This window comes from Ignavibacteriota bacterium (genome assembly GCA_013285405.1).
Taxonomy (GTDB): Bacteria; Bacteroidota; Ignavibacteria; order Ignavibacteriales; family Ignavibacteriaceae; genus IGN2.
Window position 1 is genome coordinate 692,057 of the sequence record CP053446.1, and the last position, 57,671, is coordinate 749,727.

53 protein-coding genes and 1 tRNA gene (2 of these 54 running past the window's edge) are annotated in these 57,671 nt (G+C 34.7%); 39 read left to right on the forward strand and 15 right to left on the reverse strand.

Annotation, left to right across the window (positions count from 1 at the left end; all coding sequences use genetic code 11):
• The 15 genes from HND39_03020 to HND39_03090 all read left to right on the forward strand — a co-directional run.
• On the forward strand, positions 1-847 hold the 3' portion of the coding sequence (locus HND39_03020; GenBank protein QKJ95326.1) for an ABC transporter ATP-binding protein. Its footprint begins 68 nt before the window's first position; only the last 847 of its 915 coding nucleotides appear in the window; its start codon lies beyond the left edge, outside the window; it ends in the stop codon at positions 845-847.
• Positions 848-861: 14 nt separating this feature from the next.
• Complete coding sequence (locus tag HND39_03025) at positions 862-2,166, forward strand: TolC family protein (GenBank protein QKJ95327.1); 1,305 nt, start codon at positions 862-864, stop codon at positions 2,164-2,166.
• A gap of 127 nt (positions 2,167-2,293) precedes the next feature.
• Positions 2,294-3,232 carry an ABC transporter ATP-binding protein gene (locus tag HND39_03030; GenBank protein ID QKJ95328.1) on the forward strand — a complete coding sequence of 313 codons (939 nt, stop codon included), beginning with the start codon at positions 2,294-2,296 and terminating at the stop codon, positions 3,230-3,232.
• Positions 3,222-4,352, forward strand: coding sequence for an ABC transporter permease (locus HND39_03035; GenBank protein QKJ95329.1), 1,131 nt, complete (start codon positions 3,222-3,224; stop codon positions 4,350-4,352). Before HND39_03030 ends, HND39_03035 begins: the two co-directional genes overlap by 11 nt.
• A gap of 39 nt (positions 4,353-4,391) precedes the next feature.
• The gene (locus tag HND39_03040; protein QKJ95330.1) at positions 4,392-5,522 is read left to right on the forward strand and encodes an ABC transporter permease; all 1,131 of its coding nucleotides are present in this window, start codon (positions 4,392-4,394) and stop codon (positions 5,520-5,522) included.
• A gap of 21 nt (positions 5,523-5,543) precedes the next feature.
• The gene (locus HND39_03045) at positions 5,544-5,990 is read left to right on the forward strand and encodes a hypothetical protein (GenBank protein ID QKJ95331.1); all 447 of its coding nucleotides are present in this window, start codon (positions 5,544-5,546) and stop codon (positions 5,988-5,990) included.
• A 20-nt stretch (positions 5,991-6,010) separates the two neighbouring features.
• Positions 6,011-7,861, forward strand: coding sequence for a hypothetical protein (locus HND39_03050; protein ID QKJ95332.1), 1,851 nt, complete (start codon positions 6,011-6,013; stop codon positions 7,859-7,861).
• 54 nt (positions 7,862-7,915) lie between these two features.
• Entirely contained in the window at positions 7,916-9,226 is a 1,311-nt protein-coding gene (locus HND39_03055; GenBank protein ID QKJ95333.1) for an adenylate/guanylate cyclase domain-containing protein, read from the forward strand.
• A 78-nt stretch (positions 9,227-9,304) separates the two neighbouring features.
• Complete coding sequence (locus HND39_03060) at positions 9,305-9,736, forward strand: thioesterase family protein (GenBank protein QKJ95334.1); 432 nt, start codon at positions 9,305-9,307, stop codon at positions 9,734-9,736.
• Positions 9,733-10,680 carry an AEC family transporter gene (locus HND39_03065; GenBank protein QKJ95335.1) on the forward strand — a complete coding sequence of 316 codons (948 nt, stop codon included), beginning with the start codon at positions 9,733-9,735 and terminating at the stop codon, positions 10,678-10,680. Before HND39_03060 ends, HND39_03065 begins: the two co-directional genes overlap by 4 nt.
• Before the next feature lie 24 nt (positions 10,681-10,704).
• Positions 10,705-11,247, forward strand: coding sequence for a hypothetical protein (locus HND39_03070; GenBank protein ID QKJ95336.1), 543 nt, complete (start codon positions 10,705-10,707; stop codon positions 11,245-11,247).
• 8 nt (positions 11,248-11,255) lie between these two features.
• Positions 11,256-11,552, forward strand: a complete 297-nt coding sequence (locus tag HND39_03075; GenBank protein ID QKJ95337.1) for an MTH1187 family thiamine-binding protein — start codon at positions 11,256-11,258, stop codon at positions 11,550-11,552.
• Between the two features lie 85 nt (positions 11,553-11,637).
• A complete protein-coding gene (gene gpmA / locus HND39_03080) occupies positions 11,638-12,384 on the forward strand; it encodes a 2,3-diphosphoglycerate-dependent phosphoglycerate mutase (GenBank protein ID QKJ95338.1) in 747 nt (248 codons plus the stop codon).
• A gap of 39 nt (positions 12,385-12,423) precedes the next feature.
• The gene (locus tag HND39_03085; GenBank protein QKJ95339.1) at positions 12,424-13,035 is read left to right on the forward strand and encodes a hypothetical protein; all 612 of its coding nucleotides are present in this window, start codon (positions 12,424-12,426) and stop codon (positions 13,033-13,035) included.
• A 138-nt stretch (positions 13,036-13,173) separates the two neighbouring features.
• Positions 13,174-14,220, forward strand: a complete 1,047-nt coding sequence (locus HND39_03090; GenBank protein ID QKJ95340.1) for a PorV/PorQ family protein — start codon at positions 13,174-13,176, stop codon at positions 14,218-14,220.
• A gap of 1 nt (position 14,221) precedes the next feature.
• On the opposite strand, the gene HND39_03095 is transcribed toward HND39_03090, so the two are convergent.
• Positions 14,222-14,629, reverse strand: coding sequence for a response regulator (locus HND39_03095; GenBank protein ID QKJ95341.1), 408 nt, complete (start codon positions 14,627-14,629; stop codon positions 14,222-14,224).
• Between the two features lie 950 nt (positions 14,630-15,579).
• Between HND39_03095 and HND39_03100 the strand changes: the two genes are divergently transcribed.
• From HND39_03100 to HND39_03115, 4 genes are all read left to right on the forward strand, one after another.
• Positions 15,580-16,554, forward strand: coding sequence for a hypothetical protein (locus tag HND39_03100; protein ID QKJ95342.1), 975 nt, complete (start codon positions 15,580-15,582; stop codon positions 16,552-16,554).
• A gap of 10 nt (positions 16,555-16,564) precedes the next feature.
• The gene (locus HND39_03105; GenBank protein ID QKJ95343.1) at positions 16,565-17,512 is read left to right on the forward strand and encodes a hypothetical protein; all 948 of its coding nucleotides are present in this window, start codon (positions 16,565-16,567) and stop codon (positions 17,510-17,512) included.
• A 17-nt stretch (positions 17,513-17,529) separates the two neighbouring features.
• Positions 17,530-18,693 carry a hypothetical protein gene (locus tag HND39_03110; GenBank protein ID QKJ95344.1) on the forward strand — a complete coding sequence of 388 codons (1,164 nt, stop codon included), beginning with the start codon at positions 17,530-17,532 and terminating at the stop codon, positions 18,691-18,693.
• 95 nt (positions 18,694-18,788) lie between these two features.
• Entirely contained in the window at positions 18,789-19,538 is a 750-nt protein-coding gene (locus HND39_03115) for a hypothetical protein (GenBank protein QKJ95345.1), read from the forward strand.
• A 4-nt stretch (positions 19,539-19,542) separates the two neighbouring features.
• Here the strand turns inward: HND39_03115 and hisN are convergent, their stop codons facing one another.
• Positions 19,543-20,307 (reverse strand): histidinol-phosphatase, encoded by a 765-nt coding sequence (hisN, locus tag HND39_03120; protein QKJ95346.1) that lies wholly within the window; start codon positions 20,305-20,307, stop codon positions 19,543-19,545.
• Between the two features lie 178 nt (positions 20,308-20,485).
• On the opposite strand from hisN, the gene HND39_03125 reads away from it, so the two are divergent.
• From HND39_03125 to HND39_03140, 4 genes are all read left to right on the forward strand, one after another.
• Positions 20,486-20,800 carry a GIY-YIG nuclease family protein gene (locus HND39_03125; protein ID QKJ97861.1) on the forward strand — a complete coding sequence of 105 codons (315 nt, stop codon included), beginning with the start codon at positions 20,486-20,488 and terminating at the stop codon, positions 20,798-20,800.
• A gap of 1 nt (position 20,801) precedes the next feature.
• A complete protein-coding gene (locus HND39_03130; GenBank protein QKJ95347.1) occupies positions 20,802-21,116 on the forward strand; it encodes a GIY-YIG nuclease family protein in 315 nt (104 codons plus the stop codon).
• Between the two features lies 1 nt (position 21,117).
• Complete coding sequence (locus HND39_03135) at positions 21,118-21,402, forward strand: GIY-YIG nuclease family protein (protein ID QKJ97862.1); 285 nt, start codon at positions 21,118-21,120, stop codon at positions 21,400-21,402.
• Positions 21,356-21,442: transfer RNA gene (locus HND39_03140), tRNA-Ser, on the forward strand. Before HND39_03135 ends, HND39_03140 begins: the two co-directional genes overlap by 47 nt.
• An 84-nt stretch (positions 21,443-21,526) precedes the next feature.
• Here the strand turns inward: HND39_03140 and HND39_03145 are convergent.
• The 4 genes from HND39_03145 to HND39_03160 all read right to left on the reverse strand — a co-directional run bounded on the left by HND39_03145 (position 21,527) and on the right by HND39_03160 (position 26,769).
• Positions 21,527-21,787, reverse strand: coding sequence for a hypothetical protein (locus HND39_03145; GenBank protein ID QKJ95348.1), 261 nt, complete (start codon positions 21,785-21,787; stop codon positions 21,527-21,529).
• Positions 21,788-21,836: 49 nt separating this feature from the next.
• The gene (locus tag HND39_03150) at positions 21,837-23,498 is read right to left on the reverse strand and encodes an FAD-dependent oxidoreductase (GenBank protein ID QKJ95349.1); all 1,662 of its coding nucleotides are present in this window, start codon (positions 23,496-23,498) and stop codon (positions 21,837-21,839) included.
• Between the two features lie 16 nt (positions 23,499-23,514).
• Positions 23,515-24,915, reverse strand: coding sequence for a GHKL domain-containing protein (locus tag HND39_03155; GenBank protein ID QKJ95350.1), 1,401 nt, complete (start codon positions 24,913-24,915; stop codon positions 23,515-23,517).
• 303 nt (positions 24,916-25,218) lie between these two features.
• On the reverse strand, positions 25,219-26,769 hold the full coding sequence (locus HND39_03160) for a nicotinate phosphoribosyltransferase (GenBank protein ID QKJ95351.1): 1,551 nt from the start codon (positions 26,767-26,769) through the stop codon (positions 25,219-25,221).
• 132 nt (positions 26,770-26,901) lie between these two features.
• Here HND39_03160 and HND39_03165 point away from each other — a divergent pair, with 132 nt between their 5' ends.
• Positions 26,902-27,528 carry a cysteine hydrolase gene (locus tag HND39_03165; GenBank protein QKJ95352.1) on the forward strand — a complete coding sequence of 209 codons (627 nt, stop codon included), beginning with the start codon at positions 26,902-26,904 and terminating at the stop codon, positions 27,526-27,528.
• Positions 27,529-27,538: 10 nt separating this feature from the next.
• Here the strand turns inward: HND39_03165 and HND39_03170 are convergent, their stop codons facing one another.
• From HND39_03170 to HND39_03210, 9 genes are all read right to left on the reverse strand, one after another.
• Positions 27,539-28,462: a hypothetical protein gene (locus HND39_03170; protein QKJ95353.1), complete on the reverse strand. Its 924-nt coding sequence runs from the start codon at positions 28,460-28,462 to the stop codon at positions 27,539-27,541.
• Positions 28,463-28,489: 27 nt separating this feature from the next.
• Complete coding sequence (locus tag HND39_03175) at positions 28,490-29,416, reverse strand: hypothetical protein (protein QKJ95354.1); 927 nt, start codon at positions 29,414-29,416, stop codon at positions 28,490-28,492.
• The gene (locus tag HND39_03180; GenBank protein QKJ95355.1) at positions 29,406-30,116 is read right to left on the reverse strand and encodes a hypothetical protein; all 711 of its coding nucleotides are present in this window, start codon (positions 30,114-30,116) and stop codon (positions 29,406-29,408) included. The genes HND39_03175 and HND39_03180 overlap by 11 nt, the downstream gene beginning before the upstream one ends.
• Positions 30,117-30,152: 36 nt before the next feature.
• Entirely contained in the window at positions 30,153-32,393 is a 2,241-nt protein-coding gene (locus HND39_03185; protein QKJ95356.1) for a neutral/alkaline ceramidase, read from the reverse strand.
• Positions 32,394-32,429: 36 nt separating this feature from the next.
• Positions 32,430-33,485 (reverse strand): DUF2235 domain-containing protein, encoded by a 1,056-nt coding sequence (locus HND39_03190; GenBank protein ID QKJ95357.1) that lies wholly within the window; start codon positions 33,483-33,485, stop codon positions 32,430-32,432.
• 98 nt (positions 33,486-33,583) lie between these two features.
• The gene (locus HND39_03195) at positions 33,584-34,300 is read right to left on the reverse strand and encodes a hypothetical protein (GenBank protein QKJ95358.1); all 717 of its coding nucleotides are present in this window, start codon (positions 34,298-34,300) and stop codon (positions 33,584-33,586) included.
• 78 nt (positions 34,301-34,378) lie between these two features.
• A complete protein-coding gene (locus tag HND39_03200; protein ID QKJ95359.1) occupies positions 34,379-34,717 on the reverse strand; it encodes a hypothetical protein in 339 nt (112 codons plus the stop codon).
• Between the two features lie 96 nt (positions 34,718-34,813).
• Positions 34,814-35,437 carry a hypothetical protein gene (locus HND39_03205; GenBank protein QKJ95360.1) on the reverse strand — a complete coding sequence of 208 codons (624 nt, stop codon included), beginning with the start codon at positions 35,435-35,437 and terminating at the stop codon, positions 34,814-34,816.
• On the reverse strand, positions 35,434-38,499 hold the full coding sequence (locus tag HND39_03210; protein ID QKJ95361.1) for an N-6 DNA methylase: 3,066 nt from the start codon (positions 38,497-38,499) through the stop codon (positions 35,434-35,436). The genes HND39_03205 and HND39_03210 overlap by 4 nt, the downstream gene beginning before the upstream one ends.
• A gap of 385 nt (positions 38,500-38,884) precedes the next feature.
• On the opposite strand from HND39_03210, the gene HND39_03215 reads away from it, so the two are divergent.
• From HND39_03215 to HND39_03285, 15 genes are all read left to right on the forward strand, one after another.
• The gene (locus HND39_03215) at positions 38,885-40,798 is read left to right on the forward strand and encodes a T9SS type A sorting domain-containing protein (GenBank protein QKJ95362.1); all 1,914 of its coding nucleotides are present in this window, start codon (positions 38,885-38,887) and stop codon (positions 40,796-40,798) included.
• Between the two features lie 189 nt (positions 40,799-40,987).
• A complete protein-coding gene (locus tag HND39_03220) occupies positions 40,988-42,121 on the forward strand; it encodes a BamA/TamA family outer membrane protein (protein QKJ95363.1) in 1,134 nt (377 codons plus the stop codon).
• Between the two features lie 303 nt (positions 42,122-42,424).
• Positions 42,425-42,847, forward strand: a complete 423-nt coding sequence (locus HND39_03225) for a hypothetical protein (GenBank protein QKJ95364.1) — start codon at positions 42,425-42,427, stop codon at positions 42,845-42,847.
• 975 nt (positions 42,848-43,822) lie between these two features.
• Positions 43,823-44,404 carry a T9SS type A sorting domain-containing protein gene (locus HND39_03230; protein ID QKJ97863.1) on the forward strand — a complete coding sequence of 194 codons (582 nt, stop codon included), beginning with the start codon at positions 43,823-43,825 and terminating at the stop codon, positions 44,402-44,404.
• 38 nt (positions 44,405-44,442) lie between these two features.
• Positions 44,443-46,068: an alpha/beta fold hydrolase gene (locus HND39_03235; GenBank protein ID QKJ95365.1), complete on the forward strand. Its 1,626-nt coding sequence runs from the start codon at positions 44,443-44,445 to the stop codon at positions 46,066-46,068.
• Between the two features lie 34 nt (positions 46,069-46,102).
• Entirely contained in the window at positions 46,103-49,699 is a 3,597-nt protein-coding gene (locus tag HND39_03240) for a T9SS type A sorting domain-containing protein (GenBank protein ID QKJ95366.1), read from the forward strand.
• Between the two features lie 203 nt (positions 49,700-49,902).
• Positions 49,903-50,304: a hypothetical protein gene (locus HND39_03245; protein QKJ95367.1), complete on the forward strand. Its 402-nt coding sequence runs from the start codon at positions 49,903-49,905 to the stop codon at positions 50,302-50,304.
• A 43-nt stretch (positions 50,305-50,347) separates the two neighbouring features.
• Complete coding sequence (locus HND39_03250; protein QKJ95368.1) at positions 50,348-50,857, forward strand: hypothetical protein; 510 nt, start codon at positions 50,348-50,350, stop codon at positions 50,855-50,857.
• 31 nt (positions 50,858-50,888) lie between these two features.
• Positions 50,889-51,296, forward strand: a complete 408-nt coding sequence (locus tag HND39_03255) for a hypothetical protein (GenBank protein QKJ95369.1) — start codon at positions 50,889-50,891, stop codon at positions 51,294-51,296.
• An 86-nt stretch (positions 51,297-51,382) separates the two neighbouring features.
• On the forward strand, positions 51,383-51,922 hold the full coding sequence (locus HND39_03260; protein ID QKJ95370.1) for a hypothetical protein: 540 nt from the start codon (positions 51,383-51,385) through the stop codon (positions 51,920-51,922).
• A 76-nt stretch (positions 51,923-51,998) separates the two neighbouring features.
• Positions 51,999-52,403: a hypothetical protein gene (locus HND39_03265; protein QKJ95371.1), complete on the forward strand. Its 405-nt coding sequence runs from the start codon at positions 51,999-52,001 to the stop codon at positions 52,401-52,403.
• 11 nt (positions 52,404-52,414) lie between these two features.
• Positions 52,415-53,407: a hypothetical protein gene (locus HND39_03270; protein QKJ95372.1), complete on the forward strand. Its 993-nt coding sequence runs from the start codon at positions 52,415-52,417 to the stop codon at positions 53,405-53,407.
• Positions 53,408-53,493: 86 nt separating this feature from the next.
• Positions 53,494-55,104: a hypothetical protein gene (locus tag HND39_03275; GenBank protein QKJ95373.1), complete on the forward strand. Its 1,611-nt coding sequence runs from the start codon at positions 53,494-53,496 to the stop codon at positions 55,102-55,104.
• 11 nt (positions 55,105-55,115) lie between these two features.
• On the forward strand, positions 55,116-56,090 hold the full coding sequence (locus tag HND39_03280; protein QKJ95374.1) for a DUF4328 domain-containing protein: 975 nt from the start codon (positions 55,116-55,118) through the stop codon (positions 56,088-56,090).
• Positions 56,091-56,171: 81 nt separating this feature from the next.
• Positions 56,172-57,671, forward strand: the 5' portion of a protein-coding gene (locus tag HND39_03285; GenBank protein QKJ95375.1) for an AMP-binding protein. It continues 231 nt past the right edge of the window; only the first 1,500 of its 1,731 coding nucleotides appear in the window; the start codon lies at positions 56,172-56,174; its stop codon lies beyond the right edge, outside the window.

Below are 57,671 nucleotides of genomic sequence, written 5' to 3' on the forward strand. Positions count from 1 at the left end.
TTCATATTCTGTTGACAAAGGTGAAATGTTCGGACTTGTCGGACCGGATGGTGCTGGTAAAACAACAACAATAAGAATTTTAATCGGTTTATTAAATGCTGATTCAGGGAATGCCGAAGTACTTGGTTTTAATATTAAATCACAAAAAAATAAAATAAAAAATGAGATCGGTTACCTGTCTCAAAAGTTTTCGCTGTACGGTGATCTGACAGTCGATGAGAACATTGAATTTTTTGCTGACATCCACAGAGTAAAGAATTTCAAAGAAAGAAGAAATGAACTACTCGAGTTCACAAGGTTAACTCCGTTTCGTGATCGTCTGGCAGATAAGTTATCCGGTGGAATGAAACAGAAACTCGCACTTGCATGCACACTTATCCACAAACCAAAAATAATTTTCCTCGATGAACCAACCACCGGGGTTGATCCTGTTTCGAGAAGAGATTTCTGGAAAATACTTTCAAATCTCCTTAAAGAAGGAATAACAATATTTATGACCACTCCATATCTTGATGAAGCTGAAAGATGTAACAGAGTTGCTCTTATGAATAACGGAGAAATAATAAGCTACGATACACCTAAAAATGTTAAAGCTTCACTGAAGGAACAGATAGTGGAAATTGTATGTTCGCCAATTCGTGAAGCATACAATACAATTAAGGTTAATACTGAATATGAAGTTCAGATGTACGGCGATAGATTGAATGTAGCATTAAAAAATTACGATGAACAGTATAAAAATCTGGAGAAGCTCTTAACTGATACTAACGTTGTTATTTATGATCATCGAGTTATTCCGCCATCGCTTGAAAATGTTTTTATTCACCTGATAAGTAAAGCATTATAAAAAAGGAAATGGAAATGAAAAAAATATTTTTTATTTCAATCGTATTATCTGTAATTCAATTTGCACAAACAAAAGAATTAACGCTTGATGAAAGCCTGCGGATTGGATTGCAAAACAGCCGGCAAATAAAAATATCAGAATCTGTTTTACGAAGTTCTGACGAGAAAATAACCGAGTATTCTTCTCAAATGCTTCCAAAGCTTAGTCTGAGTGCCGGTTATACATATATGAATCTGAATGATCCAACAGAAATAGGTTTTGGTCCCTTCCCAATGACAGTTAAAAATCCATTCACTCTGTATGGAATGCAGCTTTCAATTCAACAACCAATTTTCACAGGGTTTCAACTCTCATCATTAAAAAGCTCTGCAGAGAATATTTATGAAGCAATGAGTTCAGATCATCAAAAAAATATTAATAATAAAGCTTTTGAGATTTACTCGGCGTACTGGAATTTATTTAAAACACAGAAACAGGTTGAACTTATCGAGGAACGGATGACTTCGCTTGATGAAGATCTGAGAAGGACGAAGGATTTTGTTGATAACGGTTTGGCTACAATGAACGATTATTTGAGAATAGAGTTACAGGTTTCAAATACCAGGCTGCAATTGATTGATGCAAAAAATGCACGTGAAATTTCAAGAGCCGCATTTAATCAATCAATCGGGTTTCCATTGAACGATTCAACAAAGATTGATTCTGATTTAGTCTTTCATCAACCAGATTATCCCCAATATGAAGAATTAGTTATGGAAGCAGAAAACAACCGGCAAGAATTGAAATCAATGGAATTTAAAATTCTTGCTGGTGAAGATAAAATAAGTGCCGCTAACTCCAATTGGTGGCCAAAACTTTATGCATCCGGAAATTTTCTTCTTTATAATGTAAATGCTGAAACATTTTCAATGGAAAATGAAAAGCTTCAAGCCTGGTTTGCAGGTTTGTCACTGAGTTGGGACTTGTGGAATTGGGGGAACACTTCATCAAAATCTGCACAAGCTGAAGAAGAGGTTCTTCAAAACAGAGAATCATTGGAACTTCTGAAAGAGCAAATTGAAATTGAAGTTTATAACACCTATCTGGCGTTGAATAGTAATGCTGAAAAAATAAAAGTAAGTCAACTTGCAGTTTTATCGGCAGAGGAAAACTTCCGGATCGTTAATGAAAAGTATGAACATCAACTTGCAACCGCAAATGACCTGATTGATGCTGAAGTTGCACTGCTTAACTCCCGGTCAATGCTCACAATTTCTCAGGCGGATTTTGAACTTGTAAAGGTCAGGTTGAATCTTGCAATTGGCAGGAAAATATATTGAATGAATGGAACACAGAATACAGTAATCGAACAGATTTTCTTAGATCAAAATCAGCGATCATTAGCTAAATCTGCGTCATCTGCCTAATGACAGACAGGTCAGCGTTCTATAAAATATCTATAAAAAAATGAATAGCATAGAAGTAAAAGAGTTAACAAAAAAATTCGGCAGATTTACTGCTGTTGATAAAATTTCATTCAACGTCGAGCAAGGTGAAATTCTCGGCTTCCTCGGAGCGAACGGCGCCGGAAAATCAACAGCAATCCGAATGATGACGGGAATTCTGGAACCCACATCCGGTGACGCATTAGTTGGGGGTTTCAGCATAATGAAAGAGCCAGACAAAGTAAAAACTCAAATCGGTTATATGTCACAGAAGTTTTCGTTGTATAATGATCTCACAGTAGAAGAAAATATCCGATTCTTTGCAGGTGTATATGGATTGACAGGACAAAAATTTTCTGATAGAAAGAAATGGGTTTTGAAGGTCGCTAATCTTGAAGGAAAGGAAAAACTGTTAACTGGTTCTTTACCTGGTGGTATTAAACAAAGACTTGCACTTGGCACTGCAGTTATACACGAACCAAAAATCGTTTTTTTGGATGAGCCCACCAGCGGTGTTGATCCAATTTCAAGAAGAAATTTTTGGGATTTGATAAATGAGCTTTCAGCTTCAGGTATAACTGTTCTGGTAACAACTCATTACCTTGATGAAGCAGAATTCTGCAATGATATAATTCTGATAAATGCGGGACGGTTAATCGCTCAGGGAAATTCCAAAACATTAAAAACTGATTACATTAAAAACACAATACTTGAAATCGAATCAGATCGTGTGGTTGACAGTATGAGCATTCTTGAAAAAGAAAATTGGGTCGGCGAGACTTCCATATTTGGTAATTACATTCACATAATACTCAATGACAATTCAAAAACTGAAGCAGATGTCAGGGAAATTCTAACAAACAAAAATTCAATAAAAGTACACAGGATTGATAAGATAGTGCCAACGCTGGAAGATGTATTTATTCATTTGCTCGAAAAGGATAAAAAAAATGTTTCATAGAGCTTATGCAATCGCAAGGAAAGAAATCAGACAGTTGAAGCGTGATAAAGAAATGCTTTTTATCGTATTCTTTTTCCCGGTTGTGCTGCTGGCAATTTTCGGTTATGCTATCAACTTCGATGTCAAACATATTAAAATTGCAGTTTATGATCAGGATAAATCTGAATACACAAGAGAATATTTAAACGGATTGATAAGCTCAGAATATTTTAGCCTCATTACTTATATTGATAACGATGCTGAGATTAAAAAATTACTTGACGAAAAAATAGTTCAGGCAGTTATAGTTTTTCCAGATGATTTGTCGAAAAGGTTAAATAATAACGAAGAAGTAAAAGTCCAGTATCTGGTTGATGGAGTAGATGGAAACACAGCAAATGTAATCGTCAACTATGTAAATGCAGCAACATTCGGTTATTCAATAAAGTTGACAAAAGAATATCTGGCAGTAACAGGGAAGCAATCTTATATTCCGATAAATCTTGAACCAAGGTTTTGGTTCAATCCCGAACTCGAAAGCACTAAGTTTTTAATCCCTGGATTGATGGGAATGATATTAATTATAACAGCCGTGGTTTCCGTTTCATTATCAATAGTGAGAGAAAAGGAAAGAGGAACAATTGAACAGTTAAATGTATCGCCGCTTTCGTCTTTCGAATTGATTATCGGAAAAACAGCACCATATATCGTTATATCGCTGATCAATGCCACAATTGTATTACTTGCAGGTTACATTTTATTCGGAATCGTAATTAAGGGAGATATTTTTTTACTCCTGATCAGTACATTAATATTTTTATTCGCAGCTCTCGGACTCGGTATTTTCATTTCAAGTGTATCCGATTCACAGCAGGTCGCTTTTCAGGCAGCGAATATTACTTCTTTGCTGCCTTCTCTTATATTATCCGGATTTATTTTCCCGATTGAAAGTATGCCAACGATTATTCAATGGATTACAAATATTACTCCGGCAAAATTTTACATTGTAACATTAAGAGCAATTTTATTGAGAGGTGTCGGTATTTCAGCTTTCTGGGAACAGTTAATTTATATGTTGATCTTCGGCGTGATCTTTATTGCACTTGCTACTTTTGTTGACAGAAGAGCTAAGACAACATAAAGAGCAAGTTAATCACTTTATTAACAAGAGAATATTAAAATGAAAACGATTTATGAATTTGTTATAAAAGAACTTCTGCAATTTAAACGTGATAGAAAAATGCTGGCGGTTGTTTTTATGGCGCCAATACTACAATTAATATTGCTTGGTTATGCTGCTAATATGGATGTTGATGTTGTTCACACTACAATATTTGATCAGGATAGAACTGCTGCCAGCAGAAAATTTATTAAAAATTTTGATGAGTCCGGTTACTTTGCAATTGATTATTATGCGTCCAGCTATGCTGAAGTAACTGAACTTATTGATAAAGGTAAAACCCTTGTAGCAATTGTAATTCCTAACGACTTCGAAAAGAAATTATATAGACGAGAAACCGTTGCAATTCAAACATTATTCGAAGGATCTGATGGCAATAAGTCTTCAATTGCATTAGGATACATTCAGGGAATAACAAACCGTTATTCACAACTTATTGTAAACGAAACTAAAGATAAATATGGAATGAAACTTCCTCTGGCGGGTTCACTCGTCCCTGAAGTAAGAGTGTGGTATAATCCTGAGATGAAAACACAAAACTATATGGTTCCGGGAATTATGGGACTTATACTGATGATAACAACTTTATCGCTGATGTCAATGGCTGTAGTCAGGGAAAGAGAAATCGGAACACTCGAACAATTAATTGTTACACCGATAAAACCTTATCAGCTTATTCTTGGTAAGTTGATTCCTTTTACAATTATTGGTTTTGTCGTTATGATAATTGTAATGATAATAATGACGCAATGGTTTGGTATTGTTGTACGGGGGAGCAGATTATTTCTTCTGTTCACAGCATTATTATTTGTATTGTCAAATCTTGGGCTAGGCTTATTCTTGTCAACAGTTTCTAAAACACAAAACCAGGCAATGATGGCTTCTGTATTTGCATTGATGATGCCGATGATTTATTTGTCAGGATTTGCATTCCCGATTGAAAATATGCCTGAAGTAGTACAATACATAACTTATCTTATTCCTTTAAGATATTTTATTACAATACTTCGTGGTATCGTACTGAAAGGTATCGGGTTTACATCGTTATGGCTGGAAACTTTAATACTTTTCGGAATGGGAGCGGGGATTTTAATTTTAAGCTCATTAAGATTTAGTAAGAAAATTGAATAATATATCGAAAGGATAAATAAGATGAAAAATTATAAACCAAAATTCTGGCAAATTATTTTAACTTATGCGATTGTTCTCCTGCTGATGTTAATATTTTACTCATCTGATTCAAAAGCACAATCAAAAGAAGATTATAAAATTCTTGATTTGAAAACAGAAATCGGTGAAGGAAAAGATCAGGAAGTAAAAATTCTCTTTGAAGGTGAAAGAAGAAAAATTGCACAGCTAACTCTCAGGAATGGAAAACGTCTCGAATCTCACAGTGTTGAAGAACCAATAGTTATACAGTGTATTGCAGGCAGTGGTGAAGTGTTGATCCAAAATGATGAAGCTGAAAAAACAATTGAATTATTACCAGGAAAAACTTTAACTATTGAAGGCAGCGTGCTGCATGATGTAATTGCCAGACCTGAAGTATCTATTTTGCTGATACGGTTTCTCGATTTCAAAAATGAACCTAAAAATTAAGTCATCCAGATTCAATAAATATGAAACTCAAAAAGAAAAAATTAGCACAACTGCTTGAACAGCTTGAAGAAATAAAAGTTCAAGCTTCAGAATTTGAAAAAAAATATTCCAAAGAATTTGAAATGATTCATTCTGCAAATCTCACAAGTGCAAAGAATTTAATTCACTATCTCGCACTCCGGAATCAGGATATCCGGGAAATACAAAACACATTATGGCAGCTTGGAATATCACGTCTCGGAAGAGCCGAAAGCCACGTGATGGCAAGTATTATTTCTGTTCAGAATATCCTTAAAGGAATTTTAAACGAATTACCGGTCGAATCGGGAAAACCGGAAATCAGTTTTAAAAAAGGAAGAAAGATTTTAAAAACAAATACCTCTTCCCTGCTTGGTAAAAAACTTAAAGGCAGCAAAGTCAGAATTATGGTTACACTTTCCACCGAAGCTGCAGATGATTATAAACTGGTTAAAAAACTTTTTAATGCCGGAATGAACAGTGCAAGAATAAATTGTGCACACGATGATGCAATTGTATGGGAAAGAATGATTAAAAATATTAAAAAAGGAAAAAAGCAGACCGGCAGGAATTGCAAAATATGTATGGACCTTGGCGGACCAAAACTCAGAACCGGTTCAATGCGAAGTGGACCCAAAGTTATTCATCTTACTCCGGAAAGAGATCTTATCGGGAAAGTAACTTCACCTGCAGAAGCGTGGCTTATTGCTGAAGGAAGTATTCAACTTGAAAAAATCAGAATAGCTGACGAGGAAATTCTGATTCCATTGTCTGAAGAGTTTTTAAACTCGCTCAAACCAAAGGACGAAATTATATTCATTGATTCAAGAGATAAAGAAAGAAAGTTTATTGTCGATAAAAAGTTTAACGAAAGAAGATTAGTTCGCTGCTTTGAATCGGCTTACATTAAAACCGGAACAACTTTTACATTGAAAAATAAACGCAGCACAAACGGGATGATCGCAAATGTTGGTGATCTTCTGCCACTGGAAGAATCAATAATTTTGAAACAGGGAGATTGCTTAATTATTCACAGTGAGCCCGTTCCCGGTGAACCTGCAGAATTCAACATCGAAGGTGAATTATTAAAACCTGCACACATCTCCTGCACTTTGCCTGAAATTTTTAGCGATGTTAAACCGGGTGAAATAATAATTCTCGATGATGGAAAAATTGAAGGAGTAATTAAAAATGTTGAACAGGATAAAATCGAGGTCGAAATAACATACTCAAAAGAAGAAGGCTCAAAACTAAGAGCAGATAAAGGAATTAATTTTCCCGAAAGTAAACTCTCTGTAAATGGATTGACTGAAAAAGACAAAGAAGATCTGAAATTCATTGCTAAAAATTCCGATGTGGTTAACTGTTCGTTTGTGAACTCAGCGGAAGACGTAAAAATTATTCTTGATGAACTTAAAAACCTCGACGCAAAGGAGATTGGAATAATTCTGAAAATTGAGACACGAAAAGCATTTGAAAATTTACCCTCAATTTTGATTACCGCTATGCAGCATTATCCAGTTGGAGTGATGATTGCCCGCGGCGATCTTGCAATTGAATGCGGCTGGAAAGATCTTGCTAAAATTCAGGAAGAAATTTTATGGCTTTGCGAAGCTGCTCATCTTCCAATCATTTGGGCAACGCAGGTTCTTGAAACAATGGCAAAAAAGGGAAGACCATCGCGTGCAGAAATTACTGATGCAGCATTTGCAGGAAGAGCAGAATCAGTAATGCTTAATAAAGGTCCTTATATTTTTGAAGCAATACAAATTCTTGATGTGATTATAAGTTCGATGCAGGATTACCAGGATAAAAAAACTCCGTTGATGCCAAAGCTAAAATTGAAAAAATAAGAATATTGGAAGAAGAGATGACATCCTCTTAAAGATGTTTTCTCTAAATTAATTATGAAATTTTCTGATCCGATTACTGAAAATAAATTTTACGAAAAGCATTTTAATCAGGAAATAATGCAGTCGGAACTTCTGCGCGAGTATGTGCTTGGTGGAGTAATTCTTCTTTTTGCATCCGGTTCTTTTATCAATGTTTTTTTCTTCAGTACAAATTACGGCGATAAAATTCCAGAATTAGTCACTGCCTCTGCATGGATTTTAATTCTTTTTCTTTTTCTCGTTGTACGCTCATTTGCTGTAAGAAGAATTATAAAAAATCGAATGAAGAAGGGAAAAGAACTTCCCTACTATCTCAGATATGTTAATGCATTTTTGGAAACTTCTTTTCCAACCATCGGTTTATTAATTCTTTCGATATATTTTGATCCTGCCGCCGTACTCGTTTCGCCCATGCTGATGCTGTACTTTTTAATCATAATTATTTCAAGCCTTGAACTTGATCCAAGAATTAGTTTTTTTATAGGTGCAGTTGCTGCAATCGAATATCTTTTAATTGTTTTGTTTCTAATAAAGGATACTGAATATCACACGCATATTAATGTGCTTGGTTTGCCGATTGCATATTTCGTCAGTAGTGTGATTCTTTTTGTATCCGGTATTTTAGCAGGAATAGTTTCCATACAGATTATAAAAAAAGTGTTTAATACTTTTCAGGCAGTTGAAGAAAGAAATGAACTGGAGAAAATTTTTGGTCAGCAGGTATCGAAAGAAATTGTGGATGAATTCATAAAGAACAAAATGATAATTGAGAACCAGACGCGAACGGCTTGTATTATGTTTCTTGATATCCGCGGCTTTTCAAATTTTTCTGAAGGTAAAACTCCCGAAGAGATAAACAAATATCAGAACAGTACTCTCGGTTTTATGATTGAAATTGTAAATAAGCACAGTGGGATTGTGAACCAGATTCTCGGTGATGGTTTTATGGCAACTTTCGGCGCACCAATACAAAAAGAAAATTATTGCATAGATGCTGTTAACGCTTCTCTGGAAATTATTTCTTCACTGAAAATGAAAAATGAAAACAAAGAAATTCCGTTTACAAATGTGGGAATTGGTTTACACTCCGGTGAAGTGATAACCGGAAATGTTGGTACTGCCGATAGAAAACAATACTCAGTAATCGGAAACTCTGTGATAATGGCAGCTCGGCTTGAACAGTTAAATAAAGAATACAATACAAATATTTTAATTTCAAAAGAAGTACTTGACAAAATTTCAATTCAAAATATCAACGCTGTATTTCTGGGCTCTGTAAATGTAAAAGGAAGATCTGCACCTGTTGAAGTATATAAACTAGCTTAAATAAATTCCGCTTAAAATAAAATTCTTCTGTAAGTTAGCTTATAAAATTTTTCCAGTTATTCATGATTTTCATAACCTATGCCCAGAATAAAAATTGAACTTCCTCAAAAATTTATTTTCAAAACTGAATTAGCACTCCGCATAACAGATATTAACTATGGTGGTCATCTTGGAAATGATTCATTACTTTCTATAATTCATGAAGCAAGAGTTAGATTTCTCAATCATCTCGGATATTCTGAATCAAATTTAGAAGGAAACGGAATAATAATGATTGACGCAGCCATTCAATATAAATCGGAAGGATTTTACGGAGATTCATTAATCATCGAAATAGATGTTAACAGTTTTTCGGGGATAGGATGTGATTTTGTTTACCGCATTACAAACAAAAGTAACGGAAAAGTAATTGCTCTTGCCAAAACCGGAATAGTTTTCTTCAATTATGAAAAAAGAAAAACAGTTTCAGTGCCTTCAGAATTTGCATTGAAGATTGAGAGTTTAACTTGATTGATAACATTATTTTCACCGGAAATGTTATTGCTCCAGTATTCCTGCTGGTTGCGCTTGGCTACTTTGTAAAGAGAATTAATGTCATAAACGAAAATTTTGTTGAAGTGACTTCAAAGTTCGTTTATTCAGTTTCGCTGCCGGCACTTGTATTTATTAACATCGCTAGGATAGATTTAAGCGAAGCAATAGAATTTGACCAAATTATTTATGTATATGCTGCAACGCTGATCAGCTTTTTTCTAATATGGATTTTTTCAATTCCATTTATTAAAGACGGAAAAAACCTTAGTGTATTTGTTCAGGGTGCTTATCGAAGCAACTTTGCAATCGTTGGATTGGCAATTATCTCAAAACTATTCGGAGCTTATGCACTTGGTAAAGCAGCCATTGTTCTCGCTTTCATTTTACCGCTATATAATATTCTCGCTGTAATAATCTTAACTGTTCCGCTTCGTAAGGAAAGAAAGTTAGATATGAAATCAACGGCGTATGAAATTTTGTTTAATCCACTGATCATTGCCGTGATAGTAGGTTTGCCCTTCTCATATTATAAAATTGAATTGCCTTATTTCATAAATTTAACAATTGGTTTTTTATCAGAACTTGCTTTGCCGCTGGCATTAATTGGTATTGGTGGTTCATTAAATATTCAAAATATAAAAAAAGCTTCCGGGCTTGCGTTTACATCCTCCGCATTAAAAATAACTGTCGTGCCTTTAATCTTAACTCTTGGCGCATACCATTTTGGTTTCAGAGGATTGGATTTGGGGATTATGTTTATCTTGTTTGCTTCTCCGACTGCAATAGTAAGCTTTATTATGGCAGAAGCGATGGGTGCAAACGGCAAGCTTGCAGGAAATATTGTGTTGATCAGTACTGTTGCATCGGTTATTACAATTGCATTCGGGATAGTAATTCTGAAGGAACTTTCATTAATTTGAAATTAAAATCCGGTTATGTTTTCAATGGCTAAAAAAATAAGTGATGAGGCAGTAAAAAAACGTACAGGTAAAAACTGGAAGGAATGGTTTTCGGTTTTAAATAAAGCCGGTGCAAAGAAAATGGAACATAAAGAGATAGCTTTATTGCTTTCTGAAAAATATCATGTGTCCGATTGGTGGTCACAGATGGTTACAGTACAATATGAACAGGATATTAAAGGAAGGAAAAAGCATGAAACTTCAACCGGATTTCAGATTAGTAAAAGCAAAACATTTTTGTTTTCAGTATCCAAAATTTTCAGTGCTGTGCAATCTGCTTCTCAAAGAAAATTATGGTTGATGAATAACGATTTCAAAATTACTTCTTTAACAAAGAATAAATCTATCAGGGCGAAATGGGTTGACGGTTTCACAAATATTGAAATACAACTTTATGCTAAAGAGAAATTCAAAACTCAGCTTGTAGTACAGCACAACAAACTGACATCTGAAAAAGAAGCTGATAAAATGAAAATCTATTGGGAAAAGAAACTGTATAATCTTAACAATTATCTGAATAAAAAGTAGAGTATATAATGAAAGTATTATTAGATCTTTGCGTTGTTCCAATTGGCGTAGGTGTATCCGTTTCAGAATATATTGCTGCCTGTCAGCAAATTCTGAAGCAAGCAGGTCTGAAACACGAAATGCATATGTATGGTACCAACATCGAAGGTGATTGGGATAAAGTAATGACTGCCGTAAAGAAATGTCATGAAGTTGTCCATCAAATGGGCGCCCCAAGAATATCCAGTTCAATCAGACTGGGAACCCGAACTGATAAAAATCAAACTATGGAAGATAAAATAAAAAGTGTGATAGATAAACTTTAATAGTGTACCGTACTTTATCAATAAATTGCATTGATTAATTTCTATTATTAAAAGTAAATAGTTTCTTAACATTTATGGAGATTTAATGTACAAAATAGTTTTATTACGTCACGGAGAAAGTACATGGAATAAAGAGAATCGTTTTACCGGCTGGACGGACGTTGATCTCTCTGAAAAAGGTTTTCAGGAAGCAAAAAAAGCCGGACAAGTTTTAAAAGCTGAAGGTTATAAATTTGATATTGCTTATACATCTGTTCTGAAAAGAGCTATCCGGACTTTATGGATATCTCTTGATGAAATGGATTTAATGTGGATTCCTGTAATTCGTAACTGGCGATTAAATGAAAGACACTACGGTGCATTACAAGGATTGAACAAAGCTGAGACAGCACTAAAGTTTGGTGAAGACCAGGTAAAAATCTGGAGAAGAAGTTATGATATACAGCCACCTTTTTTAGATAAGAATGATGAAAGATATCCGGGTAAAGATCCGCGCTATGCTGATTTAACTGAAAATGAATTACCGTTAACTGAATGTTTGAAGGATACAGTTGCACGTTTCGTTCCTTATTGGGAAGGAACAATTACTAATTCAATCAAACAAGGAAAAAAAGTTTTAATCACAGCACACGGAAACAGTCTTCGCGCTTTAGTGAAATATCTGGACAATATCCCCGATAAAGAAATTGTCGAATTGAATATCCCGACAGGAATACCACTTGTTTATGAACTTGATAACAATCTGAAATCAATAAAAAGTTATTATCTTGGTAACCAGGAAGAAATTGCAAAAGCAGCAGCGGCTGTCGCAAACCAGGGAAAGTCCAAATAATTTTATCAGGCTTAATGTTCAGCAAAAAAGGAATTAACGTTGGGAATCTCAATTCATTATAAAGGAAAAATCAAAGACACTACTCTTGTATATTCTGTAGTTGATGAACTTAAAGATATCTCTGAAATAATGAATTGGAATTTTACTATAATAGATAATAACTGGGATAAGCCGTTGTCTGCTGAACTAACAACCCACGAAAACAGGACTGAAATTACAGGGCACATACCCCTGAAAGGAATTCTGATGAACTTGCATCCAAACTGTGAACCATTATCAGTTATGTTTGACAGAAATGGTAACTTACAATCAATTTACGGGATAATAGTAAATCAACAGGAAAATAATAAACCAGATAGTTATTATCTATCTGTGAAAACACAGTTTGCTCCTCCTGAGACTCACATTGCGATTGTTAAGTTGTTAAAATATCTGAAAAAAAAATATATCCAGGATCTGGAAGTATTGGATGAAGGAAGTTATTGGGAAACTGGTGACAAAGAACTTCTGACACAAAAAATTTCATTTATAAACAAGAAAATAGATCAGATTGAAGAAATTATTTTATCAACAAAAAATGATCTTTACTCTCTTAGCCCGGATGAAAGAATTTCATTTCTGGAAAAAATCCTTAGAGATAGATTAAAATAATTGCCTTATAATTAAGAGGAAAATGCTGATAGTGTGGCAATGTTAATTCATCTCATAAAATTAGCCTTGACTTTGTGATTTCCATTAACCATCTTTTTACAAGATTTTTAACAATTAATGCATTCGGGAGTTTCTTTTATGCTGAAAAAAATATTCTTCATCTCAGTATCCATTCTACTCTCTATCACATCAACAAATGCTCAAACAGTTTTCGGTAAATACGCCGGTGAATTTATGGCGATCGGTATCGGCGGAAGACCACTTGGAATGGGTGGAGCGTTTACGGGAATTGCTGATGACGTAACTTCGGGTTATTACAACCCTGCAGGATTAGCTAATATAAATTATCCTCAACTTTCCCTAATGCATTCGGAACAGTTTGGCAATCTTGTTAATTATGATTACGGCGCAGTTGCAATTCCTTTTCAGGAAGATATGAGTTTTGGATTAAGTGTAATGCGTCTTGCAGTTGATGGTATTCCCGATACCAGAAATGCATTGATTGACGGTCAAACCGGTCAGCTTATTACTGATATCAATAACATGTATGCTCGTCTTGATTACTCAAAGATTACTGAATTCAGCAATCAGGATTGGGCAGTCTATCTTTCATTTGCAAAAAGACAATGGAAAGATTTTTACTGGGGCGCAAATGTTAAAATAATCCGCAGAGATATTGCTGAATTTGGCGCAACCGGAATTGGATTTGACATTGGAGCGTTCTGGATGCCAATTGAAAATTTAAGCGTAGGTGGAAATCTTCAGGATGCAACAACTACTTTAGTTGCCTGGAGTACTGGAACTAATGAACTTATTTCTCCAACACTTAAATTAGGAAGTGCTTATAGAATTACTGAAATACTCGGCGGATATATTATGCCCGCTGTTGATATTGATGTTCGTTTTGAAAACCGACAATTTGCATCACAATTTAATGTTGGTCCTGTAAGTTTCGATGCTCATGCAGGTCTTGAGTGGAATATTAAAAATCTGGTTTATGTTCGAGGTGGTTACAGTGATGTAAAGCAATTTACGGTAGGTGCAGGAGTTAAACTGCCAAAGTTAAACATCGATTATTCATTCGCTCGTTTTAGCCAATCTGAATTAGACAGACTTCCTGACTCACACAGAATTTCACTCATTCTTACACTTGAAGAACCGAGATTTATGAGGGATGGTCTATAGACTACTTCTTCTCATTGATAACTGACGCCACTAATTCTTCAACAGTATCAACTAAACGTTTAGCTTTAATTGGTTTGGTCAGATAGATATCCGCACCAGCTTGTTCTGCTTTAATTTTATTCTCTGCAAAGATGTGAGCCGATAAACAAATAATTGGAAGATGAGCAGTCATTGTATTATTTCTGATTTCTTTGATCAATTCTACACCATCGTTGCCATCTTTTAAAGAAATATCCATAATCACGGCATCGTACTCATTCTCTTTCAACAATTTGTTCATTGATTTTTTAGTATCACAAAAATCTGTTTCAAATTTTTTTCTAAGAATAATTTCAAAAAATTTCTGATTCTCAACTTCGTCTTCAACGATTAATAAAACTGGTTTTCTGGATTTAGTTGTTGGGTTCATTTTTCAGCCTTTATTTCTTAAAGAATGAAGAGGAATTTGTGTCTGTTTAATCTACACTCAACAGATCACTGAAGTGCTCCATTCTCTGAGTTCCCCTGTTGGTAATTTGGTGGATAAGGACCCTCTGCCGGGACTTGCCTTGTATTGTTCATTATAAAAAAAATTGTAAGGATGACAAGTATAAGTACGGTCCAAATAGTACTTTTATGTTTAGCATAAAACTCGGGCTCACTTTTGTCTTCCCTTTTGATTGTTTGTTTGCCAATCGGATAATTAACTTTTGATTGTGAAGATTTATTTTTTCTTGACATTATAAGACAATTACATTAATCGAAGATATAGATATATTTTATTTTGTTTATAAAGATAACATGAAAATGGGTATCATCATTAATAAAATCAGAATAATTGTTTTAAGATTTTATTATCTTTAATCCATTACAATCGAATAAAAATGACAACCCTCAATATTCATAGCACACGAATAATTGGATTAAAACTTTATAGTTCGGTAGCAATTCGTGTAATTTTTACAATTGCTTCAACTTTAATTAATTTGGTAACGCCACACGTAATGAAAACTATTTAACCTTCACAATTTTGGATATTAGTCATAACTTAGATTTCAGGTCAGTTGATATACAGATTTTCGATAGATATAGCACCAATTAGGTGTAAAAGCCCTTTCATTTAATTGTAAATATTTCTGAGAAACATCATTTCATATAATGACTGAGAAGAAAATATCGTGAACATTCGATTTAATCCAAACCTTAACTAAATAATGTATTGGTATGATAATTGTTTTTAATTTAGAGCTTTTTTGATTAGTGGTTGAGTCAAATTTACTGAATGTGGAAAAAGATTTTGCATTTCATCTTTAACAATGAACTACAAATTTTACTGAATTTGATAATTAAATAATTTTCAAGATTAAATAGAGGACATAGATGCTTAACAGAAAAAAAAATTTGGATAATACCGGTCATACTTTAGTTGAACCACCGGTAAGAGCAGATGACGGATTAGAAGAAGAACTAGATAGTTTTACGAGAGCAGCGGTAACCAGAATAAGATTTAATACCATAATCAAGCCTGCAATAATCTCTGCGATTGCATTAGTAATTTCTTTCTTCATTGATGTTGCAAACGTCCCGATTTTAGGTGAAGTGACCTTTGATCTGGCACGTTCATTATTTCCAGGTTGGCAAGCTCCCATAGAAGCATTTGAGCCATATAGTTTCTGGTGGTTACCAGTAGCCGTTTACGCCCTCTTTATTTTTGTTGCCTATTTAGCATATAACAAACTTAAATTAGAAATTATCCGAACACCTGCCTCAGAAACAATCGACAGGATTATTGAATCTTCAACGAGTGTTGTCGATTCAATCTCTACTGCACTTCCTTTGATAGGTGCAGCAATTCTTCTTGTGAGCATCAAGCTTGGTGAAGAAGTGTTTCTTGGTCTTTCAGTACCCTTTGAAATAAAAGCTCTGATTATTTTGGCGATGGGAAAATTATTCCAGCCGGTTTTAGATCAGCTTGGTGTGGACTTCCAAAATGTCGTCAACCACGTAAAAGATATCAGAGATAAGTATTTTTCAAGAATACAGATTGAAAGCTCTAAGAGTCTGATTAAACAGTTTAACCAATCTGGAGTAGGTGGAGCAGCAGTTACAGTACAGGATCTGGAAAAATATAAATCACTCGTTACTGAATCTGCACGTTTAAGTGAAATAATGCATAAAAATTTTGCTTCAGTGAGTTCAATGGTGGAAAAGGTAAATTCAATGCAACTTATAACTACTGAAAAAATTCAACAGTTGAACACACTTGCAAATTCAATTACACAAGCTTCATCATCACTAACGGATGAAAAAACTCTTATTGGATTAAAGCATCTTGAAGCAATTGTAAAAAAGTAAAGGTATAAAGATGACCAGACGAGAACGTGATAGTAAATTTGTTATCTACCAGGTACTTTACATTTTTGTAATAACGGTACTTGCGCTCAAAGGAGCTGACCTTGATTTGAGAAGAGTTGCTCTTGAAGATGAGACGGTTAAGGTAAGTGTTCGTGATTCTTTGATTTCCGTACTCGATTCATTATATGCACTTGGCATTGACTTCTCAATTAAAATCGATCCGAATGTAATGGTTGAAAATGAAGAGATGAAAGAACAGATTGCAGCGATGAACCGGAAACTTGAAGCTGTTAAGGATTATATCCCTCCTCCAAAGGAAACAGATAAAATAAAAGAAGAACCAAAGGAAGAACAATTAAAAATGCAGCTTCCTATTTCACTTAAACAAACATTTATCCAGAACACCTGGAATACTGCAAAGAACAGTGGAACGGTACCTACAACTATTATAGATCCGCGCGACCGGAAAATAATTGCGACAATTCCTCCGGGTCAGGAAACTAAATTTGATTTAACCGATCAAACAGAAGTTATCGTGGCATTCGGAAGTCAGGAAGAACGCGTAAAAGTTGGACCAAATAAACCACCAGAGATAAAGATTGAGAGAGTGACCACTAAAATGAATGCTCAGGATATTTATGTTCAGGAATTGCAAAGGATAACTGCTTTCAATGTAACTATTGTTGATAGCCGACCAGATCAATTAAAAGTTAGTTACTCGGGTCCAATTTCCGTTTCTGGTCCTCAGACTGATGCAAATGGTAATAAAGTTTACAATGTATCGTTAAAACTTGCAGCAAATGAAAATCAGTATGACGACTGGATCGATAAAAACGAAGGTCTGAGGGAAGCAGATGGAAGATACAAGGCTAATTTCTTCTTTACTGTTGTAGATGACAGAACAAAGGACAGGGTTCAGGTTGGTGATTCATTCTTCTTTACAGATTTTGCTAAATAAATATCAGGTATAACAAAATGAAATTTCCGAAACTTGTTGTAATAACATTAATCTTAATTGTCTCAACAGCATCGTTCTTATTCTCGCAGGAAGAAGAAGAACAAATAAACTACTTCCAGATGGAACCGCTTGATGATAGTTTATTCATTCATATCCAGCAAGCCTTATTCATTGATCCACCGGACCCAAAAGCTGAAATTATTGCAGATTTAAGAGATGCAAATAATCAGACTATTTCAATCAAAGGATCGCTTTATCCATTTCTTGCTCTGTCGCCGGAAATTAGAGCACGTGTTATCACTTACCCATTCAAAATTAATCTTGAAGAAGATATTCATTACGGAAGTGTATTTTCAAGAGTGATCGAAAAAATAAAAATTAATAAAGTTCTTGATCCTCCATCCAAACAACAAATTTCTTCTACAATGTGGTACATAAATCCATTCTTTGAAATGTTCGGAGGAGAAAGACTTGGAATACCGATTAAGAAAGATATCGGGCTTTCATTTGGTTTGCTGACCAGGTATGAAGGACCTTTAAATACAAATTTTCTTGAAGCTAATTTTCACATACTTGGAGTTTATGGTGGTGTTTATACTAATGTCGATCCATTAGTAACATCTTTTAAAGATAATAATCATAATAACCTCATTTTCACAAACGGTTATCAGATTGGCTATGTTTTTCCATTTGGTAACTTTTTTGAAATTAGTTATCTCAGTTCTGTTGATGATTTCAGTGAAAGTCAGAAAACATCATTCCTCAATCCGGATAGAGGCGCTACGGTATTTAATAATGACAGCACTATTAGATATCAAGCATGGCTGGTTGATGATTCTTTCCTCAACTGGGAATTCAGATATCCTGTAAGATTACTTGGCGCTACTAAAGGAAGAGTTTATGCAGCAAGATATTTGAACGAATGGCATTTTGGATTTGATTTCAGAGAGATGTCACTTGCTGGCAGTACATTTGACTTTTTATTCGATGCGATGACGAGCAGTGAACACAGAAACCCCCAATATGTGATGACTCTTACAGTTCAGAAGGTTGCGGAAAGCTGGGCATTCAGTGCGTTTTCATTGGGCCCATCGTTAATACTTTCCAGACTTGAAGATGGCAGTTTTGGTGTTTATAAGATTTTCTTGAATATGCGATTTAAGATGGGTTCTTCGTTGTAGAATTTTTCTATACTCCGATTGTTTGCCCCGGTTTTTATTGCCGGGGTTTTTTATTTCTACAAATTTAACTGACCATTCTTTGTTAATTTACTATTATGAAAAATCAAATTATTCTTTGGCTGAGCAGTTTTGTAATTCTTTTCGTCATTGGATACATAAAAAACATTACAGATAAAGATTATCCTATGACAGGTACATTCGGTATTGAAGGTTATAAAGTTTCTTATAAACTCGATAAAGTTTCGTACAATAAATCAACTTACCGGAACATTATCATCAGCGATATTAAAGGTGTAACCGGAAAATTTATTTGGCTTCAGGATGATAAGAAATACGAAATGAATATGAACGAAACTGAACGTGGACTGGTTATAGAAATTCCTGTACTAAAAGCGGGTAAGCAGATAAAGTACAAGGTTGTGTTATCTTACAAAAATAAAACTTATGAGATACCTGAATCTGGATATGTTACTTTAACTTTTTGGGGCAATATTCCTTCATCTGTTGAAACACTTTATTTTATCCTGCTGTATTGCGGAATATTAATATCACTTCGGGGAGCGCTGGAATTATTCAATCAGAATAAAAATCTAAAGAAGTATATTATAATAACCTGTTCACTTTTTATATCTCTTACAATTATTATTAATCCTCTTTATAATAGTTATAAACTTGGTGCTCTAAACCATTATGTTCCTAAAGTAACTGATTTGCTGGAAACATCAATGTTAATACTTTCACTTGTGTGGATAGTGGGTGCAGTTTTAATTTTTAACAGAAAGTTTACCAAAACAATTACTATGCTTATGACTACAGCTACAATAATTATTTTTTTTCTGCTTTGATATATTAATCGTTCAGAATTGAAATTATTTCAGAATGAATTTGGAGCGATGCTGCAACAGCACTCTTCCCTTTTATAGGATCATTTCCCTGATAATCAGTAATAATTCCTCCAGCACCTTTTATAATTGGAATCAGTGGAAGCAAGTCCCATTGTGCCATAACCGGATCAATCATTATATCAGCATAACCGGTAGCCAAAAGATAATAACCGTAACAATCTCCCCAATTACGGTAAAGTTTAATTTTTTTTATTAGTTCGTCAAACCTGCTTCTGTCTTGATACTTTTCAATATTCAAATGATCTGTTGTAAGTAAGACTGCTTCACTTAAGTTGACACAGTTTCTAACGGTTGTACTAACTCCATTGATCGTTGTTATAGAATTATCCCCAATTAAAAAATCATTTAGTATTGGATGATTATAAACTCCGAGTATTGGCTGATCATTTTTTAGAAGTCCTATTAAAGTACCAAAACTATATGCACCGCAAATAAAGCTTTTTGTACCGTCAATCGGGTCGAGAATCCATTTGTAATCAGCATCTTTGTTCGTTTCACCAAATTCTTCGCCAATTATGCCGTGTTCCGGAAAATATTTTATTATCATTTCCCTCATTGCTTCTTCAGCTTTTTTATCAGCGATAGTTACCGGAGTGTTATCTGCTTTCGATTCGGCTGCGATTCCCGTTCTGAAATAATGTTTAATAATTCCAGCACTTACAGATGCAAGATCAGAGCAAAATTTTTTTAATTCGTTGAGTTCACTCATAGCGTATTAGATTTTCATTAAAGATGAATGGAAAATTAACTAAAAATCCTTTGTGCAAAGAGATAACAATAATTATATTTACAGCCCAAAATAAAAAACCGAAGAGTTGGCAGAGTCCCCGCATTTTGCGGGGTAAAGGTTGTTTATCCCGCTTTGCGAGAAATGTGGCGGTCTTAATATGTTTTACGTTTACATATTGAAAAGCCTAAAAGTTGATCGGTATTATATTGGTCAGACTAAGGATTTAGAAAGAAGATTGACAGAGCATAATTCTTGTAAAACTAGATCTACAAAGGCTTATGTTCCTTGGAAAATTGTTTATTGTGAAAAATTCCTGACAAAGATTGAGGCTTATCAAAGAGAAATGGAAATTAAAAGTTATAAGTCTGGAATTAAGTTCAAAGAATTATTTAATCGGAGAGTTGGCAGAGTCCCCGCATTTTGCGGGGTAAAGGTTGTTTATCCCGCTTTGCGGGAAATGTGGCGGTCTTAATATGTTTTACGTTTACATATTGAAAAGCCTAAAAGTTGATCGGTATTATATTGGTCATACTAAGGATTTAGAAAGAAGATTGACAGAGCATAATTCTTGTAAAACCAGATCTACAAAAGCTTATGTTCCTTGGAAAATTGTTTATTGTGAAAAATTCCTGACAAAGATTGAGGCTTATCAAAGAGAAATGGAAATTAAAAGTTATAAGTCTGGAATTAAGTTCAAGGAATTATTTAATCGGAGAGTTGGCAGAGTCCCCGCATTTTGCGGGGTAAAGGTTGTTTATCCCGCTTTGCGGGAAATGTGGCGGTCTTAATATGTTTTACGTTTACATATTGAAAAGCCTAAAAGTTGATCGGTATTATATTGGTCATACTAAGGATTTAGAAAGAAGATTGACAGAGCATAATTCTTGTAAAACCAGATCTACAAAAGCTTATGTTCCTTGGAAAATTGTTTATTGTGAAAAATTCCTGACAAAGATTGAGGCTTATCAAAGAGAAATGGAAATTAAAAGTTATAAGTCTGGAATTAAGTTCAAGGAATTATTTAATCGGAGAGTTGGCAGAGTGGTTGAATGCGGCGGTCTTGAAAACCGTTAAGGATGCAAGTCCTTCCGGGGTTCGAATCCCTGACTCTCCGCAAATATTTTTTTTGAGATGAAACTATCCGGCTATAAAAGTTTCTAAATTATAGCGGTTCAGTAGAGAAATTAATTTATTGAATCTATTTCTTATCCTCCCAACGCATTACCTTTTCCGGATCAAACTGAACTAAGCCAATTGCTCTGCCTTTTTTTCGAATCATAGTTGGTATTGAAAGAAGAGCTTCATCTGAATTATTTGCTTCGATCATTGCGTATCCGGTATGATCGCCTGATTTGCATCCCCACCAAAAATGGGTCAGATAACCGATAGCTAAAGTTTGTTTTATTACCGCTGTACATTCCTCGTGAGTGTGCGGTGAGATGATCATAAATTTTTGCATAGTTTACTCCTGAAATTAAAAATGAACATAAAAAAATATTAAAAACTGATCACATCTGATCGAGATATTTTCGAACGAATCGTATCGCCATCGCACCTTCTCCAACAGCAGATGAAATCCCTGTGAATGCCGTTGATCTCACATCTCCACAAGCAAATATTCCGGGAATATTAGTTTCCGGTAAAAACGGATTTCTCTCTAATTTCCAAAAAGTATTATATGATTTTTCTTTCATCAAATCACTTCCGGTAATGATAAATCCTTTTGCATCTTTTAGTATAGTACTATTCAACCAGGATGTACCGGGTTTTGCACCAATATAAATAAATAGTGCTTTGGCAGGAACAGATTTTTCTTCACCGGTATTTGAATCACGAAAAGTTATTTTTTCTAAAACTTTATCGCCATCGACGGATATAACTTCAGTACTTGTATGGATTTTTATGTTTGAGGTTTTGGCAATGTTTTCGATTAAATAATTTGCTGCTGTTTTTTTTATTGAATCACGCCTGATTATTATATTAACTTCTTTTGCGAACTTACAAATATGCATTGCTGCCTGACAGGCTGAGTTTCCACCTCCTACGATATAAATAATTTCATCTCTGCAAGCATGTGCTTCTACAGATGCTGAACCGTAATACACACCTGCACCGGTGAACTTTTCGATTCCAGTAATTTCAAGTTTGGTATATTCAACTCCAGTTGCTACAATAACGGCTTTACTGTGCACCTCGGTGCCATCAGTCATCTCGGTAATTTTATAACCATCGTGAACCCGAATGTTCCTTACTATCTTGGGTGTTAATATTTCAGTACCAAAACGGAGAGTTTGAGAAATCGCTCTGCGTGTTAGATCAGCTCCTGATAATCCTTTAGGAAAACCCAGATAGTTTTCTATACGTGCACTACTGCTTGCCTGTCCACCCGGATTGCTTTTTTCAACCAAAATCGTTTTCAATCCTTCGCAAGAACCATATACAGAGGCTGCAAGTCCTGCAGGTCCGCCTCCAATAATCAGGACATCATACATTTTTAGAGATGCAGTTTGCTGAAGTCCGATTTTTTGAGCCAGATCAGTTAAAGAAGGATCTTTTATCCACGTTCCATCTTTTAAAATAATTAACGGCAGATCATCAAGGTTTAAATTAGCACTAACGAGATATTTTTCTGCTTCGGAATCATTTTCAACATCCATCCATCTGTATGGAATCAGATTACCGGAAAGAAATTCTTTTAGTTGATGGGATTTTGGTGACCATTGAAAACCAATAATGCGAATACCTTCATGGTCTGGTTTATATTGAGCCTGCCAATCGTCCAATAAGTCATCAACAATTGGATAAAGTTTTTCATCAGGCGGATTCCATGGTTTCAATAAATAATAATCAAGCTTCAGGTTATTGATAGATCTTATCGCAACATCAATATCAGAATAAGCTGTCAGCAAAACTGATTTAGCTTCGGAATACAGCTCCTTTGATTTTTCTAAAAATATTATCCCTTCCATCTCAGGCATACGCTGGTCAGAAATGATTAATGCAACAGTTTCATTTTTTAGTTTAAGTTCTTTAATCAGCTCAATAGCTTCATTAGCTGAATCAGTTGCGCTTATACGGTAGTCAGTTTGATACTTTTTACGGATATCACGCTGAATTGCTCGAAGCACGTGCTCATCATCATCAACAATTAATATAAATGGCAGTTTCATTTTTAATAATATTTCGTTAGGAAAGTGGAAGACATATATGAAATTCTGTTTTACCGGGATATGAACGAACCTTTATCTCACCATTATGTCTTTTGATTATTCTCTGAACTATATCAAGACCTAATCCAGTTCCCTCTCCAACTTTCTTTGTTGTAAAGAACGGATCAAAAATTCTTGAAATTAATTCTGCAGGAATTCCAGCACCATTATCAATAATGTTTACGTACACATTTTTTTGATCACACTTAGTTTCAACAGTAAGCTCACCGCCTTTATCCATAGCGTAAATTGCATTATCAATAATATTAGTCCATACCTGGTTTAGTTCACCAACGTATGCCGGAAGCGGAGCAATATCACTGCAAAAAGATTTGTTAACTAAAATATTTTTTTCACGAAGTTTATAGCCAAGAAGCGTCAGAGTGTTTTCAATATCCTGATGAAGATCAGTCGGTTGTTTTTCATTTGTTCTGTCCATATGAACATGACTTTTTATCGCTCCAACCAGATTCGAAATACGTGCTGAAGCTTCAGCCAGATCTTTAATGATTCTTTTAGAGCTAAGTAAATTTTCTATCCACAACAAAATCTGAATTAATTCTTCTTTCGGAATATTATTGGAAAAGTTTTCGAGATCCTCGGAAGAGAAGCCAGACTCCGTGAATGTATCGACTACTTGCTGGTCAGCCGGAAAGCTTTTCTCCTGAAGCCATTGCATCAGTTCATCTTCCTTATTTATTCTCTGAACAGCACTGAGTTTATTCCTTGGCATGCTTGATTTTTCTTCAATTTTCATTCTCAAATAATTAATATGATCAGCGTCAATCTTTTGTTTGATCATTTTTTCGGTTAATTCAATATTCAGAAACAATCTGTTCGTCAGATCAAAGGAAATCCTGTTGATTGCAGATGCTGGATTATTCAATTCGTGAGCGATGCCTGCTGCAAGGTTTCCTAATGCGCTTACTTTTTCCTGCTGCATTTGTGTAGATGCAAAAAACCTCGCCCGTTCGGTCATATAACCAATAAGCCGTTGAATAAACTCAGGGTTGAGTCGTTCAAGTTCCTGAAAATATTTTTTGTGTATCTTTATTCCACGAATCTTTCCAACCGATATTGAATTTCCCGGAGAGACTTTCATTCTTGAATAAGGTAACAATCCGGAAACTCCACCTGTTACTTCATCATTAGTAAAATGATAATAATAAACTAATCGTCCGTTTACATTCAGATAAAAATCAACCTTTCCTTCAATGAGAATGTACATCCATTCAGCAGGATCACCTGTTTTTGCAATTATATCACCATCTTCATATTCAATCGGTTCCGAATGATCAGTTATCCAACGAAGATGTTCCTCGGGAAGATCTTTCAGGGCAATAACTTTTTTTAATTCTTCAATAGTAATTTGTTTCAAATTATTCGGCAGTATTAATTTTTTAGGAGTAACTTATCTAAGGCGAGAAACAATAGTTAGTTGTTCAGGTAATAACAATTAATTGACCGCAGGAAGATTGTTATAAAATTGATTACAAGTCAAGAGATATATTCAACTAATCCCAAAAAAATAATTATTTAAAAATCCGATAATATTTAAAGGTCAACAATAGTCAATTAAAAACAGAAGTCCGGTGTAACTCTTTGATTGTATTGGAATGTATTGAATTGCAGCCGAAATATTTTATTTATCATTAATTAGTAATAGTGATTTTTCCGAAATTCAGCTATTGTTCATTTGCTTTAAAAGTTTTTGCTTCATTTCCCAGATATTTTTTGAAATTGAAACCTGGTAGTAATGTGGATTGATCAATCTCTTAACTCCAAAATCCAGAAGACTCAAATCTTTTTCCCTCAAAGTCCTGATTTCCTGCAGTGTTGGGAAATCATTATTTATTTTTCCGTCATTAATTATTTCAATCAATAACGGATCAAGTTTCAAAATATCTTTTTGTGAAATTTCCCTCCGTTCTTTATCATCCAATGCATTAATCAAAGTCAGATTTTCGTACAAGTGTGGTTTTTCATCCTCTGAACAAATCAAATCTGCAGTAGCCTTACCAGATTTTTCAATTATTCTCCAAACTTGTTTTTCTCCCGGCAGTGTCATTTTCTTTGCAGTCTCGGATATCTTCAGTGTTGGAAACCATTCTCCATTATTTTTTACAGCAGCGATTTTATAAACACCACTCAAAGCAGAATCACCCGATGATGTAATCAGATTTGTTCCTACTCCAAATATCAGCCTTCTAATGATTTTATCCGGATCTAATCCGTACGATTGCGATTCTTTCTTAATCTGTGAAAGTATCTGCCAGATTCTTAATTCATCAAGTTCATTTGATAAAATAATTTTAGTTTCAGGGAACCCGGCTTTATCCAATTCAACAGCACATTTAATTGTCAGATATGCCAGATCACCAGAATCCAACCTGATACCCGCGGGTTTGTGACCGAGTCGTTTAAGTTTTTCAAAAACTTTTATTGCATTCGGTAAACCACTGTTCAACGTATCAATCGTATCAACTAATAAAACACAATCGTCAGGATATAATTCTGCAAAAGATTCAAATGCATCCAGTTCGGTTTTTCCCAGCGCGAGAAACATTTGAACCATGCTGTGTGCGTGAGTTCCTTTAGCGGGCAGACCAAGTAAATTTGAGATACCAACATTTGATGTAAAATCAGCACCACCAATTAATGCTGCTCTTGTTCCAGCATTTGCACCACGATCTTGAGCTCTCCTCGCACCGAATTCAAGTATGGGTTGTCCTTTTACAATTTCTTTTATCCTTGATGCTTTCGTAGCAATTAGTATTTGATAATTAATTTGATTCAGCAGCGAAGTTTCGAGAAGTTGTGCAATTGCCAATGAGCCGGTGACTATCGTAATAGGAACATTTGGATGAATTACTCTTCCTTCAGGAATTGATTTAAGATTTATTTGAAGAAGGTTTCCGTTTATCATCAGCCATTTTAAAAAATCATCTTCAAAAAGTCTTTTATTTCCTGTGGATTTACATTCTTTCAAATATTGAATATCTAGTTCAGTGACGTGAGTATTTTCCAGCCAGTCAACAAACCATTCAAGCCCCGCACTTACACAATAACCTGCTTTATGAGATCCGTAATCGGGATATTTTCTGAAAAAATGTTCAAACTGAACGGATTGTTCGTGAATACCAAGTTTGAAGTATAATTGTGTCATCACCAATTCATAGTGATCTATAAACAGGAATCCTTCTGTAACTGTCTGATTGAATTTTTTTAACATTATCTTTCTTTTATTTTAATCACATATATTATGTTATAGGTAGAATGAAAATAATAATTTAATTTGAATTTGTCATGAATAAACTTCATTCTACTTCAAGTTATTAAAATTGAAATCTATTTGGAGAAATTTATGATTTACAAATTTTTACCACTACAGAGTGTGGCTGTTCCGGAGTTGAAGTTTGAAAATAAAGTATCACTGGATTCCGATAGTACTGCATTAATAATTGTAGATATGCAGAATGATTTTGTACGTGAAGATGGGAGCCTTTTCGTACCGGCAGCAAAGGAGACGATAGGTAATATCCATAATCTTTTATCAGAAGCAAGAAAACAAAATGTTAAAGTTGTTTACACACAGGACACACATCTTGATGGCGATAAAGAATGGGAAATCTGGCCCAGGCATTGTAAAAAAGGTTCATCCGGCTGGCAAATTATTAATGAGTTGAAACCAGCTGATCATGATCTGATCATAGAAAAAAACAGATATGACGGTTTTTACGAAACTCCGCTTGAACATTATCTGAGTCATATATGGAATATTAAGAATCTTGTGATAACCGGAACTGTTAGTAACATCTGTGTTGCGCATACAGCAGCTTCTGCAGGATTGAGATGGTATAATTTAGTAATTCCGGCTGATGGAATTTCTTCACTTACCGAATTTGATCATGTGATGACCTTACGTCAAGTATCAACTTTATACTCAGGAAAAATTGTTCAAAATTGTAACGACATAACTTTTACAATCTGAAAAAAAATAATTACAGTTCAGACCATGTCATTTTAAGTGCTGAAGCAGTTTGTGGACCGACTATTCCATCATCTGCATTTGGTCCAAATGATGAAGTCTGAAAATTAAGAACAGCGCGAAGTGTTCGTTCTCCGAAATCACCGTCTAGATTTCCTTCGTAAAAAGATTTGTTCTGTAATGCTTTCTGTAATTTTTTTACAAGATCGCCTTGAGAACCAAAGCGTAACCTGGCAGAAACTTTTTCAGTGCCTGCGGATATAACTCTAAATGCTTCACGTCCATCGAGTAAAATATAACCAAAACTTTTTTGTGAAATGTCGTATGCATTTTTCTTGAAAATTTTCCATGCACCGGTTGCTGTTTGTGAACCACGTTTTTGACATTGCGGATATCCAACTAAAACCTGGCAGCCTGCACTTGCATAGTTTGTGGAATTAATTCCCATACACCAGCCGGAATGAATATTGTCATTCGGATTTTCATATTCAACCCTGTCATCATTATCAAAATCAATATCATCGCTTGTCCTTTGAATTGGATGAGAACTTACCTGACGAAATGCGTCGTGACCTGTTGGGCTTCCGGCTTTATGAACTCCTTTTCTATAATCGGAATAATATCCTGTCATCAATTGATTTGCACCTTGTCCACTTTTAATAACTGATTTGCTTACATAATCACGATGCGGTACAGTACTTCCCGGAAAGATCGCGACCTTCTCATCTTCCGGAAGCCACTGACCAAGTGTGCATCGTGGATTTAAATAATTAATATCAACAAGAACAAGTTGATGACTTTTTTTGAAATTGTAATCTTCAACATCCACAGGTAAAGCACCACGCAAACCAAAGAAGATCATTTCTTTTTTTCTAACTTCAAACTGGTTGACCTCACAAATCCTTCGAAGAATTTTATCGGTTAATTGAAATTCCATATTTAATTACCTCCATTATGATTTTTTTTATCGCTTGTAACAGCAAATAGCCAACTCTTCATTTGTAATTACAACAAAATCGGAACGACCTGAAGTCCATGCACCTGAATCTATAAAAATATGTTTGCCATTATTCACATTAGTATTAATGTATGGATGATGAGTATGCCCGATGACAGTAATTTTTGCGTCTTTCATTTCAGAATTTTTTTTCATTCTTTCAGAATAATATTTCAAGCAGTGACCATAATCTTTTATGTAATCTTTTTCGGATGGATAATCATAAACAGGATCTTTGCCTGATGGAACACCCCACGAATAAAATTCATCTTTCTGAATAACATTAGCAGCTACCAATAAGTTTGCAAAAAAATCATTTATTTCCCTGATTGTCAAGAACACGAATTGACCTGCTTCCCAAAGTGCTGCATTCGGATTTGAAAAATCTTTCCAACTGTCAGGAGTAAATCCATGCTCAATATAAACTTTACCTTCAAGTGCAGCAAAACGGAAACCGGGAAAATGACGAAGTTCAAAATCATGATTGCCATAAAGGAAGTGAGTCCGCAATATGTTCATTGAGTTAACTATCTGATCATAACTTGAATGAGACATTCTGATCTCAACAGCAGTTGCATTTGGTCCGTGCAAACCGGGAAATCTTTGTTCATACAAATCACCAAGCTGATAAATTCTTAATGTCTGATCTTCAAGTTCCATTTCTTCTTTTAGAGTACTCAGATGATTTAAGAACTTGATCATTGCCTCAGCCCCATATTTAAAATTATCCAGATGGGAATTATAGATATACATATGCATATCAGGAATTATCACGAGCATATCACATTTACTCAGAACTGGCTGCCAGCTTTCCGGAATTGGGTATGGACTTCCATCATTAGAAATGATTTTTATTTTTTTGTTCCCTTTGATAAAATCTTTTTTAATCTTCATTGTTTACTTCTCTCCAGTTAAATGATGTAACGGGATCATTATTAAATTCTAAAAGTTCAATTGGATACAACTCATAATTTGTATCACCAAGCTTAAATGACTTCGCATTGCTGAGGATTTCTATATTATACCAGTATAATACTTCTCTCCATGGATGATCATTGTAGCGGATTTCAGCAAACAAACTTGTATCTGTTGGTATTTGAGGAAGCGAATCTCTCACCGTTAATACAGTTGACTTGTTCAGATAATTAATCACTGAACAATAAACTGAATCATTATAGAAAACGCAAAGGGTATCCCGTTGAGAAATATCCATCGCATAAAAATTTGGTCTTTGATACCAAACATAAAGTTCACCACCGGATGTTTGATATTTATCCAGAAAAATTCCGATATTCGGATCGACATAATTTCTGCTCCAACCTTCTTCTTCCATTAGTCTTTGCTTACTTCCGAGACTTGCAACCGGAATTTTTACTTCCATCATTCCTTCAGAATAATTTTTAAATAACTGATTGACAACAAAGTAAGGCATACCTGATGTGAGTTTTCCATTCGACAAACTATCCTGAAGTGAAACTGAGTGTACAGTTTGATTGAACATTTCAAAATCCGGTTCCTGCAATGCCGGATAATGCGAACAACCAATTTGAATAAGCAGAAATATTGAAATAAAAAGTAAATGGAATTTCCTCATCTTGTTTCTCCAGTAAAAAAATAATTAAATTAATTTTCAAACAATTTCAATTTCACTATTCGCTTTTATGTTTACTGAATCGCCACCTGAAACTGTTTTCCATTTTCCGGGACCAGTAAACCTAACCTGAACTTTTCCCCAGCCCGAAGGAATTTTCCAGATAAAGTTTTCATCTTTCTTTAATATTTGTTTTGCATAAGCACTCCATTTGAGCCAATCGTTCGGATGATAAAACCACAATTCAACTTGTTTGCCAAATGAATTTTTAAATCTAATTTCATTAACTGTTGAAGTATCACCAATTTTGAATGTACTTGAAATTCCTGTATAAGATTTGATCTTTCCTGCACCGTCACGAGAATCGCCGAAATGACAAATCCTGTATTCACCGGATTTAATATCTGCCGGGATATTCCAGGTGATTGTAATTTTTGAATTAGCAATAAAATCTCTCTTCCACTCATAGATTGTGCAGACATCATTATCATTATAAATAGTTACCCAGTTCTCACCGTCCTTTTTCTGAACTTCCAGAAATGTGGATTGAGTTCTTAAATTATTTTTTGGATGAGCACCCCAGAAAATAACTTTCACTGTTGATCCGGGTTTGTAAGATGAGTCAGCATCAGTCTGCGTACTTCCGAATGGAATCCACGGCATCGGTTGTGTATCTGTAACAACTCCTGTTTGAAGAGTTGTTTGTTCTGAAGATAAATCTCTCGGAGTTGGTCCGCCCGAAATATTTTTTCCATTTTTTAATGCAGTTGCAAGTTTTCCAAATTCCTGCTGCAACGCCATCAAAGTATGAGGACCAAAGTGAGTTGAAGCGCCTTCATATTGCTGAGTATCATACTCTTCTTTAGTTGTAACATAACCGGAATAAGTATTTGCATAAGTAGCTAAAACAACATTATCAATTCCGGAATTTTTCAGTATTTCAAGAACTGATTTTCGTAATCTTCTTCCGGACATTGTTGTTAATTCAAAAGAAGTTCCGAGCAAAACTAAATTTCCAATGCGAAGTATTTGTAAAGGTAAAACTTCAGGAGATAATGGATAGGGTTCAGCCAAACCTTGCGCAAAAACTATTGGTTTCGGAAAATGTCCTTTTTTCATTTCATCTTCTAAAATTCCCGGTACTTTGAAACCTGTAAGTAAACCTGATAAAAGATTTATTGCTTCGAGAATAATATTTTTTTGTCCGGTTGGATAATCACCTGTGGTTGTAGCCGCAATTCCTTCGACAATTCCGAATTCTGATTTGCTGTCTTCAGTGCTTCCTGCAAACATTGACGCACCAAGTGCAGCAGGATAGGTTTTATTATTGGTTCCTTCAATTTGAACTTTTGAAAAATCTACGTGAGTATGTCTGTAATCTATTTCTCCGGTTATCTCTTTGTTTGCTGAATTGTAAAGTTCTTTTGCTTTGTCGAATTGTTTTTCGCCAAACTCTTTCATACGCGCAAAATCATGAACAAGATCCGGTACTCCATATTTTACATTTCCTGAAACATCGCCGCAATTTGAATTAGCAAATGCTGCAATGAAAGTTTCTTTATCGTGAATGTTTGTTCTTCTTTCTTTTTCAAAAAGATAAGAAGCGTAACCCTTGTTATCACCGGTAATAAGTTTGTTTTTATTTCCACGATTTGTTGGATGAATAGCAAACCAATTAATACAGCCAATTTCCCTTCCATTATTCTTAACAAATTTTAGCAGAAGCATTTCCTTATCTGTATTTGATATATCGTGATTTTCCTTCCATTCAAGATTGTTTTCAAAAGCGGTTCGTGAACGATTGTATCCACAATCTTCAACATCCCCGTTACTAAAGAATATTTTTCCCGGCGCTAAATTTTCATGAGCTTTTTTAATCGCCTGAACCATTCCATTTACAATACATTCAAAATTTTGTTTATCAAATCCAAGAATTGATAAATTAAAAAGTGCATAATGTGAATAACCACCCGGACCTGAATGCGTGTGCGTTCCGCTTAACAAAACATTTTCGATTGTATAGAGATCATTTCCATAAATTGTCTTCAATCTTTTAACAACTTCCATTTTAACTGCTTGTGTGCAGGACCAGATATCAGCTGATAATATCACAACACGTTTGTTCGAGTTTTGATCACAAACAATGAATGCTCTTGCAAAAAGTCTGGAATGAATTCCTTCCGTTTTTTGTCCGATGCTTGCCATTCCCATCATTCCAAGTTCGGCTGCAGGACCGGTTACATCATAAATTCCTGTACCTAATAAAAAATCATTTGGCATTATTCTCTCCCAAATTAAAAATTCAAATTATTTTTTTCAGATTATATGTTCAAGATTACGTTGACTGTCTGACCAGGGTTCAACTTCAGGTTCAAGATTGAAAATCCATGGATTATACGGTGGAATTTCTGTGTTCTCTTTATTTAACTTTCTCAGAATTGCACTTTGATGAATAACTGGTTTCTGATGAGTTTGTGGATTCCATGTTCTGGTTGCTTTTCTGAAAAGGAAACCGGGAAATCCTTTTCTTGAATCGTGCATAAATCCATTTGCATCAGGGTGAGTTTTAACTTTGTGCTTGGGATAAATTTTTAGTCCGTGCTGTTTTGCTTCTTCAATCATCCAGATTAATGGAATATCAGATAAATCCTGTTCTTTATAACCTCCGCCTACATCAGTATGCATTCCACTGAACCAAACTTGTTTCATTGTTTGGTAAGATTTTATTTCTTTATCCCAGATTTTCGGATGGAATGTTAAACGTTCATCATCAATTGCGAGAGCTTGTCGTGCGTGTTCAACACTTTCACTTAATGTCAGGTTGTGATATTTATGTCTGAAGAAAGGAAACCAATCGACAAGCGTACTTAAACTTTTAATCGGCAAGCCAAGAGCATCAACAGTATCCCAGACACCAAGAAATTTTATTTTTGTCCACTGGTTATGATGTTTTGCAACAAAATCGTCTGCTGTTTTTTTTCGTTCAACACTATCCTCAATTTTATAAATCTTGTAAGCTTTTTTAATTAATTCCGGTCTTGATTTAGGGAGAATCCCAAAAAGATGAATGAATGCAGACAAGCTTCGAACAGTTGTTGCACCGCGACTGAAACCAAAAAGAAAAATATTATCCTGAGCTTTATAGTTATCAAAAATAAATTGATAACATTCATAAATATTCTGGGAAATTCCCATTCCACTAATATTGCCGGTGATTTTTCTAAAACCTGTTCCGAGTCCCCTATCGTAGAAAGTAATTTGATTATCTGTTCTGTCTTCCAGCAAATTGAACAGTTTGTAAACGTTGGTATTGTTCCCCTCTCCTCCTTCCTGACCTGTTCCGTCAGAAAGAACGATGATATTTTTGGGCATCAAGCTCTCCTTAGTTTGTTATGTCAAAAATACAAAGACACTTTCGCTTTATGAATATAGGAAAAAATATGAAATAATCTTTGTCGGTTTCGATTATCTCAAAGTTGTTTAACGTCTTGAAAAGAGGTTAAGCAAACACCTGTTTTGTAATTATTATTGATGGATTTCATTATACGTTCTACACGAGCAGTAAAATCTGAAATCTTTTGTGCAGCAACATTCCATTCCGACACAGCATCCTTATTTACCTTTTCGTGAACACCACTATTGTAGATAAATTGACGAGCCCATAAGCAAGCCCAGCAAAGCCAAGATACTAATCTTGAAAATTGAGTAGCATCCCGTAAAAAAAATTTGTGATTATCAGATTTAAGGTTATCAGATAATGACCAAGCCCATGATTGCAAAATTTTGAATTGTTCTACGTCTTTATTTAACATATTTAACACATTAACTTCATTAGAAAGTTTTGAAGATAGATGTGATATAAAGTATGGAATCGTATTTGACCTGTCAAAACCTAATAGTTCATTAAGTTCGTTTGAGAGTTCTTGAAGTTCTGAGCGCTTATTCATAGCAAATTTTCTTCTACTAAACCAGATGATTGTATTAGGAATAATATTTTTTGCGAGAAGTACTAAAATGATTAGTAAGGAAACTGCAAGATAAATCACTATTGTCCAATAAGCCCAAGTAGGCACTGCTGTTGCAGATGTCCAAAAACTTATTACGGTTATTAGAAAAAAACCTAAAGGCAACAAAACTTTTGTAATAATGTTAATAATTCCTCCTCGAGAATCTTTAAAATTATCCATAACTGTTTTCTCCTCGTTTGAAACTGTTTCTTTTATAATCGTTAATAATTTGTTGTCGGGTTTGAAAGAGTGAAATATTTAATACTTCATTTGAGTTACGAGCTCATTATTAATAAAAAGTTGGAGATTATATTCTTCTCCACCCCAAAAATCAGTTTCCTTATTTACAAGTAATCTAAGAGGATAATTTTTATAGGTTGTTTTTTCGTCAATACGATCATTAAACATATCCGGTGTTTCTTCAAACACAATTTCATCATCAATATAAACTTCAAATTGACCCGAAACACTCCCTCTTTCAATTCTAATATTCCAGAGATCTTTTGAATCTACAGGGCGATAAGTTAGTTCTTGAGAGGTTGAACACGCAACTAAAAATATTACACTAATAAGTACAGCAGAATAAAAATAATTCATTTAAATTCTCCAGTTTCGTTTATGTAGTTTATCAATTGGATTATCTTACTTTACCTTCAACAATCTTTAATTTATTTACATTTTGCTTTTTATACATTAAATCAATACTTGCATTAAAGTACCACAGATCATCAGTACAACACTTAATACTCTTAAATCATAGTTCCCGATTGTTATATCTGAAATAATTGAATTTATAATATCTTCTTTATTATCAATTTTTTTATCCAATTGATTAATAGAATTGCTTACTTCAGACAACTTGCTATCTAACTTACCTTCAAGTTTTATTAGCTCATCTTCCATTTTCTCTTTTTGTCTAATTAGAAAGTTTACCTTTTCTTCAAGCGACCAACCAATTGGAACTGATTGTTTTGCATAAATCTTTCCCGCAGTTTCAACAGAAATTGCGCTACTGACATAAACACGAAGAGTTTTCGGAATTAATTTTGGAAATTTTTTAATCACATTTAAAGGAGTGCGGGGATTATGCTTGGAAAACCTTTTTGCGTCAATTATCAGATTCCAAATGATTATTGCTAGACCTGAAACTAATAGTTCTGCTGATATCTTTTGAGTCTCCCATTTTATAATTTGAAGAAAGTATAATAAAGTTATTACAATTACTATAATAGAAAGGTTATGAAATCTCGCTTCCTTAACGACCCATTTAAGTAATTTGCCTGGATAGCCAACTATTAGTTTAATTCTCGCTTTCAACTCCCCTCCACAATTTTTATTTCCTCTTCCGTTAATCCGTAAAGCTGATAGACAAGCTCGTCTATCTGCTTATCGAGTGTTTCGCATTTACGCTGAAGGTAGGTTTTGTCGCTTTCTGTTTTTGCTTGCTGGAGTTGCTTTTTTGTGGTGAGCATTTGATCGGATAAATTTAAAATAATTTTCATTTGGTCTTCTGTAAAATCCTGAATGGGTACAATTGGTATTTTACTAAGAAATTGCCTATTTGCAGATCTCCAATCGCCTCGGAAAGGTGCACTAATAAAAGAGAAATACCAACTGAGTAGTTTACTATTGAGTAAGACCAATAGAATTCTCAAATCAAAATGCATGAATTGAGGTTTAAATACTAATCCTCCGACATCTACATTATCTAAAAAGTATTTTCCTTTTGAGTCAAAAACAACTTGTATCCTTTGAACTAATCTGGGAATGCATAGCTTAACTCTATTCTGAATTCCTAAATTTTGATTTCTACCAAATCTATACCACTGTGAATCATTAAACTTACCTCTTTCTCTATTTTCTAAAACCCTTTTATTTCTCTGTAGATATTCTGCAGCCTTAGGGAATTGCTGCTTCAACAAATTAAAATCATATAATGATGCAACCTCATTGCTTACTTGATATGGGAATAATAAGTATTGCCTATCGTTAGGCGCACTATATCTTTTTACATCTGTTCCACTCAACAAAGGATATAATAGGCTTTTTTCAATTTCTATTTCCTCGTTGAGTTCTTTAGAGAATAAAATAATACTCTCTGAAAACTCTTTGATTTTATTTAAAATAAATACACTATCAGCACTTGTTTGTAATCCAACGAAAATATCTGCAAGTACGCCTAACTCCTGTTTATCTGCTTTAATTTTTTCAAACACCTTCAAATTTTCCCCAACAACGAAATTCCAATTCTCTGGATATTCTTTAATGTTCTTTATCTGGTATTTTTTTGTTGCTGATTCATTTTCAAACTCATCCAAATTAATAATCTTCAAATATGACATTGAAGATCTTGATGAACCCGAAAGTGTAAGAATACATGTATATGTTGTCGCGCCCTTAAAAACTTGATTCGCACCAAAATTTATAATCTCTACTAATCTTTTATCTCGATTAATAATTTCCCTAATTGGTCTGCCATATTCTGAATTGAAAAATTTATTTGGTAAAATCATTCCAACGAACCCATTTTCACTTATGAGGGTCAATCCTCTTTCAATAAAAGTAACATAAATATCATAACTTCCTTTAAAAGCACTTTGATATTTTTCAGCCAAATATTTGACAGTTTCAGGAGAGAATTCCGTTAATACTTGAATCCTTACATAAGGCGGATTGCCAACTATACAATCGAAACCTCCGTTACGCATTACTTCAGGAAAGACAGTTTCAAAATCCATTGGTTTGAGTTTGAGTTCATCTAACCCTCCCTCGGTCCCTCCCAAAGGGAGGGAAGTTTGCTGCGTGAGTATATCGGTTCCGATAAGCGAGTTACCACAGACAATGTTCTTGTTCAAATCCGGCAGTAGCTGTTCTTTAAACATTACCCAGCTATCGTTTGCAGTTGCGGTGGTTTCATCTTCAAGCAGCTTTAAGTAAAGGGAAAGCTGTGTTACTTCAACCGCCTGCTGGTCAATATCAACGCCGTAAACGTTGTTCAAAAGTATTTTTGTTTTCTGCTTCAGTGAAAGTCGGTAAGTTCCTTCAACCAGAATACAGCCGTCCCTCTTTGCCTGTTCGGGATTATTTATATACCACAGTTTGTGATAATCGAGCAATCGCTCAAACACAGTAATAAGAAAAGAACCGCTTCCGCAGGCAATATCTGCAAAACGCATCTTCGCAATTTCTTTTGGGGTTTTCCCATCAATGAGTTTTCCGACTGTGTTATCAACAATGTAATTAACAATATACTGCGGCGTGTAATAAACTCCGCCTGCTTTTCTTACTTCGGGTTTTTCTTCTATCGTTACTCTTTTATCGGTTGCATTAACAACCTTACCGAGAAACCTTTCATAGATAGAACCAAGTATGTGAATAGGAATTGCATCAAAGTTATATGGAGTATTTTCGTGAGAGAGTTCTTCACAAATTGCAGAGAAAGTTTTATCGTCAGGCTCAATAATATTTCTGCTGTCAATTTTGCTTTTCTTAAAAACCACACCGTTATACTTTGCATCGAGAGTGCGCGAAGCAGTAATAAAATCTTCCCACGCTTTTCTGCGTCTGCCAAACTCGCTTACATAGTGGTTTGGTTCGATCAGTTTATCTTCAAGGAATTTAATAAATACCAGACGGTCAATAGTTCTTTGTGTTGCTTCAGTAAGTTCTTCACTTGAAAGATGTGTGTTATTTTTCTTAAAAGATTTTGCAAGATCGTTTCTTATTTCATCAAGCTCTTCAAGAAAAGAATCATCAATTGTCTGGGTAACAGCTTTTAATCCTTTAGCTTTTTTGCCGCGTGGTTTCGGAAGTTCATCAGAATACTTTTCAATTGAGTTGTTTGCAACTGCTTCGCGGGAGAACAACCAATAAATTTCTGAAAACTTTTCTTCGTTTGCATAATCTGTGTAATGAAATTTTTTCAGTTTATAGTTTAATGCATCGTCAATATTTGGTCTGAACCTGCAATCGATGATATGAAATTCTTCGAAGTCTGTTAGTACAGCAAGAGGTGTTGATGCATTCCATCCATAACGAGCAGTCTGGAAATAAAAATCTTTATTCTCTAAACCGTGAGATGGTTTTTTAGCTTCAACAAAAAATTTAACCGTTCGGAAATTCGGTGAAATGGAGAAAGAATAGTCAGCACGTTTCTGTGCTTTTGCAATCTGAACTGGTTTTTCAACTCTTACTTCCTGTTCGTATGGATTCTTCTGAATATCGTGTCTTACATCCCAACCAAGAGCTATAAAAAATTTATTAATAAAATCAATTCTGACATCAGCTTCAGAATAAGGAGGGTTGAGGTAATGATTTTCGTTGTCTTTAAAGTCATAGACTAGTTGAATAACCGATTTGAGCGCGTTTTCGAAGGTCATTGATTGAAATACCAAAATGTTTTTCCAAAAATAGAAAAATAATTAGAATGTTATTTGAAGCTCCGAAAAAAGATTCAATTTGCTTTTCTGAATAATTCTTGCATTTTATTAGCAGGTAATTTTTCTCTACTCTGAGAGAGCAAGATTTACAGAGTATAGTTGCTGATTAAATTACAGAGATAACACACCAGACTACTCTTCCAAAGCAGACTATAAGTCGAATTTTTATTTGTATTGGTCTTTTAGTCTTTACACTGATTTTACAACATCATGACAATTTATTGACAATCAGCTGTTCTTGACATTGTAGTTTTTCTTAAGAATTTATAACTCAAAGTAATTTGAGCTAAGAATAATTATTCACCACAAAATATGGAGGTTCAAAATGTTCAAGTCTTTTTTTTACTGCTTTTTTTTAATAACAATCTTTTCAACAATTATACTCGCTCAAATGGACACAATAACAATTCTTCACGTCAACGATTCACATTCAACTCTTGAGGCAATCGGACCAAGAGATGCAAATCTTGAAGGAACTCAAGGTGGGATTAGTCGTGCAGCAACTGTAATTGGTATGACTAAAATGACTGAACAAAATGTTCTTACACTTCACGGCGGTGATGTTTTCATCGGAGATTTTTTCTTCAACAAATTTCTTGGTGTTGCAGAGTTTCAGTTAATGGCTTCACTTGGCTTTGATGCAATGGCTGTTGGCAATCACGAGTTTGATTTGACGCCTGCATATCTTGATACTGCTTTAAGAAATTCATTTCCACCAGGATATGGATTTCCATTAATCTCATCAAACGTGAATTTGGATGATCCGACAGTTCAGCCTTTAAAAGACTATATCTTTCCATTTATTACAAAACAAGTTGGTAATGTGAAAGTCGGAATGTTCAGTCTGTTAACTCCTGAAACAAATCTTTTCTCCCAGCCTGATTCAGCAAAAGTTAGTGATGATATTGCAGGAACTGCGCTTGTAATGATTGATACTTTGAACTCGCTTGGCTGTGATTTAATAATTTGTCTTTCACATCTTGGAATTTTTTATGATCAGGATTTGGCAGCCAACATTCCCGGAATAAATATTATTATCAGTGCTCACGACCATTTAAGAACTGATCAGCCTGTTGAAATTACAGATCCACTTGGTGGAACAACCTACATAGTTCAGGCTGATGCATTTTATAAATGTATTGGCAAAATGAAAATAGCCGTTTCTCAATCCGGAATGGAATTGATTGATTACTCATTGATTAATCTTGATGAAACAATTCCTGAAGAGCCTACTGTTAAAGCAACTATTGATGGACTGATTGCTGAAATTGAAAATACCTGGGGGCCTGTTTATTCCCAACAAATCGGAACAGCAACTGATTTCTTTGAAGAGGTTGCCACTAATCTTGGAGAGAATGGACCACACGATACTCCAATCGGAAATTTTGTTACAGATGCATATCGCTGGAAAACAGGAACTGAAATAGGAATTACTGTTGGCGGTTCAACCGCACAGCCAATTTATCAGGGACCGCTTGTTGGTGCTGATGCATTCAGAGTTGTTGGCTATGGTTTTAATGAAGTTAATGGACTCGGATTCAGAATTGTAAAATTTAAACTCACAGGCGCTGATCTGATTGCAGGATTAGAACTTGGTCTTTCAATGGCTGAATTCAACGATGAATTACTTCCACAGGTTTCGGGAATGAAATACTACTATAACCTTGCCAGACCATCTTTTTCTAGAATTGAATACGTTGAAGTCGGCGGGATTCCAATTGATCTTCAGCAGGAATATTATATAACCTCAAATGAATTTTTATTAATGGCATTGACACAAATGATTCCAACAATAAACATTATTGATTCTTCACTTTATGTTAATGATTCTGAGTTCCAGGTTCTTACTGAATATATTATTTCACAACAGACAATCTCTCCTATCACCAGAGGAAATATTGTAGCTGATATAAAAGAGATTGATGAAGGTGAAACACCAGGTCAATTCAGACTTGAACAGAACTATCCCAACCCATTCAATCCTTCAACTGTAATCGGTTATCAGTTACCGGTAAGCGGTTTTGTATCACTAATAGTTTACGATGTGCTTGGTAATGAAGTTGTCACATTAGTGAATGAATACAAACCCGCAGGAAGTTATGAAGTAGAGTTCAGTGGTCATTCTGACGAAGGTCAGAACCTGCCTGCCGGTAGGCAAGGTCTTTCAAGTGGTGTTTACTTTTATCAACTGAAAGCAGAAAACTTTATTGAGACAAAAAAAATGTTGATGCTTAAGTGACTAGTCGCTTAACATGCCTGTTGGCAGATAGGGCAGAAATCCCGCATCGCGTGGAGCTTACTCAAATAGTAAATCAACAAAGCCTCTCACAAGGGGGAGGCTTTTAATTCTTTGTTTAATACTCAGAATTGTGAACTTAAAAAATAACTGTAAATTAAAATAATAAATTATTTAAGACTTCTAATTGCGATGAATAACAATTATAAGCCAGCAGAATTTATTTTGCTGCTGATCATAAGTTTTAGTTCACAATCCTCAGCACAAACTGATACTACTGAACGAGCAGGTATTGAATTGTTCCCAATAATCAGCTACGATACCGATGCTGGATTTGGTTACGGTGCAAAAGCATTTTTCTACAATCAATTTAATACTCAGGAAAGTTTTGACATTATTCTTTTCAACAGTACTAAAGGTGAACAATGGTACAAATTCGTTTTCTCAACTCCTGATTTTGAAAACCGGCAAGGAACTAAATTCCCGTTTGCACTAGATATTACCCTCGAATACGATAAATGGAAAAATTACAGGTTGTACTATTATGGTTGGGATAATCAATCATCGGACTTTTTGAATCCGGCTGTTGAATTTAATGATCTGGCAGCAAGTGAATATTTAGAGTCAAAAATAATTTTAAACCATGCATTTCAATCCGATCTGACAGGTCTTCTGGCTTTTAAATTTAGTTCATTAAATATTTATGATATTAGGAGAGATGAGAATCTAACTACTCCGGATAAAGTTGACAATAAACTTCTGGACGATCCGTCTGTTAAGTTTATCTCTATTAATATTAATGGCAAATGGGATACACGAAATAGCTTCATCAATCCTTCAACTGGTCTCGTTCTCGAAATCGAACTTGAATACGCTCCTGATATACTTGATGACAACAGTTCTTTTTTCAGACAAGCATTTGTAGTTCGGTACTTCACAGAAATATTTTTTGAGAATTTGATACTTGCCAGCAGAGCAATGGAACAAATTTCAATCCCTGAAGCCGGCTCATCAGAATTTTTAGCAATACCTGTTGGAGGCGGCAATACTCTACGCGGTGTCCCAATGGATAAATTCAGATTTAAATCTCTATTACTTTTTAATAATGAATTAAGATACAAGATCTGGTGGCGTTTCGGTGCAATTGCCGGACTGGATATCGGTTATGGTTCGAATAAAGATTTGTATCCTGAGAACACAATTAAGTGGATAGTTAATCCTGTTGCAGGTCTCAGATTCTTTATGGATAATTTTATTGTAAGAGCAGATGTTGGTTATTATAATGGCGATATCGGCTTTTACCTGAACTTCGGACATATTTATTAATTTTTTGCAAACTGTTACTCACCTCTTGACAAATGCTTTTAAATGGACTATTTTATCCGATATACATCTATTCTCTAAGGAAAGGTTTTGATTGAACAAATCTTTACCTGCTCTCCTCTCAATGTTCTGCTCTCCTTAGACCTGGATGCAGTTCTTAATGATGAGTTCTGTGTTTATGTCAACCAATTGATTTTTTTGTTGGAGGCTGGTTACGATTGAATTAATTGCCGTTCACGGTTTTTTACAAATGACTGACAATTTTATGACAATTTGTAACGGTCAATAGTATATAATTGAACCAAAATGAAATCAGTTATGAAAAAAATTATTGAAATCACTCTTATCATTTCAATGGTGAACCTGCTCGGCTGTTATTATCAAGAGCAGATGACACCAGTCGCTTATGATTTTGATGAACATTCAGATATCCAGGTATCGACATCCGATACTACTTACAAATTAATGGGTGATGATTATCATTTTGCTAATGATACTCTGTTTGCTACTCTATCGACAAAAATTGACCGACAAACAACGCTTAAAACTAATATTAAAATTCCAGAAGAGAATATCAAAAGTAATGAGATTGAAAGAACCGATACCGGTATGACCATACTTCTTACAACGGGAATTTTGATTGGTGTACTTGGACATGCATTTGTTTTAGGCTTTGACATGCAATTAGATATAAAAGGTCCAGGTGAATCAAGTGGTAACTCTTTGTAACAAAATTACAATGCTACATCTATTAGAAGAGATGCAGGTGATAAAATGAAAATCAGTATAATAATTTCATTCTACATATTGTTGACAACCGTCCTTGCTTTTCCGCACACTCAGCAAGTCCATCAGTACATAGTTACTGAAGCTTATCAGCTTTTAGTTAATCAATGGGGCAGCATCATTCCTGAAATGAATAATCACATCGGCGGAATTGGCCCGGAGTTTTATGGTGATTATGCCTGGCAAAGACCTTTTATCAGTACAGGTGCCTGGCGTGAAGATCAGGAAGATCCAATATTTAATTATGATTTCTTTTTTGTTCAGGGAGTAAACATTGCATTAGTAAGTATAACTCACTTCTGGGATGCTGACGATGGTGATCTTAATAAAAATCTTTTTCCAATTGTATTGCCATTTCCACCCTACCCTTCCGTTAATATTGGTCCATACGAAAATGCTTATGATAAATTATTGAGATATTCAAATGGTGACTGGGTCTTATGGTTTCCTGATTCTATATGGTGTGTTAATAAGATGAATGGACATCAGCTTGTTATTATTCCAGACGTGGTCACGCCTCCGGCAAGATTCGGAATACCTTTAAAATATTTTTCAATAACCGAATTCTACAAATACCGTGAAATGAATTTGCTATCAGATCAGAATGGAGAATTTTTTGTGTTTGATCTTACCACACTTCAGTTCATTAATCCTGAAGAAGCACCAGAAATCATCGTGACAAATAACATCAGAGATAGAATTGCTTGGGAAGTTCTTGGAAGAATGTGTCATCTTTTAGCAGATCAAAGTGTTCCTGCACATACGCACAGAGATGAACATGGTCTCCTTGCAGATAGCTATGAAAACTGGATGGGTGGATCAAGCCAGCCTTACTTACAATGGAATTATACTAATGCAGGAAATTTTATAAACCCATATACAACTGATAATGATCCACTACATTATCTGATTTATACAATGCAGCAGCAATCTGATCATTTCGGTAGCAATGGCCCTGATGAAATTGGAAACGGAAACAATAATTTATTTGGAAACTCCAAACCACAGGAATTAGTTTTTCTTAATTCCTTAAACATTTCAAACTATGGTGAACCAACTTCCTGGAACGGACCCTGGAGTAATACAAATTTGGAGAACATTCGGGATAAAACTTTCCCTTATGCTATTCGTGCAACTGCAGGATTACTTTTTTGGTTTGCGAATGAGGTTGATCTTATTACAAACATTGAAGAAGCACAAGTAATTTTCCCAATTGATTTGATTCTTCATCAAAACTACCCCAACCCGTTTAATCCGAATACGGTGATCAGTTATCAGTTACCAGTAAGCAGTGATGTAACTTTAAAAATTTATGACGTACTTGGTAATGAAGTTGCCACGCTTGTTGATGACTACAAACTTGCAGGAAGTTATGAAGTTGAATTCAATGCTTCAACCTTACCGAGCGGAGTTTATTTCTATCAGTTAAGAACCAGAGGTCCTGAAATAAATTCAGGACAAGGAATAGTTGAAACTAAGAAGATGATTCTACTTAAATAATAATCGAACATACTCTTAAAAAGTGGAGGCAATATTTAATGAATAAAAATTACATTTCTATATTTTTTATTTTGTTTATTAGTTTATTCAGCAATCCTCAGTCGTTCGAATCGAGCTCCCGACAAACTTTGATCTCAACTCCAGTTATTTATGTTCCCGGTATTATGGGCTCAGCGCTTTATGATGATATTAATTATGACAATAAACTTATTGCAGATGAAAAAGCATGGTTCGGTCCTCAATTTTTTACACATAGTTTATGGCTTAAGTCAAATGGAATTGATCCTGATGGTAACTATAATATTAAAGTTGCCCCGTTACGGAATGACACTGCAAATACGTTAAGAGATGAATTGTTGAATGTACCTATGGATTTATTCAAAGGTTTTTTTGACAATATGGAAGCGAACGGATATTTGTTGGATGATTACGATGATATCCATAATGAAGGAGAAAATTTATTTTGTTTTACTTACGACTGGAGAAAAAATAATTTAACAAATGCCGAACTATTATCTTTCTTCATCGACAGTGTAAGGAACTGGACAGGAGCAAACCAGGTTAATCTTGTTGGTCATAGTATGGGAGGAATTGTTTCCAAAACCTGTATTAAGAACTTCGACAAATCAAGAATTAAAAATATGGTCTTTATTGCAACACCTCATTTAGGCGCTCCGGAAATGTTGACTGTAATGCTCAAGGGAAAACTTTTTGAATGGCTCAATTTTGTTAATGAAATAGAATGGCTTGCTGCAAGATCGTTAGCCAGAAATTTACCTTCATGTTATCAGCTTATTCCTTCTTCCGGTTACTTTGACCTCAGCTTAAATAATGGCTTCTCCTCAAATATTAATATTTATTCAGAATGTTTTCAGATACCAAATGGAAATTTTGTTGATTACTCCGGATTGCTCAGCTATCTATTATCATATCAGTCTTGTATAATAGAAGATTTGAACGATGGTCTTCTCAATAATTCTGAAGTATTCAAGCAATCAATAGATACATTAGATTTTGGGCAGGTTGAAGTAATTAACATTGTTGGTCATAACCAGTGGACAATAGGTAAAAACCGTGTGATTGATGGAGGTCCGCCATTATATTGCAAAACAATTGAATACTCCCGTAATCTGAATGGTGATTTTACAGTTCCGGTCAGAAGTGCTGAACTCATTAATGGACAAATATTTGAACACACTTACTATGTACCAAATATTCCCCATCACGAAATGCCCGGATCGCTGGAAACTCTTGAAATTCTTCAGGGAATATTTGCTAATCCACCAAACTACAACTTCCCGCAATATTCTGAACCACCAGTAAGCTATAAAGATATTATTGTTAATGTTGAGAACGATCCTGATTTTCATAAATCATTTTATCTCTCTCAAAACTACCCAAACCCATTTAACCCAAGCACAAAAATCAGTTGGCAGTCGCCAGTAGGCAGTTGGCAAACAATAAAAATTTACGACGTGCTTGGTAACGAAGTTGCAACATTAGTGAATGAATACAAACCTGCAGGAAGTTATGAAGTTGAATTCAATGCTTCACCGTTACCGAGTGGAGTTTATTTCTATCAATTGCTTGTCTCGGCTGGGCGAAGCCCAGACGTAAAAACTGAAAATTATATCGAGACGAAAAAGATGGTATTACTTAAATAATATTTTATTAAAAATTTATTTAGCGAGGTGTAAAATGAAATATATAATATATACCCTAATGTTAGTTTTGATGTTGATTTGTTCAATAGTCTATCCGCAAAAACCGGAGATGCTCAACAAACCAACTTCAACTGTTGGTGATCCGATACGGGCTTATCTGAACTTGAATAATATTTCTACAATTTTTAAGAATGATGGTATTTCGGATATAGATTATTACGAATCCAACTCTGGGTTTACATTCCCGAAAGGTACAGGTAAGACTGCGGTTTTTATGTCAGGTTTATTATGGGGTGCTAATCTAAATAGATCGGGAGAAGTTGATCCACATGTCGGAGGTTCAGTGTATAGAACAGGATTACAAGGTGGTAAAATATTATCACCTGGTATACCAGAAGATTTTAATCTTCCGCACGTGAGAATTTATAGAGTACGACCTGATGTTTATCCTGGTGGGCCTTGGGTAGATTTATCTGTTGAAGCATACGATGAAAATAAAACTGAATTTGAAATCAGAACTCAGTATGAAGTGGATTGGGTTGAGTGGAGAGCTCAAGATGGTGCCCCTTTTAAAGATGTTGATGAAGATGGAAATTATAATCCAAATGTGGATGTACCAGGAATATCAGGTGCAGCACAAACAATCTGGTTTGTCGCCAATGATCTTGATGCTGCAAGAACAACTTTTATGTACGGTACAATGCCTATGGGAATTGAGTACCAGGCAACATACTGGGAATATCACAATGGGAGTTTTCTCGATAATTTATTTTTTAGAAAATACAAGCTGATTAATAAAAGTGATGTTGCATTTTCTGATATGTATATATCAATGTGGTCTGACCCTGATATTGGCAATTCAGGTGATGATTTCGTTGGCTGTGATACAACGCTGAATATAATCTATGCTTACAATGGATATGAATATGATCCCGTTTACGATGATTATCCGCCGCCTGCAATTGGTTTTGATTTGTTGAAAGGTCCAACTATTCAAGGAAATCAAATTCTTCCCATGACGGCTGCATATTATTTCACACAGAATCATCCCGAATTAACTGATCCAGTTCAAGGTTCTTATCCTGAAGGAGCTGTACGTTTTTATAATTTCATGCAAGGACTAATCGGATTAACCGGAGAACCATTTATTAATCCAACTACCGGGCTTCCAACTAGTTATACATTGTCTGGTAACCCATTGACGGGAGAAGGTTGGATTGACGGGGATCCTTATGGACCCGGAGATAGAAGAGTTGGATTAGCTTCTGGTCCCTTTACGATGGCAGTTGGTGATACACAAGAAATAGTAATTGCAGAAATTGCTGCAATTGGTTTTAACAGACTTCAAGCTTATAGAATTTTAAAATATTATGACGCATTAACACAGGAAGCATTTGATAACGGTCTTCAGAACATCGCAAATATGCCACCCAGAACAGAAGTGCCCGAGGCAGTGGTTACCGGCACCAGCTGGAAAATAAAATTGAACTGGGGATTAGATACTGCTTCAGTTCAATCAATAGAAAATTTTAATCAGAACGGATATGAGTTCCAGGGTTACAATGTTTATCAATTAGCAAGTCCTCTACCAATCAAAGAAAATGCAGTGAGAATTGCAACTTTTGATAAAGTTGATGGAGTAACTGAAATAGAAGGCATAGTGATGGATCCTGAAACTGGGTTGCCCGTAAACGGTATTCAACAATTTGGATCTGATTCAGGAATTGAAAGATCATTACTAACAAATTATGACTACGTTGAGAATACACATATGAGAGTTGGTAAAAAGTATTATTTCGCTGTTACTGCATATACATATAATTTTGATCCGCTTGCCGTTCCAAATAATTCAGAAAGTTTATTAGAAGTAATTGAAGCTGTATTTTATGATAGCCTAGGAGGAGCTAGTTATGGTGATTCAATTCTGGTAACACATTCACAAGGAAGTGGTGATGGGAAGGTGTATGTGGTGGTAGATGATCCAACACAACTTACAGGTGATGACTATGAAGTCTTCTTCAATCAACAGCAGTATTATCGCAACGAATTTGGTGAGTGGGTACCAGGATTCCCAGGACGACCAAGTGGTCCGGATACTTTAACAGGTTCATCAATTAGTATGGCTGCCACATACGGTCCTGTTGCTGGTAGTCTGGAAATCAGTTGTTTATTAGATCTTGTAAGTCCTGATAATAATTGGGCTGATGGTATCACTTTAACTTTCCCAGTGGGAACTACGATAATTGAAGCTATTCCATTTAATGCAAACAATGGATATATAGTTCCTGAGATAGTTGGCAATACTTTAAATCTTGGAATCGTAAATGGTCCGCCAACAGGTAACGGTGCATTTACAGGAGGTGAAGAGTGGAAGGTATCTATAATGCCATATCAATTACCTCTAACGGTTGAATGGATAATTTATGATGATGGCTATTCGGGAGGAACTGTTAATGCTGTTGGTTATACTGAAATCACTTCGGTTGGATATGCAACAAAAATTGAAGATCATTGGAATGTTCTTAATCTTACAACTCAGGATACAGTGCTGGAAGATCAAACTGTGATAATGGGTTACGATCTTTACACAGGAGAATATGTTGGTGATCCAGTTGCTGAAGGTTTTAAAATCTCAGTCGATGTTAATTACGAAAAACCAAAAACGATGGGTAGTGTTTTAGTTAATGGAACTGAACTTTCTTATTCTGAAGGTAATTTTTGGTGGACAGGAGATAATTTTACTGTTTGTGATTTTACCATGTTCGGTTATGAGGATGGTTATGCTGCAACTTCATTACCGGTCTATGGCGGAGCTGGTGGGACAACAAATATAAATGTACTCCAGCAAGATTTAGAATTCCGTTGGACGGGTATCCTAATTGATACAATTGCGAACGGTGTCAATATAACTATTACTTCATCAGGAGGTTCAATTGCAACTTTATTTGGAGCCAGCACATATGATCTTACATATCATCCAATGAATCCAAATTATGGTTTTTCAGATGAGCCATTTACAGTCCGTGTTCCTTTTGAAGTGTGGAATGTGGATCAAAATCAGCAGGTCAATCTTGTATTCTGGGATAGGTCTGGTAATCCAACTATTAGTGGCGGTGCAGTTTGGAATCAAACAAACAGAGTTTATACATGGGTAGTAAACACTTCATATAGTCCTGATCTAATTGACGTAACTTCACAAATGGTTGCAGATAATGCAACATGGAATGTCGTTTATTATTTATCCACCTTTTCTCTGAATGATTTAGTTTATATAACCTATAATAATCCAACCCAATTTGGCATTGATCTGTTTAATTTCACCACACCTGAACCTGTAGTATCAGTTAATGACGAAACTATTCCAACAAGGTTTCAGGTTTTTCAGAACTATCCAAATCCTTTTAATCCCTTAACCGTTATCAGATTTACTCTGCCCCATCAGAGTTTAGTTAAATTGAATATTTACAATATACTTGGTGAACGAGTTGCACAATTGGTAAACACGGAACTTAACGCTGGCATACACGAGGTTGTATTTAATGGTCATAATCTTGCAAGCGGAGTTTATTTCTATTCATTAGATGTTCAGAATAAATTCTTTGAAGTAAAGAAAATGATTTTGATAAAATAGTGCCAAATGTCCTCTCAAGTAATTAAAATTAACCAAAAGACAGAGAACTAACAGCACTATAGTAAATAAGACATTTTTTTGACAAAACCATGACAAACTAAGGTTGTCAATTAATTACAATTGCAATGAGTTCAGAATTGATTTATGAAAACTATCAGAACTCTAATTGAAAATAAATTTAACAATCAGTTTCAGGTGATAAAATGAAAAGAATACTAATAACTCTGTCTTTATTAATGTCATTACTCCTCATTTCCTGCGATCAGAATGAAGCAATCGTAGATTCCGACACGGATACTGTAATCCAGAACTTATCATTCGTTGTCGATACAACTTTTCTAGATTCAGCAAATGATAGACTCGTTGCCAAAGGTACTGTTAAAAATCATGGGAACTCAAAAGTTACATCGCCATGGTATGTAGAGTGTCAGTTTTATACAAATTCATCAAAAACGACTAAACTCGGTGGTAACTATACACAAATTGGAGTTCCGTTAGCGAAGAGCGAATCAACCTTTTGGACAATTACATATTCATCTTCAAACGTGAATGTAAATGATTATCCAAATTTTGCTGTTGGTAACATAAGAGGAATTTATAAATAACTATCCTTGATTTTAATAAAGAATATTTATAGGAGAATTTCAGTTGATAGAATTATTTAAAAAATCTTTACTAGTTTCAAGCGTGGTTATTCTGACGCAAATCAATTTGATTGCTCAAAGCACAACATCTTCTATAAAACAAAACCAGCTCTATCTTGAGTTGGGTGGTAATGGTATGATTTACTCAATCAACTATGAACGATCACTCTCTGAAAATTTTACTCTTCGCGGCGGTTTTGGTATTACACCCGGATTAATTTTTGCAGAAGGAACTTTTATACATATCCCCGTGACTGCCAGTTATCTAATCGGCGGTGTGTCTTCGAAATTCGAAACCGGGCTTGGTGTAACATACTTTGCAGGAACTGACATCGAAGTTTTTGGTTTACCTTCGGATGATCAATCTTTGATTTTTTTAACAGGTATAGTTGGATATAGATATATAAGCCCTGGTGGATTTGTATTTCGGATTGCATTTACTCCCTTCTACAATAGTCAAGCTGAACCGAATTTTATACCAAGCGGCGGTTTGAGCTTTGGTTTTATGTTTTAATCTCAGTGAGATAGTAATGTTTGGAAGAAAAATGATTAACATAATGAACATATCAATATTGATAGTCTCATTATTGAACTTCGTTGGATGTTATTCATCAGAAAAAATTCTAAAAGAAGATATTATTAATGGAATTTCAAAACCAGATCCAAAGGAAGAAATTTTTATAACAACTATGGACTCAATCAAATATCACTTCAACGCATATAATTATCAATTGCTGAATGACACAATTTATGGTCAGGGCAAATCGAGTAAAAATGGAATTGAATCTCCCTTCGATGGTAAAATTTCTGTTGATCATATTTTGATAATTGAACAAAATCAGGCTGACACGGGAACTACCACAGGTTTGATATTAGGTATAATGGCGGTAGGTGTAGTGGCAGCAGGATTACTAATACTTGCACTTATGTCGGATGTATTTAATCCTGATTAACTAAAATGAACGTTTTAATAAATATTACCGTTGTATTTATAATGTCCCTCCTGAATGGATTCTGCTATTGTTGGTCAGGTATTGAAATGAAGACTAGTACGAAAAACAATATTCAAATAGTTTTTCATTCTTTAAATGAAGATGCGGGAGAAAAGCTATTTCAATCTTTTAATTATCAAAAAATAATCTTGCTTTCAGGATTTCCTGAATTAAGTCTGGAATATTCAGTTGGTGTAAGTAAACAAAATCAGGATTTAATGCCTGAATTATTTGACTTTAATATTTTTAAGAAAAAATTTCCAATGAACCGGAATATACTTCGAATAGAACGGAAGGACCGGACTACATCGCAAGGAAGCCACAACTTTGTCCTCTTTGAAACTCTTGGAATTAATTCCGGGGTGTTCAGCAGGAAGAGACCAGATAATATAAAAACATCCGGATATGAATTCCGAATGAAAGGGTTCTTTATGATGCTGGATGATTGCTCGAATGATTCTGTAATAAATTTTATATCCGATCATATTGATATCAGGTTTTTCAGATCTGAATTTTCAGCTAATAACTTTGCTAAAGTTGAATTAAAAGGAATCAATTTTGTTTTTAGTGGATTTAATCTTTATTAAAATATTGAAACAAACAAAACAAATTATCCGGTTTCAGTAATGATTTTTAATTAACATTAAATTAAAGGAGACAGAAATGCTTAAAAAATATTTTGTAATGATTCTCATCCTATCAACTCTCAATTTAACAAGCTGTTATTATTCAGCTGTGATGAGCAAAGAAGAACTGGATAAGGGTCAATATCAATTAGATTTCAAGGATGAACTTTTCTGTACAACTAAGGACTATACCAGATATCATTTTTCTCCAGGAAATTTTTCAGTCTCTAATGATTCACTTTTTGGTAAAGGAGCAATTGAAAGTCTTACCCCAATTAGTCCGTTTCAAGGATCGATTCCGATAAGTGATATAATCAGCTTTGAACAGAAAAAGGTCGATACTGGGGCAACCATTGGTTTAATTGCAGGAGTTGTGGTTGTTGCTGCACTTGTATTCACCTTAATTATTGCCGCTGAAATCGAAGACGATCTTATTCAATAGAAAGGAGTAAAATGAAAATGAAAAACATAATTATTTTTTTAAGTTTCCTGCCTATCTTAATTATTGTAATATCTGGCTGCACCACAATAGAAACGCTTTATCTACAGGATGTAGAAGTAACAGGTCCAATTAACCAATCTCCTATTCACATCACAGATAGTACTGAAACTCCAGCAGTTACACTATCAATGCGGTTCTCATACAATCCTGAAAAAGAAATCAAAGCTCAATCCGAAGGAACACCTTTGGTCAATTCTGAAGGATTTTATCAAGCGGATACAGTATATTATAACAATGGTACAATTTCTTACCAAAGAAGTATTGAAAACCGATTTCAATATAAAGGACAAAATCTGACCTGGAAATTTGCAACAGTAACTGCAGGACTTGATTTTGATTTTAAACTCTCAAGAAACTTTGCACTCTTTGCCGGAGTTAATTATGCCGGAGGAAATAATAAATCATTATGGGGAGGAACAGGAGGCATCGGATTATTTGGAGTAAAAAATGGGATGGCTTTCAGGTTTGATGTTGGATTCCACGTTCAGAGCATTTCATATGATGCACACACTATTGCTGAAGTTAGTACGACTGATTTTTGGGGTTCTACAGATGAATATGTTATGTTCTATCATGATATTAGCGATGAAACCTATTTTGATCCATTTATAAATTTTACATTCAATACAGCAAAAAAAGATTGGATAATTAATTTATTTTTTAACGGAGGGTACAGCGTTCAGTCTTTACTCGACTTTGAGCCACAAACAATTGACTATGATTGGTTCTTCTTTCCACCATTCGTATTTAACGAAACAATTACTCAAGATTTTCGAGGTGAAACAACAGCAAGTTTCGCACACTTTACACCAGGCGTTTACTTCATTTTGGGAGAACAGAGCCGATTACTTGTTGGCGCCAGATTTTTCTATGAAACTCAATTGAAAGATCCTTCACAGAATTTATTCATTCTGCCAATGATGCAGATAGATTTTACGTTCTGATGATTAATATTATGCAAAGAAGGTTTACAATTAATTTGTTAAGTTTTCCTAAAACCAAATTCATACAATTTCCATAGGTAAAAAAGATGAGACTTAAGGTTTTATTGATTTTAACATTAATAATTGGAATTATCCTGATTTTAATTCACTCCAGCTGTAGTTCTACACAGTCAAATGTTAAACTTGGCCCGGATTTTAAATTTTCAGACAAACAAATAATTACAACTTATGTAGTTCCTTCAGGTAATATTGAAAAAGATGAAACATATATTCGGGTTTTACATCTGGACTTTCAGGCACGTGGTTACAAAGTGATTGATGCAAATGAAATTCTAAAAATAAATTTTGAAAAAATTACTGCTACTAACCACAGACAAATCGCTGACTCGCTGCAATCTAAAAATTATTTGCCATCCTCAGATATTTATATAATAGTATCTGCTGTGTGGGATAGTGCATTTGTACTAACATTCTACTCTGAAGACAGATATGTTTATTGGAAGAAATATCAATTTGCTGGAATGAATGTTCCTACACTTAATTCCAGGGTATCGATTTATGACAGATCAATGAGAGATCCAATTAAATCATATACTGCTTCCGATACAACCTACTTACTTTCTGAAAACGATAACTCTGATTCGTATTATCGGGAATATCCCTGGATGGTAATTGCCAAGCAGCTATCTCGTGAATTAGAAGATATCCCGATCTGTTCGATTGTTGATAATAAAAAAGCAACAAATCTATACAAAGTGTCTTTCTGGGTTGATAAATCTTACAGGGATGAATTTCCCGATACATGGATGGACCGACTAAAATTGCGAACTCTTTATGCTAACGATATTTTACGTTCACAATTAGACATCGAATTATCTCAGCTAGAATTTGTCGAATGGAATTCAAATTTCGATAGAGATTTAAAAAACAGTCTAGAAAAACTTTATCAGTCAACTACTTCGAATCCCGGATCACTTCAGATTGGTATTACACTCGATCATGAATTAAAACGAAATTGGACTGATAAATCTAAACTTGGAATTGCATACTTACTTAGCAATGATGCTGCAATTACTGCTCAGCCATCTTTCCCTTCTATCGGACAATACTGGAATCCGATAGAAGAATCAATCACTTTAGTTCATGAAATTGCTCACATACTTGGAGCAATTCATGTTCCGGATAATAATTCGATAATGTATCCAAACGCAGGTACGCTATCTTATGAATTTGATGAAGTAAATAAAAAAATAATTGGTGCAACGAAAAAAAATTTCCTGAAGCAAAGTACAAAAGAACGATTGATCCCTTACTCTGAGGAACTTCTAAAAGTTAAAGATTACCCTTCAGATAATTCAAATCCGATCATACAGGCAACATCAAGTGTTATTCAGCTGATTGATCAACGAAGCAAAATTATTTATGACAATCCTGATAAAACATTTTCCAATATGTTTAGGCTTATTCCCGATTCGGCATTAGTGTTTGCAGTGGTGGGATACTTAAAGTTTAAAGACAATAACAATAAAAGTGCAATAAACTCATTTATACGATCAATTGAGATCAATCCTGATTTTGCTGAAGCTCATTACTATCTGAGCCTCGTATTTCGGAAAGATGGTAATGACGAACAAGCTGATTTATATAAAAATTTAGCTAAACCCTATTCAAAATTATGGATTATTGATAGATATTAAGAGGTCAGAAAATGGAAACAGATAATTCAATTAAATGCCCTAATTGTTTCAGTGTTGTAGCACCAGAAGATGAAAATTGTCCTTATTGCAAAGCTGAATTCTACAACTGTTCGAATTGTAATGCATTGGTTCTTCAAACTGACACTGTCTGTAAAAATTGTAATTCCAACCTCAACCAGGAAGAAATTCATAAACCAGTAGAAACAGTGCTAAATATGAAACCACAGTATGAATACAAATCACTTGATGGGCTAACTAAAGTATTAGTAATTCTGATGTCTTCAGTAATTTTTTTTTCAATCATAGTCATTTACACGAACACAAATGATATTGCATATTTAAATGAGAACAATGGATATGAAGACACTCTTTATTATGAGGAAAATTACTTTTACAATCTGGCTATAATAATTTCTTCAATTGTTTTTATACCGATTTACTTAGCCACATCTGTTATTTTTTTAATCTGGATCAGACAAGCGTATAGAAATCTGCTTACTCTTCAACGAAAACCAAATGAATTTTCTTCTGGATGGGCAATTGGTTCCTATTTTGTTCCGTTTCTTAATTATGTACGACCATATACAATTATGAAAGAGATCTGGTTTAGAAGTCAGCCTGATTATAATTTACCAGATGAAGATAATAATCAATTTTATAAACGACTTTCCTCAAATACTGTTTTGATTTTGTGGTGGACATTTTTTCTGATTGAGCGTCATCTCAGTTACTTTTCATTTAAATTATCCCTAACGGCTGATACTGTTCAAAAGTTATTGACAGCGTCCTGGTTTGATCTCATTGCAACGTCAATTGGAATTTTTGTTACTTTAATACTACTATATCTGATTACAACAATTAATGATTGGCAATCTGAAAAAATTAAGAGCAAACCTAAAGGGTATTGTCAGCATTGCGGCAATTTGGTTGAACTGGATGCTTTGCTTTGCACTCATTGCGGGAAAGAATTAATACAAAGTGTTTAAATACTGTTTTGTTTGAACAATAACAATTTCTTCTTTACTATTTGATAGTCGTAATTTAAAAGATTATGTAAGGAAAGGATTATGAACTCAAATCAAAATAAACTTCAGTTATTTGAAGTTCCGCAAATAGAATCAATTCAGGATATGTTCCTAAAGTCCGCTGACAAATTTTCCAACAAGCTCGCAATGGAGGATTTAACAAATTATCCTATTAGCAAGGTTACTTATTCAAAATTAAATGAATACATAATTAAGTTTGGCAGTTCATTGCAAAAATTGGGAATAAAACCAAGAGACCACATTGCAGTAATTGGAGAGAATCGCGTACAGTGGGCAATTGCTTTTCTTGCCGGTATGATGTACGATTTTGTAATTGTTCCTGTTGATAAAGGGCTGACTCCCGGTGATATTCTGAATATTATTCACGAATCGGATGCAACTGCTTTGATCTTTTCTGGTTCGCTCTCAGATTTTATCAAAGAGAAGAAGAATATTCTTGCAAAGGTTAAATTTTATATCAGTATGGATCTCGATAGAAAACAGGAAGATTTTTATTCAATGTTGGAATTGATAAAAAGTGAAAAATCTAACGGAACAAATCTTCCCAAAATTAATCCTGATGATGTGGCTGAAATAATTTATACTTCGGGCTCACTTGGCAGAGCAAAAGGTGTAATGCTCACTCAAAGAAATATTTCATCAAATCTTGTAGCTATGAGACAAATGATTACTATCTATCCTGAAGACAGGTTTCTTGGTGTACTTCCGATTCATCATACATATCAATGTACCTGCGGATTATTATGTCCATTGTATTCTGGTTCTTCTGTTCATTTTGCACGCTCACTTAAAACAATTCCTGAAGATATGGCAGCATCGAAACCAACGATTTTACTTGGTGCACCGCTGTTATATAATAAGATGTATAGCAAGATAATAAAAAACATATCAGCTAAAAAAACAACTTCGATATTATTTAATGTGATGATGAACCTTTCTGATTTAACAAAACGTTTTGGCTGGAAAAATTCCAAGAAAGTTTTTTTCGGAAAAGTACACAGAACTCTTGGAGGATCTATGCGATTATTAATCGCAGGAGGAGCTGCACCTGATCCCAAAGTATCAAAGTTTTTCAGAGAACTTGGCTTCAATATTATTCAAGGCTATGGATTAACTGAAACTTCGCCTATTCTTGCTCTTAATAAAATCGAATATTTTAAAGATGATGCAGCCGGTTTACCATTACCTGGTGTTGAAATTATAATAAATCAGCCGGATAAAAACGGAGTTGGAGAAATTATTGCAAGAGGTCCAAGTGTTATGCCCGGTTATTACAATAACCCATCAGCTACAAAAGAAACATTTGATAATGGCTGGTTTAAAACCGGAGACCTCGGCTATTTTGATGAAGAAGGATTTCTTTTTGTTTGCGGTAGAAAGAAAAATGTAATCATAGCAAACAACGGTGAAAATGTTTATCCTGAAGAGATTGAAGACATATTAAACCGTAACCAGTTTGTGCTCGAATCTATGGTTTACGGAGAAGAAGATGAAAAGCACAACGAAAGAATTGTTGCACTT

Bases quoted from the DNA above. Each gene is read 5' to 3' on its own strand.
- HND39_03125 (QKJ97861.1), top strand. From the start codon at position 20,486: ATGTTTTACGTTTACATATTGAAAAGCCTAAAAGTTGATCGGTATTAT.
- HND39_03150 (QKJ95349.1), bottom strand. From the start codon at position 23,498: ATGAAACTGCCATTTATATTAATTGTTGATGATGATGAGCACGTGCTT.
- HND39_03165 (QKJ95352.1), top strand. From the start codon at position 26,902: ATGATTTACAAATTTTTACCACTACAGAGTGTGGCTGTTCCGGAGTTG.
- HND39_03240 (QKJ95366.1), top strand. From the start codon at position 46,103: ATGAAATATATAATATATACCCTAATGTTAGTTTTGATGTTGATTTGT.
- HND39_03215 (QKJ95362.1), top strand. From the start codon at position 38,885: ATGTTCAAGTCTTTTTTTTACTGCTTTTTTTTAATAACAATCTTTTCA.
- HND39_03225 (QKJ95364.1), top strand. From the start codon at position 42,425: ATGAAATCAGTTATGAAAAAAATTATTGAAATCACTCTTATCATTTCA.
- HND39_03170 (QKJ95353.1), bottom strand. From the start codon at position 28,462: ATGGAATTTCAATTAACCGATAAAATTCTTCGAAGGATTTGTGAGGTC.
- HND39_03190 (QKJ95357.1), bottom strand. From the start codon at position 33,485: ATGCCCAAAAATATCATCGTTCTTTCTGACGGAACAGGTCAGGAAGGA.
- HND39_03280 (QKJ95374.1), top strand. From the start codon at position 55,116: ATGGAAACAGATAATTCAATTAAATGCCCTAATTGTTTCAGTGTTGTA.
- HND39_03260 (QKJ95370.1), top strand. From the start codon at position 51,383: ATGAAGACTAGTACGAAAAACAATATTCAAATAGTTTTTCATTCTTTA.
- HND39_03100 (QKJ95342.1), top strand. From the start codon at position 15,580: ATGCTTAACAGAAAAAAAAATTTGGATAATACCGGTCATACTTTAGTT.
- HND39_03115 (QKJ95345.1), top strand. From the start codon at position 18,789: ATGAAAAATCAAATTATTCTTTGGCTGAGCAGTTTTGTAATTCTTTTC.
- HND39_03045 (QKJ95331.1), top strand. From the start codon at position 5,544: ATGAAAAATTATAAACCAAAATTCTGGCAAATTATTTTAACTTATGCG.
- HND39_03075 (QKJ95337.1), top strand. From the start codon at position 11,256: ATGAAAGTATTATTAGATCTTTGCGTTGTTCCAATTGGCGTAGGTGTA.
- HND39_03220 (QKJ95363.1), top strand. From the start codon at position 40,988: ATGAATAACAATTATAAGCCAGCAGAATTTATTTTGCTGCTGATCATA.
- HND39_03200 (QKJ95359.1), bottom strand. From the start codon at position 34,717: ATGAATTATTTTTATTCTGCTGTACTTATTAGTGTAATATTTTTAGTT.
- HND39_03090 (QKJ95340.1), top strand. From the start codon at position 13,174: ATGCTGAAAAAAATATTCTTCATCTCAGTATCCATTCTACTCTCTATC.
- HND39_03070 (QKJ95336.1), top strand. From the start codon at position 10,705: ATGGCTAAAAAAATAAGTGATGAGGCAGTAAAAAAACGTACAGGTAAA.
- HND39_03245 (QKJ95367.1), top strand. From the start codon at position 49,903: ATGAAAAGAATACTAATAACTCTGTCTTTATTAATGTCATTACTCCTC.
- HND39_03275 (QKJ95373.1), top strand. From the start codon at position 53,494: ATGAGACTTAAGGTTTTATTGATTTTAACATTAATAATTGGAATTATC.
- HND39_03055 (QKJ95333.1), top strand. From the start codon at position 7,916: ATGAAATTTTCTGATCCGATTACTGAAAATAAATTTTACGAAAAGCAT.
- HND39_03160 (QKJ95351.1), bottom strand. From the start codon at position 26,769: ATGTTAAAAAAATTCAATCAGACAGTTACAGAAGGATTCCTGTTTATA.
- HND39_03265 (QKJ95371.1), top strand. From the start codon at position 51,999: ATGCTTAAAAAATATTTTGTAATGATTCTCATCCTATCAACTCTCAAT.
- HND39_03135 (QKJ97862.1), top strand. From the start codon at position 21,118: ATGTTTTACGTTTACATATTGAAAAGCCTAAAAGTTGATCGGTATTAT.
- HND39_03030 (QKJ95328.1), top strand. From the start codon at position 2,294: ATGAATAGCATAGAAGTAAAAGAGTTAACAAAAAAATTCGGCAGATTT.
- HND39_03235 (QKJ95365.1), top strand. From the start codon at position 44,443: ATGAATAAAAATTACATTTCTATATTTTTTATTTTGTTTATTAGTTTA.
- HND39_03255 (QKJ95369.1), top strand. From the start codon at position 50,889: ATGATTAACATAATGAACATATCAATATTGATAGTCTCATTATTGAAC.
- HND39_03185 (QKJ95356.1), bottom strand. From the start codon at position 32,393: ATGCCAAATGATTTTTTATTAGGTACAGGAATTTATGATGTAACCGGT.
- HND39_03095 (QKJ95341.1), bottom strand. From the start codon at position 14,629: ATGAACCCAACAACTAAATCCAGAAAACCAGTTTTATTAATCGTTGAA.
- HND39_03195 (QKJ95358.1), bottom strand. From the start codon at position 34,300: ATGGATAATTTTAAAGATTCTCGAGGAGGAATTATTAACATTATTACA.
- HND39_03025 (QKJ95327.1), top strand. From the start codon at position 862: ATGAAAAAAATATTTTTTATTTCAATCGTATTATCTGTAATTCAATTT.
- HND39_03035 (QKJ95329.1), top strand. From the start codon at position 3,222: ATGTTTCATAGAGCTTATGCAATCGCAAGGAAAGAAATCAGACAGTTG.
- HND39_03130 (QKJ95347.1), top strand. From the start codon at position 20,802: ATGTTTTACGTTTACATATTGAAAAGCCTAAAAGTTGATCGGTATTAT.
- HND39_03270 (QKJ95372.1), top strand. From the start codon at position 52,415: ATGAAAATGAAAAACATAATTATTTTTTTAAGTTTCCTGCCTATCTTA.
- HND39_03050 (QKJ95332.1), top strand. From the start codon at position 6,011: ATGAAACTCAAAAAGAAAAAATTAGCACAACTGCTTGAACAGCTTGAA.
- HND39_03230 (QKJ97863.1), top strand. From the start codon at position 43,823: ATGCAGCAGCAATCTGATCATTTCGGTAGCAATGGCCCTGATGAAATT.
- hisN (QKJ95346.1), bottom strand. From the start codon at position 20,307: ATGAGTGAACTCAACGAATTAAAAAAATTTTGCTCTGATCTTGCATCT.
- HND39_03060 (QKJ95334.1), top strand. From the start codon at position 9,305: ATGCCCAGAATAAAAATTGAACTTCCTCAAAAATTTATTTTCAAAACT.
- gpmA (QKJ95338.1), top strand. From the start codon at position 11,638: ATGTACAAAATAGTTTTATTACGTCACGGAGAAAGTACATGGAATAAA.
- HND39_03175 (QKJ95354.1), bottom strand. From the start codon at position 29,416: ATGAAGATTAAAAAAGATTTTATCAAAGGGAACAAAAAAATAAAAATC.
- HND39_03040 (QKJ95330.1), top strand. From the start codon at position 4,392: ATGAAAACGATTTATGAATTTGTTATAAAAGAACTTCTGCAATTTAAA.
- HND39_03180 (QKJ95355.1), bottom strand. From the start codon at position 30,116: ATGAGGAAATTCCATTTACTTTTTATTTCAATATTTCTGCTTATTCAA.
- HND39_03210 (QKJ95361.1), bottom strand. From the start codon at position 38,499: ATGACCTTCGAAAACGCGCTCAAATCGGTTATTCAACTAGTCTATGAC.
- HND39_03110 (QKJ95344.1), top strand. From the start codon at position 17,530: ATGAAATTTCCGAAACTTGTTGTAATAACATTAATCTTAATTGTCTCA.
- HND39_03105 (QKJ95343.1), top strand. From the start codon at position 16,565: ATGACCAGACGAGAACGTGATAGTAAATTTGTTATCTACCAGGTACTT.
- HND39_03145 (QKJ95348.1), bottom strand. From the start codon at position 21,787: ATGCAAAAATTTATGATCATCTCACCGCACACTCACGAGGAATGTACA.